This window comes from Pseudonocardia sp. NPDC046786 (genome assembly GCF_040645415.1).
Taxonomy (GTDB): domain Bacteria; phylum Actinomycetota; class Actinomycetes; order Mycobacteriales; family Pseudonocardiaceae; genus Pseudonocardia; species Pseudonocardia kongjuensis.
The window spans coordinates 1-55903 of the sequence record NZ_JBEYYF010000030.1; the positions used below are offsets into that span (position 1 = coordinate 1).

General features: G+C 74.3%; 55 protein-coding genes, 2 pseudogenes and 1 riboswitch (1 of these 58 cut by a window edge). Of the genes and pseudogenes, 32 read left to right on the plus strand and 25 right to left on the minus strand.

From position 1 onward, the window contains the following. The 6 genes and pseudogenes from ABZ881_RS27000 to ABZ881_RS27025 all read left to right on the plus strand — a co-directional run. Positions 1–236: pseudogene (locus ABZ881_RS27000) on the plus strand (MoxR family ATPase); the annotation flags it as partial. Between the two features lie 143 nt (positions 237–379). Continuing rightward, on the plus strand, positions 380–1432 hold the full coding sequence (locus tag ABZ881_RS27005; RefSeq protein WP_358488527.1) for a VWA domain-containing protein: 1053 nt from the start codon (positions 380–382) through the stop codon (positions 1430–1432). A gap of 511 nt (positions 1433–1943) precedes the next feature. Further along, a complete protein-coding gene (locus tag ABZ881_RS27010) occupies positions 1944–2993 on the plus strand; it encodes a substrate-binding domain-containing protein (RefSeq protein ID WP_358488464.1) in 1050 nt (349 codons plus the stop codon). Between the two features lie 25 nt (positions 2994–3018). Then, positions 3019–3606, plus strand: a complete 588-nt coding sequence (locus tag ABZ881_RS27015) for a QsdR family transcriptional regulator (protein WP_358488466.1) — start codon at positions 3019–3021, stop codon at positions 3604–3606. A 134-nt stretch (positions 3607–3740) separates the two neighbouring features. Continuing rightward, positions 3741–4121 (plus strand): annotated as a pseudogene (locus ABZ881_RS27020) (QsdR family transcriptional regulator); the annotation flags it as partial. Between the two features lie 52 nt (positions 4122–4173). Continuing rightward, positions 4174–4614 carry a serine hydrolase gene (locus ABZ881_RS27025; RefSeq protein WP_358488528.1) on the plus strand — a complete coding sequence of 147 codons (441 nt, stop codon included), beginning with the start codon at positions 4174–4176 and terminating at the stop codon, positions 4612–4614. A gap of 19 nt (positions 4615–4633) precedes the next feature. Here ABZ881_RS27025 and ABZ881_RS27030 read toward each other — a convergent pair whose 3' ends face one another. Beyond that, a complete protein-coding gene (locus ABZ881_RS27030) occupies positions 4634–5962 on the minus strand; it encodes an MFS transporter (protein ID WP_358488467.1) in 1329 nt (442 codons plus the stop codon). Between the two features lie 220 nt (positions 5963–6182). Here ABZ881_RS27030 and ABZ881_RS27035 point away from each other — a divergent pair, with 220 nt between their 5' ends. Further along, the gene (locus ABZ881_RS27035; protein WP_358488468.1) at positions 6183–7454 is read left to right on the plus strand and encodes a M20 family metallo-hydrolase; all 1272 of its coding nucleotides are present in this window, start codon (positions 6183–6185) and stop codon (positions 7452–7454) included. 18 nt (positions 7455–7472) lie between these two features. Then, a complete protein-coding gene (locus ABZ881_RS27040) occupies positions 7473–8597 on the plus strand; it encodes a helix-turn-helix domain-containing protein (RefSeq protein WP_358488470.1) in 1125 nt (374 codons plus the stop codon). Between the two features lie 30 nt (positions 8598–8627). On the opposite strand, the gene ABZ881_RS27045 is transcribed toward ABZ881_RS27040, so the two are convergent. Next, positions 8628–9197 carry a TetR/AcrR family transcriptional regulator gene (locus ABZ881_RS27045; protein WP_344021241.1) on the minus strand — a complete coding sequence of 190 codons (570 nt, stop codon included), beginning with the start codon at positions 9195–9197 and terminating at the stop codon, positions 8628–8630. Between the two features lie 101 nt (positions 9198–9298). On the opposite strand from ABZ881_RS27045, the gene ABZ881_RS27050 reads away from it, so the two are divergent. Together ABZ881_RS27050 and ABZ881_RS27055 are read left to right on the plus strand one after the other, a co-directional pair. Continuing rightward, entirely contained in the window at positions 9299–10525 is a 1227-nt protein-coding gene (locus ABZ881_RS27050; protein ID WP_358488471.1) for an acyl-CoA dehydrogenase family protein, read from the plus strand. Further along, complete coding sequence (locus ABZ881_RS27055) at positions 10522–11544, plus strand: phosphotransferase family protein (RefSeq protein WP_358488473.1); 1023 nt, start codon at positions 10522–10524, stop codon at positions 11542–11544. The genes ABZ881_RS27050 and ABZ881_RS27055 overlap by 4 nt, the downstream gene beginning before the upstream one ends. 58 nt (positions 11545–11602) lie before the next feature. On the opposite strand, the gene ABZ881_RS27060 is transcribed toward ABZ881_RS27055, so the two are convergent. The 3 genes from ABZ881_RS27060 to ABZ881_RS27070 all read right to left on the minus strand — a co-directional run bounded on the left by ABZ881_RS27060 (position 11603) and on the right by ABZ881_RS27070 (position 12993). Then, positions 11603–11800 (minus strand): CsbD family protein, encoded by a 198-nt coding sequence (locus ABZ881_RS27060; protein WP_358488474.1) that lies wholly within the window; start codon positions 11798–11800, stop codon positions 11603–11605. A gap of 73 nt (positions 11801–11873) precedes the next feature. Further along, positions 11874–12314: a CBS domain-containing protein gene (locus ABZ881_RS27065; RefSeq protein WP_358488475.1), complete on the minus strand. Its 441-nt coding sequence runs from the start codon at positions 12312–12314 to the stop codon at positions 11874–11876. Between the two features lie 82 nt (positions 12315–12396). Further along, positions 12397–12993, minus strand: coding sequence for a carboxymuconolactone decarboxylase family protein (locus ABZ881_RS27070; protein ID WP_358488477.1), 597 nt, complete (start codon positions 12991–12993; stop codon positions 12397–12399). Between the two features lie 91 nt (positions 12994–13084). Between ABZ881_RS27070 and ABZ881_RS27075 the strand changes: the two genes are divergently transcribed. Together ABZ881_RS27075 and hppD are read left to right on the plus strand one after the other, a co-directional pair. Next, positions 13085–14284, plus strand: coding sequence for a cupin domain-containing protein (locus ABZ881_RS27075; RefSeq protein WP_358488478.1), 1200 nt, complete (start codon positions 13085–13087; stop codon positions 14282–14284). 173 nt (positions 14285–14457) lie between these two features. Next, positions 14458–15654, plus strand: coding sequence for a 4-hydroxyphenylpyruvate dioxygenase (gene hppD, locus ABZ881_RS27080; protein ID WP_358488479.1), 1197 nt, complete (start codon positions 14458–14460; stop codon positions 15652–15654). Positions 15655–15674: 20 nt separating this feature from the next. Here hppD and ABZ881_RS27085 read toward each other — a convergent pair whose 3' ends face one another. Together ABZ881_RS27085 and ABZ881_RS27090 are read right to left on the minus strand one after the other, a co-directional pair. Next, positions 15675–17069 carry an amidase gene (locus ABZ881_RS27085; protein WP_344021224.1) on the minus strand — a complete coding sequence of 465 codons (1395 nt, stop codon included), beginning with the start codon at positions 17067–17069 and terminating at the stop codon, positions 15675–15677. 80 nt (positions 17070–17149) lie between these two features. Then, positions 17150–18052, minus strand: coding sequence for a LuxR C-terminal-related transcriptional regulator (locus ABZ881_RS27090; protein ID WP_358488481.1), 903 nt, complete (start codon positions 18050–18052; stop codon positions 17150–17152). A 229-nt stretch (positions 18053–18281) separates the two neighbouring features. Between ABZ881_RS27090 and ABZ881_RS27095 the strand changes: the two genes are divergently transcribed. Beyond that, positions 18282–19643: an MFS transporter gene (locus ABZ881_RS27095; protein WP_358488482.1), complete on the plus strand. Its 1362-nt coding sequence runs from the start codon at positions 18282–18284 to the stop codon at positions 19641–19643. Continuing rightward, positions 19640–21349: an AMP-binding protein gene (locus ABZ881_RS27100; RefSeq protein ID WP_358488484.1), complete on the plus strand. Its 1710-nt coding sequence runs from the start codon at positions 19640–19642 to the stop codon at positions 21347–21349. Before ABZ881_RS27095 ends, ABZ881_RS27100 begins: the two co-directional genes overlap by 4 nt. A 9-nt stretch (positions 21350–21358) precedes the next feature. Here ABZ881_RS27100 and ABZ881_RS27105 read toward each other — a convergent pair whose 3' ends face one another. Both ABZ881_RS27105 and ABZ881_RS27110 read right to left on the minus strand, forming a co-directional pair. Next, entirely contained in the window at positions 21359–22315 is a 957-nt protein-coding gene (locus ABZ881_RS27105; protein WP_358488485.1) for a LysR family transcriptional regulator, read from the minus strand. A gap of 272 nt (positions 22316–22587) precedes the next feature. Next, positions 22588–23208 carry a VTT domain-containing protein gene (locus tag ABZ881_RS27110; protein WP_358488487.1) on the minus strand — a complete coding sequence of 207 codons (621 nt, stop codon included), beginning with the start codon at positions 23206–23208 and terminating at the stop codon, positions 22588–22590. Between the two features lie 230 nt (positions 23209–23438). Between ABZ881_RS27110 and ABZ881_RS27115 the strand changes: the two genes are divergently transcribed. Next, complete coding sequence (locus ABZ881_RS27115; RefSeq protein WP_358488488.1) at positions 23439–23567, plus strand: hypothetical protein; 129 nt, start codon at positions 23439–23441, stop codon at positions 23565–23567. A gap of 3 nt (positions 23568–23570) precedes the next feature. On the opposite strand, the gene ABZ881_RS27120 is transcribed toward ABZ881_RS27115, so the two are convergent. Next, on the minus strand, positions 23571–24974 hold the full coding sequence (locus tag ABZ881_RS27120; RefSeq protein WP_358488490.1) for a helix-turn-helix domain-containing protein: 1404 nt from the start codon (positions 24972–24974) through the stop codon (positions 23571–23573). Positions 24975–25161: 187 nt separating this feature from the next. Here ABZ881_RS27120 and ABZ881_RS27125 point away from each other — a divergent pair, with 187 nt between their 5' ends. Both ABZ881_RS27125 and ABZ881_RS27130 read left to right on the plus strand, forming a co-directional pair. Then, complete coding sequence (locus tag ABZ881_RS27125) at positions 25162–26178, plus strand: amidohydrolase family protein (protein WP_358488491.1); 1017 nt, start codon at positions 25162–25164, stop codon at positions 26176–26178. 83 nt (positions 26179–26261) lie between these two features. Beyond that, on the plus strand, positions 26262–26996 hold the full coding sequence (locus ABZ881_RS27130; protein ID WP_358488492.1) for an iron-sulfur cluster assembly protein: 735 nt from the start codon (positions 26262–26264) through the stop codon (positions 26994–26996). Positions 26997–27267: 271 nt separating this feature from the next. Here the strand turns inward: ABZ881_RS27130 and ABZ881_RS27135 are convergent, their stop codons facing one another. Further along, entirely contained in the window at positions 27268–27726 is a 459-nt protein-coding gene (locus ABZ881_RS27135) for a MarR family transcriptional regulator (protein WP_358488494.1), read from the minus strand. A gap of 84 nt (positions 27727–27810) precedes the next feature. On the opposite strand from ABZ881_RS27135, the gene ABZ881_RS27140 reads away from it, so the two are divergent. From ABZ881_RS27140 to ABZ881_RS27150, 3 genes are all read left to right on the plus strand, one after another. Continuing rightward, positions 27811–28929, plus strand: a complete 1119-nt coding sequence (locus tag ABZ881_RS27140; RefSeq protein WP_358488495.1) for an LLM class flavin-dependent oxidoreductase — start codon at positions 27811–27813, stop codon at positions 28927–28929. Continuing rightward, entirely contained in the window at positions 28929–29543 is a 615-nt protein-coding gene (locus ABZ881_RS27145) for an FMN reductase (RefSeq protein WP_358488496.1), read from the plus strand. Before ABZ881_RS27140 ends, ABZ881_RS27145 begins: the two co-directional genes overlap by 1 nt. A 118-nt stretch (positions 29544–29661) precedes the next feature. Then, entirely contained in the window at positions 29662–30156 is a 495-nt protein-coding gene (locus ABZ881_RS27150) for a VOC family protein (protein WP_358488498.1), read from the plus strand. Here ABZ881_RS27150 and ABZ881_RS27155 read toward each other — a convergent pair. Next, positions 30153–30992, minus strand: coding sequence for a CmcJ/NvfI family oxidoreductase (locus tag ABZ881_RS27155; protein WP_358488499.1), 840 nt, complete (start codon positions 30990–30992; stop codon positions 30153–30155). The two genes, ABZ881_RS27150 and ABZ881_RS27155, sit on opposite strands and share 4 nt — an antisense overlap. 152 nt (positions 30993–31144) lie before the next feature. Further along, on the minus strand, positions 31145–31753 hold the full coding sequence (locus ABZ881_RS27160; RefSeq protein WP_358488500.1) for a hypothetical protein: 609 nt from the start codon (positions 31751–31753) through the stop codon (positions 31145–31147). A 79-nt stretch (positions 31754–31832) separates the two neighbouring features. On the opposite strand from ABZ881_RS27160, the gene ABZ881_RS27165 reads away from it, so the two are divergent. Beyond that, positions 31833–32714: an alpha/beta hydrolase gene (locus tag ABZ881_RS27165; RefSeq protein WP_358488501.1), complete on the plus strand. Its 882-nt coding sequence runs from the start codon at positions 31833–31835 to the stop codon at positions 32712–32714. A 19-nt stretch (positions 32715–32733) separates the two neighbouring features. On the opposite strand, the gene ABZ881_RS27170 is transcribed toward ABZ881_RS27165, so the two are convergent. From ABZ881_RS27170 to ABZ881_RS27185, 4 genes are all read right to left on the minus strand, one after another. Continuing rightward, positions 32734–33996: a hypothetical protein gene (locus ABZ881_RS27170; protein WP_358488502.1), complete on the minus strand. Its 1263-nt coding sequence runs from the start codon at positions 33994–33996 to the stop codon at positions 32734–32736. 156 nt (positions 33997–34152) lie between these two features. Then, positions 34153–35127 (minus strand): NAD(P)-dependent oxidoreductase, encoded by a 975-nt coding sequence (locus ABZ881_RS27175; RefSeq protein ID WP_358488504.1) that lies wholly within the window; start codon positions 35125–35127, stop codon positions 34153–34155. A 40-nt stretch (positions 35128–35167) separates the two neighbouring features. Continuing rightward, entirely contained in the window at positions 35168–36964 is a 1797-nt protein-coding gene (locus ABZ881_RS27180; protein ID WP_358488506.1) for a choline/carnitine O-acyltransferase, read from the minus strand. Between the two features lie 4 nt (positions 36965–36968). Beyond that, a complete protein-coding gene (locus ABZ881_RS27185) occupies positions 36969–37817 on the minus strand; it encodes an arpA protein (protein ID WP_358488507.1) in 849 nt (282 codons plus the stop codon). 149 nt (positions 37818–37966) lie between these two features. Between ABZ881_RS27185 and ABZ881_RS27190 the strand changes: the two genes are divergently transcribed. Next, on the plus strand, positions 37967–38707 hold the full coding sequence (locus ABZ881_RS27190) for an SDR family oxidoreductase (RefSeq protein WP_344021184.1): 741 nt from the start codon (positions 37967–37969) through the stop codon (positions 38705–38707). A 22-nt stretch (positions 38708–38729) separates the two neighbouring features. Here ABZ881_RS27190 and ABZ881_RS27195 read toward each other — a convergent pair whose 3' ends face one another. Beyond that, positions 38730–39026 (minus strand): hypothetical protein, encoded by a 297-nt coding sequence (locus ABZ881_RS27195; protein WP_344021181.1) that lies wholly within the window; start codon positions 39024–39026, stop codon positions 38730–38732. A 355-nt stretch (positions 39027–39381) separates the two neighbouring features. Between ABZ881_RS27195 and ectA the strand changes: the two genes are divergently transcribed. The 6 genes from ectA to ABZ881_RS27225 all read left to right on the plus strand — a co-directional run bounded on the left by ectA (position 39382) and on the right by ABZ881_RS27225 (position 44932). After that, a complete protein-coding gene (ectA, locus tag ABZ881_RS27200) occupies positions 39382–39984 on the plus strand; it encodes a diaminobutyrate acetyltransferase (protein WP_358488509.1) in 603 nt (200 codons plus the stop codon). After that, positions 39981–41234 (plus strand): diaminobutyrate--2-oxoglutarate transaminase, encoded by a 1254-nt coding sequence (ectB, locus tag ABZ881_RS27205; protein ID WP_358488510.1) that lies wholly within the window; start codon positions 39981–39983, stop codon positions 41232–41234. Before ectA ends, ectB begins: the two co-directional genes overlap by 4 nt. Before the next feature lie 7 nt (positions 41235–41241). Continuing rightward, entirely contained in the window at positions 41242–41640 is a 399-nt protein-coding gene (locus ABZ881_RS27210; RefSeq protein WP_344021175.1) for an ectoine synthase, read from the plus strand. Between the two features lie 133 nt (positions 41641–41773). After that, positions 41774–42700, plus strand: coding sequence for an ectoine hydroxylase (gene thpD / locus ABZ881_RS27215; protein WP_358488511.1), 927 nt, complete (start codon positions 41774–41776; stop codon positions 42698–42700). Positions 42701–42858: 158 nt separating this feature from the next. Next, positions 42859–43527 carry a DUF3159 domain-containing protein gene (locus tag ABZ881_RS27220; RefSeq protein ID WP_358488512.1) on the plus strand — a complete coding sequence of 223 codons (669 nt, stop codon included), beginning with the start codon at positions 42859–42861 and terminating at the stop codon, positions 43525–43527. A gap of 361 nt (positions 43528–43888) precedes the next feature. After that, positions 43889–44932: a hypothetical protein gene (locus ABZ881_RS27225; protein ID WP_358488514.1), complete on the plus strand. Its 1044-nt coding sequence runs from the start codon at positions 43889–43891 to the stop codon at positions 44930–44932. A 32-nt stretch (positions 44933–44964) separates the two neighbouring features. On the opposite strand, the gene thiE is transcribed toward ABZ881_RS27225, so the two are convergent. After that, positions 44965–45684, minus strand: coding sequence for a thiamine phosphate synthase (gene thiE, locus ABZ881_RS27230; protein WP_358488515.1), 720 nt, complete (start codon positions 45682–45684; stop codon positions 44965–44967). A gap of 27 nt (positions 45685–45711) precedes the next feature. Beyond that, positions 45712–45821: riboswitch (TPP riboswitch) on the plus strand. Between thiE and thiO the strand changes: the two genes are divergently transcribed. From thiO to ABZ881_RS27245, 3 genes are all read left to right on the plus strand, one after another. Next, the gene (gene thiO, locus ABZ881_RS27235) at positions 45820–46980 is read left to right on the plus strand and encodes a glycine oxidase ThiO (RefSeq protein ID WP_358488516.1); all 1161 of its coding nucleotides are present in this window, start codon (positions 45820–45822) and stop codon (positions 46978–46980) included. Its footprint overlaps the riboswitch before it by 2 nt. A gap of 2 nt (positions 46981–46982) precedes the next feature. Beyond that, on the plus strand, positions 46983–47189 hold the full coding sequence (gene thiS, locus ABZ881_RS27240; RefSeq protein ID WP_344021163.1) for a sulfur carrier protein ThiS: 207 nt from the start codon (positions 46983–46985) through the stop codon (positions 47187–47189). Positions 47190–47191: 2 nt separating this feature from the next. Beyond that, complete coding sequence (locus tag ABZ881_RS27245; RefSeq protein ID WP_358488518.1) at positions 47192–47974, plus strand: thiazole synthase; 783 nt, start codon at positions 47192–47194, stop codon at positions 47972–47974. Positions 47975–48026: 52 nt separating this feature from the next. Here the strand turns inward: ABZ881_RS27245 and ABZ881_RS27250 are convergent, their stop codons facing one another. Next, positions 48027–48626: a hypothetical protein gene (locus ABZ881_RS27250; RefSeq protein ID WP_358488519.1), complete on the minus strand. Its 600-nt coding sequence runs from the start codon at positions 48624–48626 to the stop codon at positions 48027–48029. A gap of 65 nt (positions 48627–48691) precedes the next feature. Between ABZ881_RS27250 and ABZ881_RS27255 the strand changes: the two genes are divergently transcribed. Then, complete coding sequence (locus tag ABZ881_RS27255) at positions 48692–49552, plus strand: alpha/beta fold hydrolase (protein ID WP_358488520.1); 861 nt, start codon at positions 48692–48694, stop codon at positions 49550–49552. A gap of 10 nt (positions 49553–49562) precedes the next feature. On the opposite strand, the gene ABZ881_RS27260 is transcribed toward ABZ881_RS27255, so the two are convergent. The 5 genes from ABZ881_RS27260 to ABZ881_RS27280 all read right to left on the minus strand — a co-directional run. Beyond that, on the minus strand, positions 49563–51410 hold the full coding sequence (locus tag ABZ881_RS27260) for a DUF222 domain-containing protein (protein WP_358488522.1): 1848 nt from the start codon (positions 51408–51410) through the stop codon (positions 49563–49565). Between the two features lie 397 nt (positions 51411–51807). Further along, positions 51808–52500, minus strand: coding sequence for a response regulator transcription factor (locus ABZ881_RS27265; protein WP_344021153.1), 693 nt, complete (start codon positions 52498–52500; stop codon positions 51808–51810). Continuing rightward, on the minus strand, positions 52497–53873 hold the full coding sequence (locus tag ABZ881_RS27270) for a histidine kinase (protein WP_358488524.1): 1377 nt from the start codon (positions 53871–53873) through the stop codon (positions 52497–52499). The genes ABZ881_RS27265 and ABZ881_RS27270 overlap by 4 nt, the downstream gene beginning before the upstream one ends. Before the next feature lie 25 nt (positions 53874–53898). Further along, positions 53899–55179: an iron-containing alcohol dehydrogenase gene (locus ABZ881_RS27275; protein ID WP_358488525.1), complete on the minus strand. Its 1281-nt coding sequence runs from the start codon at positions 55177–55179 to the stop codon at positions 53899–53901. Positions 55180–55273: 94 nt separating this feature from the next. Further along, positions 55274–55903, minus strand: the 3' portion of a protein-coding gene (locus ABZ881_RS27280; RefSeq protein WP_344021147.1) for an XdhC/CoxI family protein. Its footprint extends 486 nt past the window's final position; only the last 630 of its 1116 coding nucleotides appear in the window; the start codon falls outside the window, past its right edge — the gene reads right to left on this strand; it ends in the stop codon at positions 55274–55276.

Here is a 55903-nt window from a genome sequence, read left to right on the forward strand (position 1 = left end):
GGCTGTCCGAGCGGCTCGCGACCGAGGTCGCGGAGGCGGTCGCGGCGCTGCGGGCGGCCGATCTGGTGAAGCCGCCCGGGGTCGCCGAGACCCTGGACTGGGCGCAGGCGCTGCAGCTGATCGGGTCCACCACGCTCGACCTCGACGGGGCGGCGGCCACCCTCGGCGCGGTGCTCAAGTACCGGGAGGACGCCGAGCGCGCGCTGGCGGTGCTGGCGCGGCGCGACCCGTCGTGATCGGGCCGGACGCGCCGCCCGGTCCGATCCACACCGCCCGTACCGACGCGGTCGCCCGGGTCGATCCGCTGCTGGTCGGCCGCTCGGCGGGCGGCCCGGTCGCCGCACTCGCCGGGTTCACCGCGGTGCTCCGGCACGCCGGGATGGCCGTGCCGACCGACCGGGTCGCGGCGTTCCTGCAGGCGGTGGGCCATCTCGGGGTGACCGACCGGGAGCGGGCGTACCGGGCGGGCCGGGTCACCCTCTGCTCCGACCCGGACGACCTGCCGCGCTACGACATCGCGTTCGCGACCTGGTTCGATCCGGCGATCACGGCCCGCACCGCGCCGCCCGCCGCGACCCCGCCGCCGGCCCGGCCGGCGCCGCTGGGCAGCGGCCGGGACCCCGACGCCGACGCCGACGGGACCGCCGAGGTGCTGGAGATCGCGGTCGCCGCCTCGGACGCGGAGGTGCTGCGGGACCGGGACATCGCCGATCTCACCCGGGCCGAGCGGGAGCACCTGCGGGTGTTGCTGGCCCGGCTGCGCCCGGACCCGCCGCTGCGCCACAGCAGACGACTGCGCGCGGCCCGGCACGGCGGCGCCGATCCGCGGCGCACCCTGCGGGCCGCGATGCGGGCCGGTGGGGAGCTGCGCGCGTTGCATCGCCGCGACCACGAGCGGCGGCCCCGGCGGGTGGTGCTGCTGATCGACGTCTCCGGGTCGATGCAGCCCTACGCCGACGCCCTGCTGCGGTTCGCGCACGTCGTCGCCCGCCGGTCCCCGGCGTCGACCGAGGTCTTCACCCTGGGCACCCGGCTGACCCGGGTCAGCCGGGAGCTGCGGCTGCGCGATCCGGAGCACGCGCTGCGCGCCGCCGACGCCGCGATCGTGGACCGCTCCGGTGGGACCAGGCTGGGTGAGGTGCTGCGGACCTTCGTCGACGTCTGGGGCCGTCGCGGTACCGCCCGCGGGGCGGCCGTCGTGGTGTTCTCCGACGGCTGGGAGCGCGGCAGCGCCGAGCTGCTGGGGGAGCAGGCGGGCCGGCTGGCGCGCCTCGCGCACCGGCTGGTCTGGGTCAACCCGCACGCCGGGAAGGACGGCTTCCTGCCGGTGCAGGGCGGCATCGTGGCCGCGCTGCCGCACCTCGACGAGCTGCTCGCCGGGCACAGCCTGGCCACCCTTGAGGAGCTGCTGGCGGTGCTGCGCCGCCGCTGACCGGCCCGTCTCACGCCGGGTGCGCAGCGGCTCCAGCCGGGCCGGGACGGCCTTGTGGCCGGGGTTGCCGAAGAACCTCACGGTCCGCGGCCCGGGTGAGCGTGTTCAGCGCGGGGTGGTAGACCGAGCCGCGGGGGCTCCGAGGTGCTCCAGGACGGCGTCGATCGTCGTCCCCGCGGGCCCACGCTCGCGGAGCAGCGCGATCGCGCTCTCGATCATGCGGCGGCGCGTCTGCCCGCGCCGCGGCGTCCCCGTGGGCGCTCCCGGCCTCCTTGACCATGAACCATGTCCTAGAGCGCAGGAGCGCCGGCAGCTCGGCCTGACACACCCGCCCGGTGCGTTCCGCGGAACGCACCGGTGGCCGCGGCGGCGCTGCACCGACCGGCGCACCGAGCGCCGCCGGACGCCGCAGCGGGCGTGTGCGGCAACCGGTCCGGTCGCCGAGCCGGAAATACCCGGCGGCCCGGCGTGCGTTGATCCGGGTGGGGCCTGCACACCGGGGTGATGGGACATGACGGAGTTCACCGTGGCCCTCGTGATCCCGTTCGCGGGCTCCGAGGCGCTCTACGGGCCGTCCTGCCTGCTCTGCGCCCAGCTGGCCGCCGAGGAGATCAACGCCGCGGGCGGCATCCTCGGCCGGCCGGTCCGGATGATCGTGGTGGACGGCGGCGCCGGACCCGCGCGGGTCGCCGACGAGGTCGGACGGCTGGTCGACGCCGGCCGACTGGACGCCGTCGTCGGCTGGCACACCTCGGTCGTCCGGCAGCACCTGGTGCCGCGGTTGCGTGGCCGGGTGCCCTACGTGTTCACCGCGCTCTACGAGGGCGGCGAGACTACCCCCGGGGTGTTCGCGATCGGCGAGACGCCGGAGATCCAGCTCTATCCGGCGCTGCGCTGGATGGGCGAGGAGATCGGGGTGCGGCGCTGGTTCGTGGTCGGCAACGACTACGTGTGGCCGCGCCGCTCGACCGAGCTCGTCAGCCGGTTCCTGCGCGAGTGCGGGGCGCCGCCGCTGGACGGCGCCCGGTTCGTCGGGCTCGGCACGGCGGACTTCGGGCCGGTGCTGCAGCGGATCGAGGCCGGCGACGGCGACGGGGTGCTGATGCTGCTCGTCGGCCGGGACGCGGTGGAGTTCAACCGGCAGTTCGCCCGACGCGGCCTGGAGGACCGGTGTGCCCGGTTCTCCCCGCTGATGGACGAGAGCATGCTCGCCCAGACCGGCGCCCGCGCCTCCCGCGACGTGTTCACCGCCGCCGGCTACTTCGAGTCGCTGCCGACCGCGGAGAGCCTCGGGTTCGGCGCCCGCTACGTGCGCCGGTTCGGCCCGGAGGCGCCGGTGCTGAACGCCCCCGGCGAGTCCTGCTACGACGGCGTCCGGGTGCTGGCCGGGCTGGTCGAGCGGGCCGGGACCGCCGAGATCGGCCCGCTCACCGAGGCCGCCGACCGGTCCTGCCACGACGGCCCGCGCGGGACGGTGCGGGTCACCGGCACCTGCACCGAGCAGCGCATCTACCTGGCCACCGCGGACGGCGCCGGCTTCGACATCCTCGCCTCGATCTGATCCGGCCCGGTCTAGAGTCGCACCGGTGAGCGGCCCGGCGCGTGCGGAGGAGCCGGTCCGCGGTGCGGACGCCGGGCGGGCGTTCCGCGTCGCGCGGCGGCGGTTCGTCGCCGGGGTCCGGATCGACATGGGGGACCTCGCGGCCGAGCTGGGTGTGGACCGGTCGACGCTGTTCCGCTGGCTGGGCAACCGCGACCGGCTCGTCGCGGCGATCCTGATGTCGCTCACCGGTCCCGCCGTGGCCGCCGCCGACGCCCGGGCCGACCGGGCCGGTGGCGCGCGGATCGCGCTCACCGCCGGGCACTACGCGCAGGCACTGATCGACTCGTCGTTCTTCCAGGTGTACCTGCGCCGCGAGTCGGACCGGGCGCTGCGGCTGCTCACCTCGAAGGCGAGCCCGGTGCAGGCACACGTCGTCGGGATCTTCGAGCGGATGATCTCCCAGGAGCGGGACCGGGGGAACCTGGAGCACGCGCTCGATCCGCACGACCTGGCGTACCTGGTCGTGCGGATCGTCGAGTCGTTCGTCTACGCAGACACGATCACCGGCGACGCCCCGGACGCCACGAAGGTCCGGGCCTCGGTGGCGGCACTGCTGCACGCGCAGGTCTGACCGCCGGTAGCGGCTAGGCCTGCAACGTGTCGGTGAATGGTGCAGGCCCTGTCGAGGCGACGGCCGGCCGACCGGACGCGGCGCTCGCGTTCCGGATGGCCCGGCGCACCTTCCTGGCCGGGGAGCGGATCGACATGAGTTCGCTGGCCGGTCGGCTCGGGGTGGACCGGTCCACGCTGTTCCGCTGGGTCGGCAGCCGGGACCGGCTGCTCGTCGAGATCCTCACCTCGCTCGCCGACCCGACCCTGCGCGATGTCGCGGCGATCGCCGGCGGCACCGGCGGGCGGCGGGTGGCGCGGGTGGCCGGGCTGTACGCCGAGGCGCTCATCGCGGCCCCCTACTACCGGGTTTTCCTGCAACGGGAGACCGAGCGGGCGCTCCGGCTGATCACCACTCGGGCCAGCCCGCTGCAGCGGCACGTGGTGGCTGTCTTCGAGTCGCTGCTGGCCGAGGAGATGCGCGACGCGGAGCCGGCCCATCCGCTGGCGCTGCCCGATCTCGCCTACCTGGTGGTCCGGATCATCGAGTCGTTCGTCTACGCCGACCTGCTCGTTCACCGATCCCACGATCGCGAACACGACCGGCTGGTTCGACGCCGCGATCGGGGCCGCCAACGGGCACGGCAACGCCCGCTCGGTCGCCCGGATGCTCTCCGCCGTCGCGCTCGGCGGGACGTCGAACGGGGTACGACTGCTCGGCCCCGACACCATCGACCTGATCTTCCGGGAGCAGGCGCACGGCACCGACCTGTTCCTCGGGCTGCCGCTGCGCTGGGGCATCGGGTTCGGGCTCCCCGAGCCCGACGGCGTGCCGTTCGTGCCCGCCGGCCGGGTCTGCTTCTGGGGCGGCTGGGGCGGATCGCTGATCATCATGGACCTGGACCGCCGGATGACGATCTCCTACGCGATGAACCAGATGCAGCCCGGCGTGATCGGGTCGGAGGTGTCCGCCCGCTACTGCGAGATCATCGCGCGGGCCACCCACGGGGTCCCGGCCGTGCGCGGGTGACCGCCCGGCACGGCCGGGATCAGGTCACCGTGGCGACCCGGTCCCGCTCGACGAAGAACCGGGGTGCCACCGCGCCCGATCCTGCGGTGACCAGCGCGATCCCGACCAGCAGCAGCGCTGGCAGGGTGGAGGTCCCGGCGCCGACCGCGAGCAGCGCGGTCGCCACCAGCGGCACGAACCCGGAGACCACGCCCGCCAGGTTGGCCGACAGCGCGACGCCGCTGTAGCGCAGGTGCGGCGGGAACAGCTCGGTGAGCAGAGCACCGGAGACCGCATACGGGATCGAGAGCAGCGCGGTCGCCACCGTCACGCCGAGCACCACCGCGACCGCGCCGCGGGTGTCGATCAGCCAGAACGCCGGGAACGCCATCAGCGCCGACGCGACGCCACCGGCCACCGTCACCCGCCACGCTCCGTACCGCTCGGCGAGCCGCCCGCCCAGGATCAGCACGCCGATCTCGACCGCGGCGGCGACCAGGGTCGCGCCCAGCATCAGCGAGCGCGGCAGGCCGAGCTGGGTCGTCCCGTAGCTGATCACGAATGTGGTGATCAGGTAGAAGCCGCCGACGCCGAGCAGCGTGGTGCCCGCACCGACCGCGAGTTGCGGCCAGGCCCGTGCGAACACCTCCCGGACCGGGGACGACGACCGCTCGTCCCGGGCCAGCATCTGCTCGAACAGCGGGGACTCCTCGACCCGCCTGCGCAGCCACACCGCCACCGCGAGCAGCGGGAACGCCGCCAGGAACGGGATCCGCCAGCCCCAGGCGTCGAAGCTCTCCGGCGGCAGCTGCGCGACGGCGAGGAACGCCCCGGAGGACAGCAGCGTGCCGACCGGGGAGCCGATCTGGGGCATCGCGGCGTACCGGCCGCGGCGCTCCGGCGGTGCGTGCTCGACTGCCAGGGTGACCGCACCGCCCCACTCGCCGCCGACCGCGACGCCCTGCAACAGCCGCAGCAGGGTCAGCAGCAGCGGCGCCGCGATCCCGATCGCGGCGAAATCGGGGAGCAGGCCGATCAGGCCGGTCACGATCCCGATCATGGTGACGGTGATGATCAGGCAGCGCTTGCGGCCGATCCGGTCGCCGAGATGGCCGAAGACCACCGCCCCGAGCGGCCGTGCGGCGAACCCGACCGCGAACGAGGCGAACGCGGCGAGGGTGGAGACCACCACGTCGTCGGTCGCGAAGTAGAGCCGGTTGAACACCAGCGCGGCCGCCGTGCCGTAGAGGAAGAAGTCGTACCACTCCAGCGCGGTTCCGACGAACGCGCCGAAGGCGACCTTACGCGCCTCGGCGTCGGTGACGGTCACCTTCCCGCCGGTGTTCCCGTCCGCCGTCTCGCCGGCCATGCCGCCTCCCGGGGTCCGTCCGTGTTGGGGTCGTGCCAGCATCGGCGGCCCGGCGGCCGAGCGGAACGCACGTACGCCGCGATCTGCCGGCCGCAGACTGTGCGAGTGCACAACGAAACGTGGTCGTCATGTGGTGCAGATTCCGCTGTGCAGCTGCACAGCGGTAGTCGGTGAACCGGCGGCGCCGCGCCGGTGACCGCCGCGCACCGGCCGTGCTGCGATGGGGGACCCGGCGAACGAGGAGGACCCGATGGCGGACGGCGGCGCCCCGACCTTCCTGGCGGACTTCGCGACCCTGTCCGGCTTCGGCGCGACCACACGCGGCGGGGTGCACCGGGAGGCCGCGTCCGAGGCCGACGAGCGGCAGTGGGCCTGGTTCGGGCGGTGGCTGGCCGATCGCGGGTTCACCGTCGTCCACGACCGGATCGGCAACCAGTTCGGCCTCCTCGAACGCACCCCGGGCGCGCCGTACGTGCTGGTCGGCTCGCACCTGGACAGCCAGCCGTTCGGCGGCCGCTGGGACGGCGCCTACGGGGTGCTGGCGGCGGCGCACGCCGCGCACCGGCTGGCCGGTACCACGCACGCGCTGAACCTGGCGGTGGTCAACTGGTTCAACGAGGAGGGCTCCCGCTTCACACCCAGCATGTTCGGTAGCGCGGTGTTCACCGGCGCGCTCGATCCGGGTGCGGCGCTGGACACCCGGGACCCGGCGGGGATCCGGGTCGGCGACCTGCTCGTGGCGTCCGGCCGGACCGGCACCGGGGCGCCGAGGCTCGCCGACATCGCCTGCTACGCCGAGATCCACGTCGAGCAGGGCCGGGTGCTCGAGGACACCGGGACCACGATCGGCCTGGTCGAGGCCACCTGGGCGGCCCGCAAGTACGCGCTGCGGGTGCTCGGGGAGCAGTCGCACACCGGCTCGACGGTGATGGCCGACCGGCGGGACGCGCTGCTCGGGGCCGCCCGGCTGGTGGTGCTGGCCCGCGAGCTCTCCGACGAGCTGTCCGGCACCGGCGCGCCGCTGCACACCTCGGTGTCCCGGATGACCGTCGAGCCGAACAGCCCGGTCACCGTCGCCCGCGAGGTCACCCTGAACCTGGACCTGCGCTCGCCCGACGAGCAGCTGCTGGCCCGGGCCGACGAGCTGCTGCACGGGCGGATCGCCGGGATCGAGCGGTCGGCCCGGGTGGCGGTCGAGATCGCCGGGTCGCACGGCTGGGGCGTGCAGCCGTTCCCGGCGGCCGGGATCGAGCTGGCCCGCGAGGTCGCCGACGAGCTCGGGCTGGGCCACCGGCGGATGCCGACCGTCGCCGGGCACGACTCGGTGAACCTGAACGGGCACGTCCCGACGGTCATGCTGTTCGTCCCCAGCGTGGACGGGATCAGCCACAACGAGGGTGAGCACACCACCGACGCCGACGCCCTCGCCGGGCTCGACCTGCTGACCGGGGTGCTGCGCCGGCTGGCCGCGGGGGAGATCACCGCGGGCTGAGCTGGCAGGGTGACGCCGATGGACACCGAGGACGCCTGGGGGCGGATGGTGGCCCGGCTGCGCAGGCGGGTGCCGGAGCTGGCCACCGCGTTCCTCGCCCGGCTCGACCGGGACGGCCACTACGACGACCAGCCGGTCACCCCGGCCGACCTGCGCGACACCGCCGAGGAGTCGCTCGCACTGCTGGTCGACCAGCTCGCCCGCACCGACGGCCGGATCGAGCTCGGGGACCTCCCGGACCGGCTCGGCAGGCACCGGGCCCGGCAGGGCGTCGATCTCGACGACCTGGTCCGCGCGGTCCGCCTGGACTTCCCGGTGCTCTGGTCGGCGCTGCTCGACCAGGACGGGGACGCCGCCGTCCTGGTCCGGCGCGCCGACCGGGTGTGGGCGGTCGTCGACGCCTACGCCCGCGAGGTGCACTTCGCGTTCCTCGACGAGCAGGCGGTGCTGGCCGAGCAGCAGCGCGACGAGCAGCGGCAGCTGCTGGACCTGCTGTTCCGCGGCGGTCCGGGTGGCACTCCCGCCGAGCACCGGACCGCCCGGCTGGCGGCCGGGCTCGGCGTCGGCGAGGACGCCGCGTTCACCGTCTGCGCGGCCCTCGCCGATCACGCGGCGACCCTGCGCGGGCGGGCGGCCCGCACCGCCGGGGTGCACCTGCGCGACGTCGAGTTCGGGGTGGTGGCGTTCTGGCCGGCCGACGTGCCGGGCGCCGCCCCGCCGGAGCACCGGCTGACCGCGGACATCGGATGTGTCGTGGTCGGCGGCGTCGCCGGGCTCGCCGCGGTGCCGGACGCGGCGTCCGCGGTGCTCCGGATGGCCCACCTGCTCCCGCCGGACGCGGCCGCGCCGCACGGGCCGCGCGAGGTCTGGCCGCTGGTCGCCCGGCGCGCGCTCGACGACCACGGCGGTCTGGCGGACACGCTGCTCGCCGGGCTGGATGCGGCCCGCCCGGACGAGATCGGGCTGCTCCGCGAGACCGCGCTGGCCTATCTGGACTCGGGCAGCGTCGCCACCGTCGCCGGCCGGCTGTACTGCCACCGCAACACCGTGCTCAACCGGCTGCGCCGGTTCGCGGCGCTCACCGGGCTGGACCTGACCCGGCCCCGGGACGCCGCACTCGCCGTCGTGCTGCTGTCCGGGTGAGCGCCCGCCCGCGGGACCGGCCCCGCGCCGTCACGGGACGGCCGCGCCGACCAGCCGCAGCGCGAACTCCACCTGCGCCCAGGCGACCTCGTTCTCGGTCGGCCCGGCGTCCTCCCGGAACCAGACCGCGACGCCCATCCCGAGATCGAGGATCGCGTACGACGCCAGCTGCGGATCGGCGACCCGGAACGCGCCGCGTGCGGCACCGTCGCCGATCAGGGCGCGGAACCGCTGCTCGTAGCTGTCGCGCAGGCCCAGGATCGCCGAGCGGTGCGGCTCGACGAGGCTGCGCAGCTCCCGGTTCCCGACGAACGCCTCCCGCCGGTGCCGGGCGTGGAACCGGACGTGCGCGTCGACCGCCCGGCGCAGCCGTTCCACCGGATCGTCCACCCCGGACACCGCTGCGTCGTGGTCGCGCAGCAGCGCGGTCATCGTGGCGTGCATCAGCGAGGCGAGCAGGTCCTGCTTGGAGCTGACGTGCTTGTAGAGGCTGGGTCCGCGCATCCCGACCGCGGCCCCGATGTCGGCCATCGTCGTCGCCTCGTAGCCGCGCCGGACGAACTGCTCCAGCGCGGCCGACCGGATCTCCGCCTCCCGCACGGCTAGCAGTCTATCCCCGAGCTGTGACCCGTGCGGCAGCATCTTGCGTCGACCATTGGTCATGTTGGCTAATAGCTATTAGCCAACACGCAGGAGGAGACATGGCCGTCGACTTCGAGCCGGACCCCCGGGTCGCCGAGCTCGCCGACCGTACCCGGCGGTTCGTCCGGGAGGAGGTGATCCCGGTCGAGGTGGCGCACGACGGCGTCGTCGGATCCGAGGAGGTCCGCCGCCGGCTGCAGGCCGGGGCCCGCGCGGCCGGGGTGTTCGCGCCGCACGCGGCCGAGGAGTTCGGCGGCCACGGCCTGGACATGTGCGGTCGGGCCGCGGTGTTCGAGGAGGCCGGCTACTCGCTGCTCGGCCCGATCGCGCTGAACATCGCCGCGCCCGACGAGGGCAACGTGCACATGCTGGAGCAGATCGCCAGCGAGGAGCAGAAGGCGCGCTATCTCGCCCCGCTCGCGGCGGGCGACGTGCGGTCCTGCTTCGCGATGACCGAGCCGGCCCCCGGCGCGGGCTCCGACCCGGACGCGCTGTCCACCACCGCCACCCGGGTCCCCGGCGGCTGGCGGATCGACGGCCGCAAGTGGTTCATCACCGGCGCCGACGGTGCCGCCTTCGCCGTCGTGATGGCCCGCACCGCGGGCGAGCCGGGGGACCGCGGCGGCGCCACCATGTTCCTGGTCGACGCCGACAACCCGGGCATGCAGGTGGGCAGGCACATCCCGACGCTCGACGAGTCGCTGTACGGCGGGCACCTCGAGATCACCTTCGACGACTGCCGGATCGGCGACGACGCGGTGCTCGGCGAGGCCGACCAGGGCTACCGCTACGCCCAGGTGCGGCTCGGCCCGGCCCGGATGACGCACTGCATGCGCTGGCTCGGGATCGCCCGCCGGGCGCAGGACATCGCGGTGGGGCACGCGGCGCAGCGCAGGCTGTTCGGCTCCCGGCTCGGCGACCTCGGCATGGCCCAGGCGATGATCGCCGACAACGAGATCGACGTCGCGGCCGCCCGCGGGCTGATCCTGCGCGCCTGCTGGGAGCTGGACCGGGGCCGGCACGCCGGGGCCGAGGTGTCGATCGCGAAGACCTTCACCGCGGAGGCCGTGTGGCGGGTGGTCGACCGGTCGCTGCAGCTCTGCGGGTCGCTCGGGGTCTCCGGGGACGTGCTGCTGGGCCGGTTCCTGCGCGAGGTGCGGCCGTTCCGGATCTACGACGGCCCGTCCGAGACGCACCGCTGGTCGATCGCCCGCCGGGTGGTGGGCCGGCACGCTGCCGGGACAGCCGGGACAACCGGGGCTGCGCGACCGGCGGGCGCCCGGTGAGCGGCCCGGACGGGCTCGACCTGGTCGCGCTGGACCGCTTCCTGGCCGGGAACGTCGAGGGCTACCGCGGCGGCGTGACCGCCGAGCTGGTCTCCGGCGGCCGGTCCAACCTGACCTACCGGGTCACCGACGGCGCCGCCACCTGGATCCTGCGCCGCCCGCCGCTGGGCACGCTCACCCCGTCGGCGCACGACATGGCGCGCGAGTTCCGGTTCGTCGAGGCGCTCGCCGGGTCCGGCGTGCCGGTCGCCCCCGCGGTCGCGCTCGCCGACGACTCGGTGCTCGGGGTGCCGTTCGCGCTGACCGGGTTCGTCGACGGGATCGTGGTGCGCGGCGGGCCGGACCTGGCCGGCTGGTCCGACGGCCTGGTCCGGGACTGCGCCTTCGCGCTCGTCGACACGCTCGCCGCGCTGCACGCCGTCGACGTGACCGCGGAGCCGGTCGCCGGGCTCGGGCGGCCCGCCGGCTACCTGCGCCGCCAGGTCGACCGCTGGTACTCGCAGTGGCAGCGGGTGCGCACGCGGGAGCTGCCCGACGTGGACGCACTGCACGCCCTGCTCGACGCCGGCTGCCCGGCGGAGAGCGACGCGGCCGTGGTGCACGGCGACTTCCGGATCGACAACGCCATCCTGGACCGGGCCGACCCGACCCGGGTGCTCGCCGTCGTCGACTGGGAGATGGCCACCCTGGGCGATCCGCTGGCCGATCTCGCGCTGCACACCGTCTACCGGGACGAGGTGTTCGCCCCGGTACTGGCCGGCACGGCCGCCTCGACCAGCGCCCGGATGCCCGCCCCGGACGAGCTGGTCGCCCGCTACACCGCGGCCTCCGGCCGCGAGCCCCGGGACTGGGCGTTCCACCGCGGGCTGGCCTACCTCAAGATCGCGGTGATCGCCGAGGGCATCCACGAGCGGCACCTGCGCGGCGACACCCGCGGCGAGGGGTTCGACGGCATCGGCGACGCGACGGCCCCGCTGGTCGCCGCCGGGCTGTCCGCCGCCCGCGGATCCGGCAGCTGACCGGGACGGCCGGCGCCCGCGGGACCCGGTGCGGTTCCGCGGGCGCAGGCCCGGGCGGTCAGTCCCTGGTGAAGGCGTCCTTGACGTTGGACGCGGCGTCCTTGACCTTCTCGCCGGCGTCCTTCAGCGAGGCCTTGCTCTGCTCGGCCTTGCCCTCGGCGCGCAGCTCGTTGTCACCCGTCGCCTCGCCGGCCTTCTCCTTGGCGACGCCGGTGGCGTTCTCGGCCTTGTTCCTGATCTTGTCGGTGAACGACACGATGACCTCCTCGGGGTGCCTGCGTGGGTGGGAGTGCCGCACGGCCGGCTCCCTCACGCCGATGTGGCGACGATCACCCCGATCGGGCGGTCCGGCCGGGCCCGGCGCGCTCCCGTTCCCGGGCGCGGATGCCCTCGTCGGAGCAGAAGCCGCGGCCGGATCGCTTCAGGCAGAGCAGCCCGAGCAGCCGGCCGCCGTCGTCGACGACGGCCAGCCTGCGCCGCCCCTCGCCCGCCATCGCGTCCCAGGTGGTCCGCAGGTCCGCGGCCGGTCCGACGGTGCGACCGGCCAGCCGGCCGGCCGGTGCGGCCGGACCGGCGTCGGCACGTCCGGCCAGGTCGGCCCGTTCGACGACGGCGTGCAGCAGCCCGTCGTCGTCGACCAGCAGCAGCGCGTGCACCTTCGGCTTGCCGAACAGCGCCCTGGCCTGCCCGACCGTCGTGGCCGGCCGGCAGGTCTTCGGGAAGGTGTGCATGGCGGAGGCGACGGTCTGCCCCACGACGGTCCCGGTCACGCTGCTCCCTCCACCCGGCTCCGGCACACCCAGCATCCGCGATCGCGGCCGCGCGCGGTAGGCCGTTGACCGCGGGTACCCGCTACTCCGGCCGGAACACCGCCAGCGCCCCGGCGAGCATCGCGTAGTAGCCGGTCAGCCACACCAGCGCGGCCAGGGTGTCCCGGCCGAGCTCGCGCAGCGCGCCGGCGTAGCGGTCGTCGTCCAGGTCACGGGTGGTCAGCAGGGTCCGGACGACGTCCAGCGCGGTCCGTTCGGCGGCGTCCAGCCCGACCGGGACGGCGCCGTCGAGCACCGCCCGCAGCTGCCTGGTGGACAGGCCGGACTTCCGGGCCGGACGCTCGTGCGCCGACCACTCGAACGCGCTGCGGTGGTGCACGGCGACGGCGAGCACGGCCAGCTCGCGCAGCCGGGGCGGGAGGTCGTCGTCGAACCGCAGCGCGGCCCCGACCTGCTGCACGGCGTCGCCGATCCGGGGCGAGAACAGCATCACCCCGAACGGGCCGAGCAGCCGGTCCCGCTCGTCGGTCAGCGGCACCCCGGCCTGCGCCTTCCGCGGCCCGGTGGCGATCCGGGCGTGCAGTGCGGCCCGCTCGGGATCCAGCCCGGCCGGGTCCAGCGGACGGGTGCGGGGCGGCCCGGACGGCGCGGGGCGCCCGGGCAGGTCGTCGGTCGTCACCGGAGCAACGGTAGGCCGCCCGCTGGCGCCACCGGGCAGGCCGCCGGGAGTATCGGGCCACACCGCAGCCCACGGGGGAGGAGACGGTCCGATGGCGTACTACCGCAGAGCAGGTGCCGTCCCGCCGAAGCGGCACACCCAGCACCGCGCCGCCGACGGCACGCTGTACCGCGAGGAGCTGATGGGGGAGGAGGGCTTCTCGTCGGACTCGTCGCTGCTCTACCACCGCGGGGTGCCGTCGGCGATCGTCGACGCGTCCCCCTGGGACCCGCCGGACCAGGAGCTCACCGGGAACCGGCCGCTGATCCCGCGGCACCTGCGGCTGCACGGGCTCGGCGCGGCGGACTGGAAGGCGGTCGATCCGGTCACCGGGCGGCGGCTGGTGCTCGGCAACGCCGACGTCCGGATCTCCTACGTCGTCGCGGGGGAGACCTCCCCGCTCTACCGCAACGCCGTCGGCGACGAGTGCGTGTACGTCGAGTCCGGCACCGCGGTGGTGGAGACGGTGTTCGGCGCGGTCGCCGCCCGCGCGGGCGACTACGTGATCCTCCCGCGGTCCACCACGCACCGCTGGGTGCCGACCGGCTCGGACCCGCTGCGGCTGTACGCGATCGAGGCGAGCTCGCACATCGGGCCGCCGGCCCGCTACCTGTCCCGCTACGGCCAGCTGCTCGAACACGCCCCGTACTGCGAGCGCGACCTGCACGGACCGGACGGCCCGCTGCTGGTGGACGGCACCGACGTCGAGGTGCTGGTCAAGCACCGCGGCGGGGAGCACGGCATCACCGGGACCCGGCACGTCGTGCCCACCCACCCGTTCGACGTCGTCGGCTGGGACGGCTGCCTGTACCCGTACACCGTCAACGTCGCCGACTTCGAGCCGATCACCGGCCGGGTGCACCAGCCGCCGCCGGTGCACCAGATCTTCGAGGGCCGGAACTTCGTGATCTGCAACTTCGTGCCGCGCAAGGTCGACTACCACCCGCTGGCGGTGCCGGTGCCGTACTACCACTCCAATGTGGACTCCGACGAGGTGATGTTCTACTGCGGTGGCGACTACGAGGCCCGCAAGGGCTCGGGCATCGGGCAGGGCTCGATCTCGCTGCACCCGGGTGGCCACTCGCACGGCCCGCAGCCCGGCGCGGTCGAGCGGTCGCTCGGCGCCGAGTACTTCGACGAGCTCGCCGTCATGGTCGACACCTTCGCGCCGCTGGCACTCGGCGAGGGCGGACGCGCGGTCGAGGACCCGGCCTACGCCTGGAGCTGGTCCGGGCGCGGGCCGGCTGGGTGACGCGGCGGGTGACGTGGTGGGTGACGCGGCGCTGCTGGGCCGTGCGCCCAGGAGCGGCGCCGCCGGTCCCGGTCGATCTGGGCACTCCCGCCAGCACGAAATGGGCTGGTTGCCGAGTCCCCTGGAATGAGCTGTCCTCGGTGCACACCCGTGACCCACCCGGAGGTGACCCGATGACCGTCGAGCACACCCTCACCGACGCCGAGCGGCTGGCCGAGCTGGACGCCGACGCCCTGCACCGCCTGGTCGGCCTCGTCGAGCACGACGGCTCGCGCGACCCGTTCCCGGTGACCGGTTGGGACGCGCTGGTCTGGGCGGTCGGCAACGCCACCCAGGCCGCACTGGCCTACCAGGTCGTCTACGGGATGGAGCTGGTCGCCTACTCCGGCCCGGAGACCGGCAACCGCGACCACCAGGCCTACGTGCTGCGCTCCGGCGCCGTCCGGTTCGAGCTGCGCGGCGCCGTCGACCCGGCCAGCCCGGTCGCCGACCACCACCGCGCGCACGGCGACGGGATCCTCGACATCGCGCTCGAGGTGCCCGACGTGGACCGCTGCATCGCGCACGCCCGCGCGCACGGCGCCGCCGTGCTGGTCGAGCCGCACGACCTCGCCGACGAGCACGGCACCGTCCGGACCGCCGCGATCGCGACCTACGGCGACACCCGGCACACCCTGGTCGACCGCTCCCGTTACACCGGCCCCTACCTGCCCGGCTACGTCGCCCGCTGGTCCACCGTCGCGGACCGGGGGCCGCGGCTGTTCCAGGCGCTCGATCACGTCGTCGGCAACGTCGAGCTCGGCCGGATGGACACCTGGGTCGACTTCTACCGCCGGATCATGGGCTTCACGAACATGGCCGAGTTCGTCGGCGACGACATCGCGACCGAGTACTCGGCACTGATGAGCAAGGTCGTCGCCAGCGGCAACCACCGGGTGAAGTTCCCGCTGAACGAACCCTCGCCCGGCAAGCGGCGCTCGCAGATCGACGAGTACCTGCAGTTCTACGGCGGCCCCGGCGCCCAGCACCTGGCGCTCGCCACCAACGACATCCTGCGCACCGTCGACGTGCTGCGCGCCCGCGGCGTCGCGTTCCTCGACACCCCGGCCGCCTACTACGACGACCCGGACCTGCGCGCCCGGATCGGCCGGGTCCGGGTGCCGATCGGGGAGCTGCGCTCGCGCGGGATCCTGGTGGACCGCGACGAGGACGGCTACCTGCTGCAGATCTTCACCAAGCCGGTCGGGGACCGGCCGACGGTGTTCTTCGAGCTCATCGAGCGGCACGGCTCGCTCGGCTTCGGCAAGGGCAACTTCAAGGCGCTGTTCGAGGCGATCGAGCGGGAGCAGGAGCGCCGCGGCAACATCTGAGCGGTCCGGGCCGCCGCTGCTCAGCCCTGGATCCGCGGCCACGGCCGGTCGGACTCCAGCGCGAACGCCAGCTCCAGCAGGGTGCGCTCGTCCCCGGCCGCGGTGGACAGGTGCACCCCCAGCGGCAGCCCGTTGCCCGCCGCCCCGGCCGGCACCGCGATCGCCGGGGCACCCGCGACGTTGCAGAGCGGGGTGAACGCCACGTAGTCGAGCAACCGCCGGGTCAGCTCGTCGAACCCGACCGCGGGGCTCAGCCAGCCGATCTCCGGCGGGGTGTGCGCCAGCACCGGCGAGAGCAGCACGTCGTGCCGGGTGAACAGCTCGGTATAGGACTGCGCGACCCGGCGCAGCCGGTGCAGGAACACCGGGGTGCGGGCCATCGCCTTCCGGTAGTGGTCGGCGAGGCCGTGGGTGAGCGCGTCCAGCCGGTCCGGGTCGAACGTGCGGCCGTGCAGCCAGCGGCCGCCGGTGACCACCGAGAACGCGAGCAGCCCCCAGTAGTCGAGGAAGTCGTCGACGAACCGGGACCCGATGCCGGTGCTCGCGGGCTCCACCAGGTGCCCCTGCTTGCCGAGCAGCTCGGCCACCTCGGTGACCGCCGTCCGGGTCTCGGCGTCGATCTGCGCGCCGGTCGGCGAGTCCAGCACCAGCCCGATCCGCAGCCGGCGGCGGGCCGGGCCCTCGACCAGGCCGACCGGCGGCAGCGCCGGGTTGCGGCGGTACCGGTCCGCGGCGGCCAGGAAGGTCGCGGTGTCGCGCACCGTCCGGGACACGATCCCGTCGGCGACCAGGTCGATCGGCATCCGGGCGCCGTTCGCGTTCGGGGCGAGCCTGCCCCGGGTCGGCTTCAGCCCGACCAGCCCGCAGGCCGCGGCCGGGATCCGGATCGAGCCGCCGCCGTCGTTGGCGTGCGCGACCGGGACCACACCGGCCGCGACCAGCGCCGCCGCCCCGCCGGACGACGCGCCCGCCGAGAACCGCGGGTCCCACGGATTGCGGGTCGGCTCGGCGGCGGCGAACTCGGTGGAGGCGTTCAGGCCGTACTCCGGCATCCGGGTCAGGCCCAGCAGGTCCAGACCGGTGGCCAGCAGCTGCCGGGTGACCTCGGCGTGCTCGCGGGCGGGCGCCGGGACGTAGGCGACGGTGCCGTTGGTGACCGGCCAGCCGCGGACGTCGGTGTTGTCCTTGACCAGCGTCGGGACGCCGGCCAGCGGCCCGGCCCGCTCGCCGGTCACCGGATCGGCGATCCGGTCCAGTGCCAGGCCGTGCAGCTGCGGCTCGACGAGCGCGGCCCGCCCGGCGACCGCGGTCCGCAGCTCGGCCGCCGAGACTTCGCGGCGGCGGAGCCGCTCGGCCAGACCGACCGCGTCGGCGTCACCCAGAGCGTCGTCGGAGAACGCGTGCACCCGGCTCATGCCTGCCCATGATGCTCCCCGCACCCGCGCCCGGGCGGCAGCACCCGCCCGGTGCCCCGGGGCCCGACCCGAAGGGAGGATCAGAGCAGGCCGGCGGAGCGGGCCGCCAGCACTGCCTTGGTGCGGTTGTGCACGCCGAGCTTGCGCATCGCGCTGCGCAGGTAGGTCTTCACGGTGTCCACCGCCAGGCCCATGTCCGCGGCGATCTCGGCGTTGCTCGCCCCGAGGGCCACCAGCCGCAGCGCCTCCGCCTCCCGCGGCGCCAGCAGGGTCCCCGGCGGGGCGGCCGGCGGCGGGCGGGAACCGGTGAGCGCGCGGTGGATCTGGTCGAGCTTGGCCCGCAGGCCCGGATCGGCGGTGGACCGGGCCAGCGCGGCCAGCTCGTCGAGCGCCGTGCTGCGGTCCGGGCCGGCCCCGCCGCCCGGGGCCGGGGCGACCGGCTCCAGCGCCGCGGTGACGTCCCGGGCGACCTGGGTGGCGATCGCACCGGTCCGGCGGACGGCGACGTCACCGATCGGCCGATCCGCGCGGACCGCCCCGTAGACCATCCCGCGGACCGCCCCGCCCACCATGATCGGGTAGGCCAGGATCGAGGTCAGCTTCTCGTACTCGACGACCGGCAGGTCGTAGTCGTGGGTGATGCCGGCCGTCGAGGCGTAGTCGTTCACCCGGCACGGCCGCCTGCGCACCATCGCGGCACCGCCGAGGCCGCGCCCGGACACCACGTCCAGCTGGCGCAGCGAGTCGCCCAGGGTGCCCGCCAGCCGGGTGATCGTCAGCTTCTGCCCGGCCGCGCAGCTGCGGGTCGCGCCGCCGAACACCACCGGCAGCCCGGTGCTGCGGTGCAGCTCGCCGAGCCGCCGCGCCAGCGAGGCCTCCAGCGTCCGCGCCACGACGTCCTCCGCCGCATGCCACCCCGGGCCACCGGCCGCGTCGCTGCGCGCGTCCCGGGCCGCGTCCCACGCCGTGCCACCGTCGACCACGGGTGCCCTCCATCGGTGCGCGCGGATGTGCCTCATCATCCGCGTCCCGGGTGCGTTGTCGCATGTGTCCCGGTCGCCGTCAAGCGCCCTGCGAGCCGGCTACCCCCCGAAGTGGGTAGCCCCACTTCGGGGGTAGCGGCACCGGCACCGGCTCGGTGAACCTCTCGTCCACCCATCCGCCGACACCCGTCCGACGACACCCGTCCCGCTCGACGAGGAGCCCCTGCCCATGTCCGACGCGTCCCCTCCGGAGACAACGAAACCGGTCCCGCTCCGCCGGGTCGCCGCGGCCAGCTGCGCCGGGACGACGATCGAGTTCTACGACTTCTTCATCTACGGCACCGCCGCCGCGCTGGTGTTCCCCACGGTCTTCTTCCCGGCGCTCGGCGCGACCGCGGGCACCGTCGCCTCCTTCGCGACGTTCGCCGTCGCGTTCTTCGCCCGCCCGGTCGGTGCCGTCATCTTCGGCCACTACGGCGACCGGATCGGCCGCAAACGCACGCTGATCTCGACCCTGCTGCTGATGGGCATCGCGACCGTCCTCATCGGGTTGCTGCCCCCGGCCGAGACGATCGGCGTCGCCGCTCCGCTGATCCTGGTGTTCCTGCGCTTCTGCCAGGGCTTCGCCGTCGGCGGCGAGTGGGCGGGCGCGACCCTGCTGACCGCCGAGTACGCGCCGAAGGAGAAGCGCGGGCTGTACGGTGTGTTCCCGCAGCTCGGCCCGGCGATCGCGTTCGCGCTGTCGTCCGGCACCTTCCTGGTCACCGGCCTGGTCATGGGCGACGACGACGACGCGTTCCTGACCTACGGCTGGCGGATCCCGTTCATCCTCTCGATCGCCCTGATCGGCGTCGGCCTGTGGGTCCGGCTCTCGATCGAGGAGACCCCCGCGTTCAAGGACGCCCAGGTCCGGGCCAAGGCGGAGGCGGCCACCCTGGACCGGTCGAAGCGGCTGCCGTTCCTGGAGGCCGTCCGCGCCCAGCCGCGCGAGGTCCTGCTGTCGGCCGGCGCGCTGACCATGCTGTTCGCATTCTTCTACATGGGCACCGCGTACCTGACCGCCTACGGCACCAACCCGGACGGCGCCGCGCTGCCCCGCCCGGTCGTGCTCGGCCTGGGCATCGGCGCGTCGGTGATCTTCGGCGCCGGGATCGTGATCTCCGGGATCCTGTCCGACCGGTTCGGGCGCCGCAACGTCATCCGGGTCTCCTGCATCGCCGGCATCGTCTGGGCGCTCGCGCTGTTCCCGGTGCTGGACATCGGCACGCCGCTGGCGTTCGGGATCGGCCTCTCGGTCACCCTGGTGATCTTCTCGGTGTCCTACGGCCCGGCCGGGTCGTACCTGCCGGAGCTGTTCGCGGCCAAGCACCGCTACACCGGTGCCGGGCTGGGCTACAACCTGGCCGGCGTCCTCGGCGGCGCGATCCCGCCGCTGCTCGCACCCGGCCTCGCCGCCTCGTTCGGCAGCATCGCGATCGGCGTGATGCTCTCGATCACCGCGGTGATCTCGCTGGTCAGCGTCTCGTTCCTGCACGAGACCGGGAACCGGGCGCTGGAACACGAGACCGAGAACGCGGAGGCGCACGCATGAGCACCAACCACGAGATCCTCCGGGATGCCCGGGACCGGCTCGTCGCGCTGCACAGCGAGCACGAGAAGGCGGTCGCCGACTTCCGCTGGCCCGAGCTGTCCGGCCCGTTCCAGTGGGCGCACGACTGGTTCGACGTGATCGCCGACGGCGACCACCGGCCCGCCCTGCAGATCGTCGAGGAGGACGGCACCGAGGGCTCCTGGACCTTCGACGAGCTGCGCCGCCGCTCCAACCGGGTCGCTCGGTGGCTCGCCTCGCTCGGCGTCTCCCGCGGCGACAGCGTGCTGGTCATGCTCGGCAACCGGGTCGAGCTGTGGGAGTCGATGCTCGCCGTGATGAAGCTCGGCGCGGTCATCATGCCGACCACGACGGCGCTCGGCGCGCTCGACCTGCCGGACCGGCTCGAGCGCGGCGCGGCCCGGTTCGTGATCGCCGACGCGTCCTGCGCGGACAAGTTCGCCGGCCTGCACGACGGCCGGGTGCTGGTGGCCGTCGGGGGATCGGCGCCGGGCTGGCTGGACTACACCGACGCCGACACCGTGCCCGCCGCGGACGCCGAGGCACCCCTGGAGCATCCCGGCACCACCGCAGGCGACCGGCTGCTCCTCTACTTCACCTCCGGCACGACCAGCCGGCCGAAGCTCGTCGAGCACACCCAGGCGTCGTACCCGGTGGGGCACCTGAGCACCATGTACTGGCTCGGACTCACCCCCGGTGACGTGCACCTGAACATCAGCTCGCCGGGCTGGGCGAAGCACGCCTGGAGCTGCTTCTTCGCGCCGTGGATCGCCGGGGCGACGATCTTCCTCTACAACTACACCCGGTTCGACGCCGCGGCTCTGCTGGAGACGCTGCGGTCCCGGCAGGTCAGCACGTTCTGCGCGCCGCCGACGGTGTGGCGGATGCTGATCAAGGCCGACCTGTCCGGCGGGCCCGGATCGCTGCGCGAGGTCATCGCGGCGGGCGAGCCGCTGAACCCGGAGATCATCGACCAGGTGCAGCGGCACTGGGGGCTCACCCTGCGCGACGGGTTCGGGCAGACCGAGACCACCGCGTCGGTCGGCAACACCCCCGGCTCGGTGGTCAAACCCGGCTCGATGGGCCGCCCGCTGCCCGGCGTCCCGGTGGTGCTCGTCGACGAGGCCACCGGCGAGGTCTCGGACACCGAGGGCGAGATCTGCATCGACCTGGCCCGCCGCCCGCTCAGCCTGATGACCGGCTACCTGGACTCCCCCGAGCGGAACGCGGAGGCGATGGCCGGCGGTTTCTACCACACCGGGGACACCGCGACCCGGGACGCCGACGGCTACCTGTTCTACGTCGGGCGCACCGACGACGTCTTCAAGGCGTCCGACTACAAGGTCTCGCCGTTCGAGCTGGAGAGCGTGCTCGTCGAGCACCCGGCGGTGCTGGAGGCGGCCGTGGTGCCGCAGCCCGATCCGGTCCGGCTGGCCGTGCCCAAGGCGTACGTCGCGCTGGCGCCCGGCTGGGAGCCGACCCGGGACACGGCACTGGCGATCCTCGCGCACGCCCGCGCGAACCTGGCCCCCTACCTCCGGGTGCGGCGGCTGGAGTTCACCGAGCTGCCGAAGACGATCTCCGGGAAGATCCGCCGGGTGGAGTTGCGCCGGCGGGAGATCGACCAGCCGGAGGCGGCCGCCGCGCTCGAATGGCGCGACGACGCGTTCCCCGAGCTGCGGGGGTGATCCGGCCGGTCAGCCGGCGGCCGCGGTGAGCGTCCGGTCCAGGGCGTGCGCCGCGGCGGCCTCGCGCAGCGCGCGCAGCAGCCCGTCGACGGCCGGGGGCCGGTTCCGGACCCCGCGGGCGGTCGCGACGAGCACGTCCCGGACCGGCGCCCGGCCGGCGACCGGGACGACGGCGACCGCGCCGCCTCGGCGGGCCGCCCGGCCCCCGGTCGTCAGCTCTGGAACGAGCGCGATCCCGGTCCCGGCCGCGACGAGCTCGCGGACCGCGTCCGGGGCGTCCGCCCGGTGCGCCACCGCGGGCACGAACCCGGCCTCCCGGCAGGCCCGGCGGACGATCCGCTCCTCGGGCGTCGGGCCGGACGGCGCACCCAGGATCCACCGCTCCCCGGCCAGCTCGTCCAGCCGGACGGCCGGCCGGTGCCGCCACCGGTGCCGGTCGGGCACCAGCAGCACGAACCGCTCGGCGTACACCGGGGTGCTGACGACGCCGTCCTCGCCGCCGCCCGCACCGGGCACCCCGGTGAGCAGCGCCAGGTCGGTCTCGTCGGCGCGCAGCCGGGCGACGGCGTCGTCCGCGCCGGTCACCCGGACGTCGACGTCCACCCCGGGGAACCCGGCGCGGAGCCGGTCCAGCGCGGCGGGCAGCAGCGTGTCCGCCGGCCCGGCGAACGTGGCGACCCGCAGCCGCCCGGCGCGCTGCGCGGCGAGCGCGGCCATCTCCGCGCCGGCCTCCGCCAGCCGGGAGAGCAGCGCCTCGGCGTGCACCGCCAGGATCTCCCCGGCCGCGGTGAGCCGGCCGCCGGAGCCGGGCGCGCGCAGCAGCAGCGGCAGCCCGGCCTCGCGTTCCAGGGCGTTCATGTGCTGGGAGACGGCGGAGGTCGAGAGGTAGAGCGACCGGGCCGCCGCGGACAGCGACCCGTGGTCACGGATGGCACGGAGGATCGCCAGGCGGCGTACGTCGAGCACGGCAGGGCTCCAGGGGCGGGTCGGACCGGATCGGCAGCGGGCGATCGGGTCAGCGACACAGGTCGGCGCATACCCGGCAGTGGTCGACGTGCCTGCGCACGGACCACGCGGGGCGGACGACGTCGGTACGCACGCGCACCCGCCTCCCTCCGCTCCGACCACCTCCCAGCCCACCCGGGCCCGGCGGTGCCTGTCAACGCGTTCCCGTCAGCTGGGCGTGATGTCCGGACCGCCGGGCCCGCGCTGCCGGCCGCGTCCCACGCCGGCGCCGGTCAGCGGGCGTGCGCCCGGCGGCGGCCTGCGGTGGCCCGCACGATCGCCAGCCTGCCGACGACCAGGGCCACACCGACCGCGATCCCGGCGACGACCAGCAGCCACGGCCGGCTCTCCAGGTCCGCGGCGAGCCGGTCGCCCGCCGCGTAGCCGATGCCGACGAGCACGGCCGCCCGGACCGCGGTCGCCGGGATGATCCAGGACAGGAAGCGCTGGTAGCCGACGTTCGCCAGACCGGCCGCGAGGTAGGCGGGGATCGCCCCGATGTCGACGAGCTTGGCCCCGACGACGATCCGGGGCAGGTGGGTGTGCACCTCGCGGGTGAGGGCCTCGCGGCGGGCGTCGGACAGGCCGAGCCGGACCAGCACCCGGGCGACGGCCGGCCGGTCGCCGTGCCTGCCGAGTGCGTAGAGCAGGGTGTCCCCGACGACGTCGGCGACCACCGCGGCCAGCCACACCCCCCACCAGGGCAGCTGACCGGCGCCGGCCAGTGCGGCCGCGGCGACGGTGACGATCGGGCCCTCCAGGAAGGCCCCGAGACCGATCACGAGGAGCGACCGGATCGGCGCAGCCGGGATCGCGGCCAGCAACGCGGCCACGGTGTCCGACAGTCCGATCACGCAAGCCTCCGATCAGGTACCACCCGGAAATGGTGCCCTGTCCCCCGGTGCGTCCGGACGCCGCCCCGGGCACCGGGGCCGGACGCCGTCCGTCACCACCTGTGACGTCTGGGGAGGGTGCAGGTTCCCCCGGCTGCCGCAGGAACGGCCGAACGGATGTGGGCAGTGCGTCCGATCGGTCGGACGTCGTCACCCGGGCGGCCCTGCGAGCGACGTTGCCCGCTGCACCGATGATGGCACCGGACGCGGTTCGCGGCACCCCGGTGGTGTCCCTGCTCGTGGTCGGGGCGCTGGTGACCGGCGGGATCGTCGTGGTGCTCGGCGGCGTGTGGGTGGGTTCCTGCGTGCGCAGGCTGTGAGCGTCAGCGGGCCCGGTCGGGGAGCGTGATGCCGTAGCGCTGCACCCGCCGGTAGGCGGTGGCCCGGGATATCCCCAGCTCCTCGGCGGCCCGGGTCACGCTCATCCCGTGCCCGTTGAGGCAGCGCACCAGCTCGTCGCGTTCCAGCGCCTCGATCCGGGTGAGTGCGGCGGACCGGCCGGTGAGCAGCTCGGCGGGCAGGTGCCGCCGGTCGACGACGGTGCTGCGGGCGCAGGCGTCCCGGACGACCCGGCGCAGCTGCTCGACGTTGCCCGGCCACGGATGGCCGCGCAGGGCGCGGACGGCGTCGTCGGTGAAGGTCGTCCCGGGCCGCGCGAAGTGCCGGGCCAGCGGCAGCACGTCCGCCGACCGGTGCCGCAGCGCGGGGACCTCGACGACGACATCGAGCAACCGGCCCAGCGCCTCGGGCACGGCGCCGGCCGAGCCGGCGGTCATGCTCAGGGCGGTCGGCGGGAGCGCGCGGACCAGGCCGGCCAGCCGGGTCGCGACCGGGGCGGGCAGCTCGTGCACCCGCCCGGCGATCACCGCGGTGTCCGGCTTGCCCAGTTCCGGCGCCCACAGCGACAGCCAGTCGACGGCGTCCGCGGCAGCCGGCGGGCGGGCGTGCAGCACCCGGTGCCGTGGCCGGGCCACGCGCAGCGCCGCCGCCAGCAGCGCCGACTTCCCGGCGCCGGGCTCGCCGACGATCCCGACCCGGGCGCCGTCGCGCAGCGCCGCGGCGACCTCGTCGAGGGCCTGCCGCCAGCCGGCGGACAGCCCGTCCGCGGCGAGCGCGGGCGCCTGCGGGGCGATCCGGAACACCTCGCCGCGCGGCGCCGGGCGGGACGCCGCGCCCCGCCCGTGCGCCAGCATCAGCGCCGACGTCTGCCCGGCCGCGGTGCGCGCGAGCGCGAGCAGCAGGCCGGACGAGCGCTGCGACCAGGTGGTGAGGTTGATGCTGCCGAGCAGGTTATGGTCGACCGGGTCGAGCACCGGCGCGGCGGCGCAGGTGTAACCCCACAGCCCGGCGCAGTAGTGCTCGTCGCCGCGGACCAGCGACGGCACCCGGTCGGCCAGCGCGAGTCCGAGCCCGGTCGTGCCCACCTCCCGCTCGCCGAACGCGAACCCGGGAGCCAGGTAGGTGTCGTCGAGCGCGTCGAGCAGGGCGCGCTCGTCGCACAGCCGGGACACCACGACGCCCTCGGCGTCGGTGAGCATCAGGCTGATCGGCTCGCCCGGCAACGCCTCGTGGAGCCCGGCGAGCACCTCGCTGCCGCAGCGGGCGAACAGCGACCCGTCGTCGACGGTGCCGGTGAAGGCCGGGCTGACCGCCTCGGTCGGCGCGCCGTAGGTCTCGCTGCGCATCCAGGACGCCGAGATCCGCGCCGGCGCCGGCGGCTGCCCCATCACGCACCTCCCCCCGGCCGGTGTCTCCACGGTGCACGCCCCGGCACGGCCGTCTCGTCTCAGGTTGAGACGCCGGGGGCGCCATCCGGGTGTCCGGCGTTCCTACCGTCGGGCTCCGACGCGGGACCTGCACCGGCCCGCGCAGTCGCGGGGTGTCCACCACCTCGCCGCGACCGGGAGGACGACGATGTACTCGACGAACGGTGAGTCCTACTTCATCGTGGACGCGCACGTGGCGCTGTGGGACGCGCGACCGGAGAACCAGCGCAACATCCACGGCAGGCAGTTCATCGACTGCTTCTACGACTACCACCGCAACCTCAGCCCGGAGTCCGAGGTCTGGCCCTACGAGGACTACCTCTACCAGGGCGGCGACCGGCTGATGAAGGACCTGTTCATCGACGGCCACGTCGACCACGCGATCTTCCAGCCGGCCCATCTCGGCGAGTTCTACGTCAACGGCTTCGGCCAGACCGAGGAGGCGTTCGCGCTCGCCCGGGCCAACCCGGACCGGCTCACCTACAACCACAACTGGGACCCGCGCAACGGGGAGGAGGGCCTGCGCCGGCTGCGCGAGGACGCGAAGCGGTTCGACCTCAAGGGCGTCAAGCTCTACACCGCCGAGTGGCACGGCGACTCCCGCGGCTGGAAGCTCGACGACCTCTGGTCCTACCGGTATCTGGAGGCCGCCCAGGAGCTGGGGATCCGCAACATCCACGTGCACAAGGGGCCGACCATCCGGCCGCTGGACCGGGACGCGTTCGACGTGGCCGACGTCGACAAGGTGGCGACCGACTTCACCGAGCTGAACTTCGTCGTCGAGCACTGCGGGCTGCCTCGGCTCGAGGACTTCTGCTGGATCGCCACCCAGGAGCCGAACGTGCACGCCGGGCTGGCGGTCGCGATGCCGTTCATCCACACCCGGCCCAAGTACTTCGCCCAGATCCTCGGCGAGCTCCTGTACTGGATCGGCGAGGACCGCATCCAGTTCTCCAGCGACTACGCGATCTGGACGCCGCGTTGGCTGGTCGAGCGGTTCGTCGACTTCCAGATCCCCGAGGAGCTGGCCGAGTACGCGCCGCTGACCACCGCGCAGAAGAAGAAGATCCTCGGCCTGAACGCCGCGACGATGTACGACATCGAGGTGCCGGAGCAGTTGCAGCTGCGCGACGAGACCCCGGAGGAAGTGGCGGTGGCCTCGTGAACACGCCGGTGCTCGACGCCGCCGGCGGCCCCGTCGGCGTCCCTGGTGGCCCTGCGGGTGTTCGGGGTGGTTCCGGCCCTGCCATGACCGCCGCGGCCACGGCGGTGGGGGAGCCCGGCTGCCGGGTCGCGGCGGCCCGTCGTGCGCTGGACGCGGTCGTCGATCCGGAGCTGGACGAGCCGATCACCGACCTGGAGTTCGTCCGGTCGATCGAGGTGGACGGCGACCGGGTCGAGGTCCACCTGCGGCTGCCCACCGCCTTCTGCGCCCCGAATTTCGCCTACCTGATGGCGTCCGACGCGAAGGACGTCCTGACCGCGCTCGACTGGACCGGTGAGATCGTCGTCGAACTGGACGACCACCACGACTCGGATCTGATCAACGCCGGCCTGGCCGCCGACGCCGGATACCGCGGCACCTTCCGGCACGAGGCCGACTCCGACCTCGACGGCCTGCGGGAGACGTTCCGGCGCAAGGCGCACGCCGCGGCGATGGAGCGCGCGCTGACCGGGCTGCTGCGCGCCGACCCGGACCTCGATCCCGGGTCGCTGCACGGCGTGACGGTCGGTGACCTGCCGGCCGGACCGGTCACCGAGGCGCTGCGCCGCCGCCGGGCCGCGATCGGGCTCGGCACCGGCGACGGCGAGCCGGTCCTGGTCGGGCACGACGGCGTGCCGTACCCGGCCGAGCAGGTCCCGCTGAGACTCCGGATGGCCCGGTCGCAGCGGATCTCGATCGAGGGCAACGCCCACTTCTGCCGCGGGCTGCTCCGCACCCGCTACCCCGGGACCACCGGATCAGGCGCAGCCGTGTCGTGACCCGCCGGGCGGACCGGCCACCGGCTCCGGCCCGGCCGGTTCGGCCCGCCCGCCGTGCAACGCCAGGGTTCCGGCCACGAGCCGTCCGCCCCGCCCCCCGCTGCGCCGCGTTCCGCGGAACACAACCCGGCTGCGGGAGCCGTGGTCCTCCGACGCCACCCGCGTTCCGCGGAACGCACCTTGGGTGCGGGAGTCGGGGTCGTCCGACGTCACCCGCGTTCCGCGGAACGCACGGAATGCGGAAGCGGGCGGGCGCGGCGCTGCGGAGGGATCAGCGCCGCGCCTCGTCCAGGCGCGCCCCGACGGTGCCGGTGATGCGCGCGAGCGCGTCCACGTCGTCGTCGGTGAGAGTGTCGAAGACCAGCTCCCGGACCGACTCGACGTGCCCGGGGGCGGCCCGCTCGATGGCGGCCCGCCCCTGGTCGGTCAGGACGACGAAGTTGCCGCGGCCGTCGTCGTCGCACTCCTCGCGGGTGATCAGCCCGCGTCGCTGCATCCGTGCCAGGTGGTGCGACAGCCTGCTCTTCTCCCACTCCAGCGACGTCGCGAGCTCCAGCACGCGGACCCGCTCGTCCGGCCGGTCGGTGAGCGCCACGAGCACGTCGAAGTCCGCGATCGACAGGCCCGATTCGGCCTGCAGCCTGCGGTGCAGCTCCGCCTGCAGTCTCGCCTGCATCCGCAGGTAACCCCGCCACGTCGCCTGCTCGCGCTCGTCCAGCCACCGTGTCACGCCTCCCAGACTACCGGAATAGTTGACGCATCATCTATGTTCGGACAGTGTGTAGATGACAGGTCAACAATCTCGGAGGTAGTCGTGCAGTTCGGAATCTTCTCGGTCAGCGACATCACGACCGACCCGACGACGGGCCGGACGCCGACCGAAGCGCAGCGCATCGCCGACGTCGTCGCCATCGCCCGCAAGGCGGAGGAGATCGGACTGGACGTCTTCGCGCTGGGCGAGCACCACAACCCGCCGTTCTTCTCGTCCTCGCCGACGACGACGCTGGGCTACATCGCGGCGCTGACCGAGCGGCTGCAGCTGTCCACCGCGACCACGCTGATCACCACGAACGACCCGGTGAAGATCGCCGAGGACTACGCGATGCTGCAGCACCTGTCCGGCGGCCGGATCGACCTCACCCTCGGCCGCGGCAACACCGGCCCGGTGTACCCGTGGTTCGGCCAGGACATCCGGCAGGGGATGAACCTCGCCGTCGAGAACTACGCGCTGCTGCGCAAGCTCTGGGCCGACGAGGTGGTGGACTGGGAGGGCCGCTTCCGCACCCCGCTGCAGGGCTTCACCTCGACCCCGCGCCCGCTCGACGGCGTCCCGCCGTTCGTCTGGCACGGGTCGATCCGCAGCCCGGAGATCGCTGAGCAGGCCGCCTACTACGGCGACGGCTTCTTCCACAACCACATCTTCTGGCCGGCGTCGCACACCCGGCGGATGGTCGAGTTCTACCGCAAGCGCTGGGAGCACCACGGCCACGGACCGGCGGAGAAGGCGATCGTCGGGCTCGGCGGCCAGGTGTTCATACGGCCCAACTCGCAGGACGCGGTGCGCGAGTTCCGGCCGTACTTCGACAACGCCCCGGTCTACGGGCACGGTCCCTCGCTGGAGGACTACACCCGGGAGACCCCGCTGACCGTCGGCAGCCCGCAGCAGGTCATCGACCGGACCCTCGGCTTCCGTGACTACGTCGGCGACTACCAGCGCCAGCTGTTCCTGATCGACCACTCGGGCCTGCCGCTGAAGACGGTGCTGGAGCAGCTGGACATCCTCGGCGAGGAGGTCGTGCCGGTGCTGCGCAAGGAGTTCGCGGCGCTGCGCACGCCCGGCGTGCCGGATGCGCCGACACACGCCACGCTGGTCGCGGCGAAGACCGCCGACATGGAGAAGACCGCCGGCGAGAAGGGGACGGAGGCCGCCTGATGACACGCAGGATCGTCGTGGTGAGCGCCGGGTTGTCGACGCCGTCGTCGACCCGGCTGCTCGCCGACCGGCTGTCCGCGGCCGCCTCGGCGGCGCTGCGGGACCGGGGGGAGCAGGTCGAGATCGAGACCGTGGAGCTGCGCGAGCACGCCCACGACCTGGCCGACCACCTAGTCACCGGGTTCCCGAACGCGTCGTTGTCGCCGGTCCTGGACTCGGTCGCGCTGGCCGACGCCGTGATCGCGGTGACCCCGATCTTCGCGGCGTCCTACAGCGGCCTGTTCAAGACGTTCGTCGACGTCCTCGACCGGGAGACGCTGACCGGCACTCCGGTGCTCGTCGCTGCCACCGGCGGGACGGCGCGGCACTCGCTGGCCCTGGAGCACGCGATGCGCCCGCTGTTCGCGCACCTGCACGCCGTCGTCGTCCCGACCGCCGTGTTCGCCGCCCCCGAGGACTGGGGTGTCACCGACTCGTCGAGCACCCTGGAGGACCGGATCGAGCGGGCCGCCGGCGAGCTGGCCGACGTCGTCGCGCACCGGCCGCGGGCCGCGCGGACCGACGCCTTCGACGACGTCGCGGACTTCACAGCACTGATCGCCCGGCAGCACTGATCTTCCGGCAGCACTGATCTTCCGGCAGCACTGATCTTCCGGCAGCACTGATCTTCCAGCAGCACTGATCTTCCAGCAGCACCGACCTTCCACGGCAGCACCGAAGGGATTGAGCACCATGAGCACCGACGTCCCGACCCTCGACGCCGAACGCGACCGGATCCGCCGGACCCACCTGAGGCCCGCCGGGGAGCGGCCGGCCTCGACCGCCCGCGGCCTGCACCACACGGCCCTGGTCAGCTCGGACGTCGAGCGGACCGTCCGGTTCTACCAGGACGTGCTCGGCTTCCCGCTGACCGAGCTGATCGAGAACCGGGACTACCCGGGCTCGTCGCACTTCTTCTTCGACATCGGCAACGGGAACCTGCTCGCGTTCTTCGACTTCCCCGGGCTCGACGTCGGCCCGTACGCCGAGGTGCTCGGCGGGCTGCACCACATCGCGATCAGCGTCGAGCAGGAGCCGTGGGACGCGCTCGTCGCGCGCCTGACCGAGGCCGGAGTCGAGCACGAGGTGCACTCCGGGGTCTCGGTGTACTTCCGCGATCCCGACGGTGCCCGGGTCGAGCTGATCGCCGACCCGCTCGGTGAGATGTACGGCGAGCAGGTCCTCTAGAGCCAGTAGGCGAAGGTCCGGAACTCGATCGAGTGCCGCGGACCGGTCGCGCCCGACGCCGGGTCGTGGAACGCCGAGTGCGGCACCCGCCAGGCGCGGGACCGGTCGGAGTCGTGGAACTTGAAGAACAGCACCTCGTCGCGGTCCATCCCGGGGAAGTACCACCACCGGTGCGCGGGGTTGCGGCGGAACTCCGAGCCGTGTGTGACCGGTTCGAGCCCGTCGACCGGGCCGAACGGGTCGGCGGGCAGCTCGTCGACGAAGTACAGGGTGTTCGGGAGGCCGTCGGTGTCAGCGACGCTCCGGAAGTCGCACAGTGCCAGCGGCCAGTCCTGCGGCGGCGGGCTGAACACCCGCCAGGTGCTGGACGCGACGGCCCGGCGGTAGCCCGGGCCGTCCGGGAACGCCTCGGCGTAGGCGGTGGCCGCCGCGCGGGGCGCGCCCTCGGGTGCGTAGTCGCAGTGCACCAGCCCGGCCTGCGGCTGCGAGCCGGTGCTGCCGGGATCGGCCGAGCGGCGCAGCACGCCGCCCCGGGACACGACCACGTCGGCGCCGAGCAGGTCCTGCACGAGATCGTTCACCTCCGGCCGGTAGATCTCGCGGACCTGCTCCGGGTCGGTGAAGTCGGTCACCGCGCTGCGGTGCCGGGCGAGGGTGAAGCCGTGCACGTCGACGTCGAAGCCCCCGGTGACCGCGCGCCCGTCCTGCACGGTCACCCGATGGGTCTCGTACCGGCCGGTGTTGACGCTGGCACCCGGGGCGGTGAAGCGGCGCAGCACCGTCGAGTCGTGGGTCAGGTAGCTCAGGTCCGCGGCGGTCGTCCGGTCACCCGGCACGGTGCCGGGCGCTGGTCCGGGCCCTGGTCCGGGCACTGCGCCGGGTGCTGGTCCGGGCACGGTCACGGTGGCTCCCCTCACTGGGCTCGCCGGTCAGCGAACCGGAGTCCCGGCACCCCCGGCAGCCCGGTTTCCGGCACGGGGAAGCCCGATCACCGCCGGACGCTGACGTGCACGTGGTCGAAGTGCCCGCCGGTCGCGTCGTCCGGGTCGTAGATCCCGCCGCCGTCGTAGGGCCTGCCCCAGCCCTCCCGGCCGTCCCCGGCGTCACCCGCGCCGCGGTACCAGATCCGGCCCTGCCAGATCACGTACCGGACCCGCAGCTCGGAGGCGTTCGCGCGCAGCCAGTCCGCGACCGCCCAGCCCTGCTCCAGGTCGGTCCCGGCGGGGAACTCGCCGTAGCCGGCCGGGAAGAAGTCGCAGGCCCGCCCCTCGGGGTGGTCGCTGGAGGGGTTCCAGGCGTGCTCCGACCAGCAGGTGAGCGACCGGATCGGGGCCTGCGGTCCCGGCTCGCCGAACCGCTCCACCGCGGCGTCGTGCAGGCGCAGCGCGCTCGGCGTGAGGCAGCCCGACGAGGTGGGATCGTCCTGCGTGCACTGCTCCGGAGGTGGTGGATCGACGACCTCCCACAGGTCGTCGGTGGCCAGGCCGCGGCGCTCGGCGAACCACACGAGCGCCCCGCCGAGCAGCAAGAGCGCCAGCAGGGCGCCCAGGATCGCGGTGATGCGGCCGGCGATCGGTCGGCCCACCGTTCTCGGCACGATCTCCAGCGTACGGCGATGAGTTCCGGGTCCGCCGCCGGTCGGAACCCGTGCAGGCCGAATCGACCGGAGGTACCCCGTGACCGGCACCGCAGGCACCCTCACCGACGCCGTACTGGACGTCGCCGGGGCCCGTATCCACTTCGACGTCCGCGGGACCGGCCCGCTGCTGGTGCTCGTCGGGTCCCCGATGGGGGCGGACGGGTTCGCCGCTACGGCCGCGCTGCTCGCGCCCGATCACACCGTCGTCACGTTCGACCCGCGCGGCACCGGCCGCAGCACGGTCGACGACGTCGATGCCGACTCCCCGGTGCCGCTGCGCGCGGCGGACCTCGCGGCGCTGGTCGAGCACCTCGGCCAGGGGCCGGCGACGCTGTTCGGGTCGAGCGGCGGTGCGGTCGTCTCGCTCGCACTGTTGCAGGCGCGGCCCGAGCTGGTGCACGCCGTCGTCGCGCACGAGCCGCCGTTGCAGGAGCTGCTGCCCGATGCGGCCGTCCGGCGGGCCACCACCGACGAGATGGTGCGGCGCTACCGGGAGCAGGGCGCCGGTGCGGCCTGGGCGCTGTTCATGGAGGCGGCGAACCTGCCGGTCGGGCCGCCGGCGGCGGACCCCACTGAGGGGCCGGGGGACGGCCCGGGAGAGGCCGCTGCGACCGGCCTGCCCGGGGCCGACGGCCCGGAGCCGGACCGGGAACGCCAGGCGGCCGACGAGCGGCACTTCTTCCTGCACGAGATGCGCGAGACCGTACGGTGGGTGCCCGATCTCGACGTCCTGCGCGGCCGCCGGGTGGCCGTCGGGATCGGCGCGGACTCCGACGGCCAGCTCTGCGACCTGACCTCGCGCGCGCTGGCGGACCGGCTGGGTGTGACGCCCGAGCGGTTCCCGGGCGGGCACATCGGCTTCATGCAGGATCCCGTCGCGTTCGACGCACGGTTGCGCGAGGTGCTGGCCCGGCTGTGAGCCCGACCGGGCGCCCGGATCAGCCGCCGATCCCGCCGAACAGCGGCGAGGTGCTGAGCGCCTCGCGCAGCTCCAGCCAGGCGACGACGCCGTACACCGCACCGGCCAGGAAGATCAGGCAGGACAGCGACACCAGCACATAGGTGATCACCCGGAGCATGGTGAGTGCGCCCGGGTCCCGCCGCGGAACGAATGCCGGTACAGCCGCCGGAGCATCGACCGGAGCGGATGCCTGGGCGGCGGCCGGGGCCGGCGCGGATCCGCCGGACGGCGCGCTGCCCTGGCTGCCGAACCGGGCGGCGGCGGCCTCGGCGACGGTGGCCGGCCGGTTCCCGGCGGTCGTGGCCGGAGCCGGGGCCGAGTTCGACGCGGTGGCCGGGGCAGTGGCTGAGGCCGCGCCCGGGACCGGGCCGGCGGGCGCCCCGCGCTGTGCCGGCACGGCCGCGGTCGGCCCGGTCGCCAGGTCGGAGTCGGCCCGCTCGGCCACCGCCGTCCCCGGTCCCGAGCCCGCTGCCGATTCCGAGCCTGAGCCCGCTCCGGCGGGTGCGGCCGCCGGGGTCGCCGGGGCGGCGTAGGGCGGGCCGCCGTCGATCGTGGTCCCGCCGCGCGACGCCGGATCGCCGTACTCGCCGTAGCCGGCCCCGCGCGATGGCCCGGCGCCGTGGGTGGGCCGGCGGGTGGCGGCCGCCGGGGACGGTTCGAGGTAACCCGGCCGGCCGGCCGCATCGGGCTCCGGCTCGGGCACCTCACCGCCGTAGCCACGGTGGTCCCGGTCGGCCTGCCCGCGTGGGGTGGGACGGCCGTGCCTGCCCGGGTCGCCGGGATCGCCGTAGTCGCCGTAACCGCCGTGCTCGCCGGAGCTGCCCGGGTCGCTGTAGCCGCCAGGGGCGCGGTAACCGCCCGGCTCGCTGTAGCCGCCGTGGTCGCGGGAGCTGCCCGGCTCGCGGGAGCTGCCCGGCTCGCTGTAGCCGGCGGGCTCGCGGGAGCTGCCCGGGTCGCTGTAACCGCCGGGGGCGCCGTAGTCACCGGAACCACCCGGGTCGCCGTAGCCGCCCGGCCCGGCGGGGCGCTCGCCGTACAGGTCGTCGGGGCCCTCGGCGGAGGGGGCCGGGCGTTCGGTGGGCCGGGCGGCCCGCAGGTCCGGATAGCCGCCGTGCTGGTCGCCCTGGTAGGAGTCCTCCGGGAAGTCGTGCTCGGAGCGGCCGTGCCGGGGCTGCGGGGACGGCCGTGCACCGGCGGTCCCGTCGGCGGGGTGGGGCCGGGGCTGGTGCGGGCCGGTCATGCGGACCTCCGGGCTCGGTGCTGCGGTTCGGTGCTGTGGGTCGGTGCAGAGGGGTCGGTACTGCGGGAGTGGATGCTGCTGTGTCACCCATACCGCCGCACGCACCCGCGGCGTTAGCCCTTGCGTCCTACAGTCACCTGGTCCGGTGAGCCGATATCACGGTGTGTACACACCGGTCCGCTCTGCGTGGTATCCCTTCGCGCCGACCGTCGCGGCGAGCGGGCTGCCCGGCCCGGCCCCGGAGCGCAGCCGCGCGGTGATCGCCGCGGCGTCCCACCGCGGCCGCCAGCCCAGCTCGGCGACCGCGCGCGCCGAGGAGTAGACGCGGTCCACCGCCGGAACCGCCCAGCCCCGCTCGCGCAGCAGCGCCGCAACCTCCGGCGCCCGGCGGGCGAGCACCGCGGGCGCGTCCCGGCCGAGCCCGGCGAGGTCGTCGCGGGTGAACGGGGTGGGCGCGCTGATCACGTAGCGGGCGAACCCGAGCTCCGGCGCCCGGCGCGCCGCCGCCAGGTGCGCGGACACCACGTCGGCGACGTCGACCCGGCGGTGGCAGAACTCGACGAGCTTGACCGCGGCGTCGTCGAACCGCGCCCGGATCTCGTCGCGGTCGTCAGCCTCCGGGAAGAACCGCGAGGTCCGCAGCACCACCACCGGCAGGCCCGGGTCCAGCGACGCGAGCTCGCACAGCTCCTCGGCGGCGGTCTTGGTGGCGCCGTAGACGTTGCGCACCCGCGGCACGACGCTCTCGTCGATCCAGGTCGCCGGCCCGCCGGGGGTGGGGCTCAGTGCCCGGCCGAACGCGCTGGTCGACGAGGTGAACACGACGCCGCGCACCCCGGCGGACGCGGCCTCCTCCAGCACCGCGAGGGTGCCCGAGACGTTGCTGTCGACGAACTCCTGCCGGGTGTGCGACCCGACGTGCGGCTTGTGCAGCGTCGCGGTGTGCAGGACGTGCGTGACGCCGGCCAGGGCGCCGGCCAGCGCGGCCCGGTCGGCCAGCGGGGCGACGACGTCGGTCCACGGCGAGGGTACCCGGTCCAGGCCGGTGACCCCGATGCCGTCGGCGCGCAGCGTGCGGACCAGGGCCTCACCGAGGTGCCCCGAGCTGCCGGTGACGAGGAATCTCTCCATCGGCGGAGCCCAGCACGTCCGCCCGCCGGTGACCAGCGGATTACTCCTCCAACAGCGCCACCAGCTCGCCGATCACCACCCGCAGCTCGCGCGCGAAGGCCGCCATCGGCTCGGCCTGGTCGGCGGGCGTGGACAGGTGCAGGTGGAACCGGTCGGGCAGCAGCACGTAGGCGACGCCGATGCAGCGCGAGCTGGTCGACCCGAAGCCGAAGTACCGCACGTTGCGCGACGGCGCGGAGCTGGTCGACAGCCAGTCGTCGCGCATGATCGTCCAGCCCGGCGAGGAGAACACCGCGAGCGGCCCGGTGGCACCGAGCCCGGCGCCGCGGCGGCGCTGGATCCACTCCAGCTCCCACAGGTGCTGCTCGGGCGCGTCGCCCTGCTGGCACTGCCGGGCGCGGGCGACGTGCGCGTCCGCGGCGGCCCGCAGCGCGGTGCGCCGGTCGTCGGCGGAGGCCTGCGGGTCCTGCATCAGGTCGACGAAGGCCACCATCTCGGGGGTGACCACGCGCATCGCCTCGGTCCGCCCGCGCCGGAACTGCCGGGTCGCGATCGACTCGTAGGTGGCGCCGGTGACGCCCTTCGCGCGCCGGTGCGCGACCTGGTAGGCGGCCTGCACGAAGGCGTCCGGGGAGACGCCCAGCGCCTTGGCGGTGTCGGCGCCGAAGTCGTCGACGGCGACCAGGGTGGTCGCGGTGGCGTCGAGGAACGCCGCGAACCCCTCGTGCGCCCGCCGGACGGTGCCGCGCAGGTCGTCGTCGAGCACGAACTCCAGCTCGGTGACGGCCGGGGAGCCCTGCGGGCGGGCCCCGGCCCGCTCGGCGTGCGTCGCGACGCTGTCCGCGAACATCGCGTCGACCAGGGTGAGCACGGTCGTGCCGTCCAGCTCGCAATGCTCGATGTTCACCCCGGCGGTCCCGTCGGGCAGCACCACGATCGACAGCGCCTTGTCGAACCAGCGGTTCCCGGAGTCCCCGGCCAGCAGCGTCCGGGCGGCCGCGCTGTCGTCGGCCGGGACGTCGTCGTCCAGGCAGATCGCGAACAGCGCCCGTTCGACGAGATCGACTGCGTCGGCGTTCGACGGGGCGAGCCCGGTAAGCCGGTCCCGCACGGCCGCCCACTCGGCGCGGGGGAGGGTGGTGAGCGAGCCGACCGCCTCGTCGAGCCCGGCACGTGCGGCGTGCGCGGAGCGGATCGCGCGCAGCGCGCCGGCGATCTCGTCGACGGTGTGCAGCGCGCCGTCCGGGCCGAACACGTCGAGCCGGTGGATCCGGCCCCGGGACAGCACCACGACGTGGGACTCGGTGGACGGGCCCGGCCACGCGTCGCTGTAGGGGGTGCGGACGGTGTCCTGCGGGTCGCCCGGGATTCGGGTGGTGGAGAAGATGTGCCTGCTCTGGTCCATCGACTGCGGGCCGCCCCGGCCGGTGGGCGGCGGGAACGTGCCCGCGTCGAGGTCCACCTTGTGCCCGATCGCGGCGGTTGCCAGCTCGGCGGCGCACAGGCACTGGTCGGCGGTGCCCGGCCCGAACAGGAAGAAGAAGTTCGCGTTCAGCGCGATCCGGTCCCGGCGGCCGAGGTAGCGCGACGGCCAGAACTCGTCGAGCCAGCTGTGCGCCGAGGCGTCGAACCGCTCCAGGTCGGCCTGCAGCACCGACGCGGTGCCGCCGGGGACGAGCAGCTCGGCCGCGGCGTCGGCGGTGCGGGCGTACTCGTCGGGGGTGAGCAGCGGTGCGCACCACTCCAGGAAGCGGTCCACCGACGCGGACAGGGTGGGCAGCGGAACCTTCGGGAGGTCGTCGTCGGCCGCGAAGGTCGAGGGTGTCTGCTCCGTCACGCGATCAGTCCATCAGCCCGTCGACCCGGACGGAACGTGGCCCCCCGTGCGCCGGTAGTACCCGGCCGAACAGCTGCCGGGTGCGTTCGGCGCTGCCGACCACCCCGGGGCGTCCGCTGTAGGAGAAGATCGCGGTGTGCCGTGCGGTCGCGCCGCGCACCTGGGTGACCCGGTGCAGCGAGTACCGGCCGCGGAACAGCTGCAGGTCACCGGGGCGCAGCCGGAGCCTGCGCACCCGGTCGCCGCCCTCGCCGGCCAGCACGGCGGCGACCTCGGCGGTGTTCTCCGCGTCGGCGGACCGGATGCCCGGGACGTACTCGAAGATCCCGCCCTGCTCGGGCGCGCGGGTGAGCAGGCTGATCGCGATCTCGTTGGTGTCGAAGTGCCACGGGTGCGACCGGCCGTCGGCGACGACGTTGAGGCACAGCCCGGCCAGCGGGTCGGCGAGCTCGTGCAGCTCCGGCACGTCGACGCAGGCGGCGAGGAACGCGCGGAACGCCGGATCGGGATAGAGCCGGTGGATCAGCCCGGTGGCCGGGATCCGGTCCCGGGCGACGAACGCGTTGCCCCGCTGCAGCGGCACCCGGGCGGGATGGTCGGCGGGCAGCGCCGGGTCCGGCTCGGTGTTGTAGACGTTGACGACCCGGCTCTCGTGGTGGGCCAGCGGGGCGATCCGCTCCCCCTCGGCGCGCAGCCGGCCCTGGTAGGACGCCAGCACGAAGCCGGGCAGCACCGCGCAGCCGTCGGAGTCCAGGGCCTCCCGCGCCGCCCGCACGGCGGCCGCCCAGCGCGGTGAGCCCGGCTCGTGCAGCGGGTAGCGGGTCAGATCGACCGGTTCCAGACTCGGAAGCACCGATCAGCTCCTTCGCGCCCGGCGGCACCGGCGCCGCCTGTCGATGGTCGGGTCCCATCAGAACCGCTCCCGGCGCGCACTGTCCACGGGGAGTGACCGGACGATCAGGGTCGGTGACCCCGCCCACCGGCCGGGGGCACACTGCGGGCATGACCGTTCTCGTCACCGGTGCCTCCCGTGGGGTCGGCGCGGCCACGGCCCGGCTGCTGGCCGCCCGCGGGCGGGACGTCGTCGTGGCGCACCGGTCGTCGCCCGGCGAGGCCGGGCGGGTCGTCGCCGACTGCCGGGCGATGGGCGTGCAGGCCCGTGCGGTCGCCGCCGATGTGACCGGCACCGCGGGCGTCGAGCAGCTGTTCGAGTTCGCGGCGGACATGCCGGCCCCGCTCAGCGGGGTGGTGGTGAACGCCGGCGGTGCGCCGTCCCGGCAGCGGCTGGAGGACATGAGCGACGAGCGGATCGACGGGGTGCTCGCGCTCAACCTGCGGGCCGCGCTGATCTGCTCGCGGGCGGCGGTACGCGCGCTGTCGCCGCGGCACGGCGGCGCCGGTGGCGTGCTGGTGCACGTGACGTCGCGGGCCGCGGTGCTCGGCTCGCCCGGCGAGTGGAACGACTACGCGGCGGCCAAGGCGGGCGTCGAGGCGCTGGTGGTGGGCCTGGCGAAGGAGGTCGCCGCGGACGGCATCCGGGTGGCCGCGGTCCGCCCGGGGCTGCTCGACACCGACTTCCACGCCAGGGCCGGCGAGCCCGGGCGGGCGGCCCGGATGGCGCCGTCGATCCCGATGGGCCGCGCCGGGCGTCCGGACGAGGTGGCGGCCGCGGTGGCCTGGCTGCTCTCCGACGAGGCGAGCTACGTGACCGGCACGGTGCTCGACGTCGCCGGCGGCCGGTAGGTCGCCGGGGGGAGCGGACGGGTCATGGGGTGCGCGCCGAGCGCGCCAGGGAGGCCCACGAACGCCGGCGCGGGGCGCGGCGCCCGATCCCGGTGGTCTCGGCGCAGAGCAGGCAGCTGTCGCCGGGCGGCGCGGCCAGCGAGGCGGGGAGCACGACATGCCCGCACATCGCGGTGCAGTGCCCGGTCCCGGAGGCCAGCGAGTCGGCGAGCACCGCGTGCGGGACGACGTGGCTGTACCCGTCACGGGCGCAGGTGACCGCCACGTTCTGCTCCGGAGCCGGTACGGACGGCTCGACCGGGAGGGTCGGCGACGGCACCTGACGCGCACCTGCGGGCGGTACCGACACGGCTCTCCTCCGGTTGGTGTGCGGCGGAGCATCCATCGTCACCCCGGCCCCGTGCAGATGCAAGTGCATCCGCACGAACGGCCGAACGGCGGCCCGGCTCGTCGCGGAGCGTGGCGAGCGACACGACGACCGATTCTGCGCGCCCTCCGGATTGTGCGGCGACGGGCCCCTGTGACCCCCGGAACCCGGCCGCTTGCTGGGACGACGTCCGATTCGTCCGCCCGGGTGCCTGATGTGCGCGCAGTCACAATCTCGATGGCCCGAGCCGGTGGTCCGGGCCGTCAGCGGCTGCGACGGCCCGTCCGGGCCGTTAATCTCGTCCGACATGATCGCACCCGAGCAGGCCGAACCTCGGGCGTCCGCGTCGACCTCCGGAGCCACGAGCTCCCCGGAACGGTCCGACGCCGACGCCGACGGTGACCCTTCGTACGAGATCGTGTCGCCGGAGCCGGCGGACGGGGCACTCATGTGGCGGCTCGCAGTGGAGTCGCAGACGCTGGACGCGAACTCCCGCTACGCCTACGTCCTCTGGTGCCGTGACTTCGCCGACGCGTCCGTGATCGCCCGCCGGGACGACGGCCGGCCGGTCGGCTACGTGACCGGCTACTTGCGCCCCGGGCAGTCGCGCACGCTGTTCATCTGGCAGGTGTGCGTGGACCCGGTCGCCCGCGGCGCCGGCCTCGCCGGCCGGATGCTGGACGCGGTGTGGGACCGGACTGCGCGGGAGGCGGGCACCGACCGGATGGAGACGACCATCACCCCGGACAACGAGTCGTCCATCCGCCTGTTCACCTCGTTCGCCCGACGACACGACACGACGATCGAGCGGGAGGACCTGTTCGGTCCGGACCTGCTCGGTGACGAGCACGAGCCGGAGCACCTGTACCGCATCGGCCCGATCGCAGCAGAGAAGGTTGACAACACATGACCGTTTTCGAAGATCTCGAGTCCCAGGTCCGGAGCTACTGCCGAAACTGGCCGGTCGTCTTCGACACGGCCAAGGGCAGCCGGCTGACCGACGTCGACGGCAACTCCTACCTCGACTTCTTCGGTGGCGCCGGGGCGCTGAACTACGGGCACAACCCGGAGGTGCTCAAGACGCCGCTGCTGGAGTACCTCGGCCGCGACGGAATCACCCACGGCCTGGACATGTACACCACGGCCAAGGGCGAGTTCCTGAACACGTTCCAGGAGAAGATCCTGGCTCCGCGCGGCCTGGAGTACAAGGTCCAGTTCCCCGGCCCGACGGGCGCCAACGCCGTCGAGTCCGCGCTGAAGCTGGCCCGCAAGATCACCGGCAAGGAAGCGCTGATCAACTTCACCAACGCGTTCCACGGGATGACCCTGGGCGCACTGTCGGTGACCGGCAACTCGATGAAGCGCGGCGGCGCCGGCATCCCGCTGGTGCACTCCACGCCGATGCCGTTCGACAACTACTTCGACGGCAAGATGCCCGACTTCCTGTGGTTCGAGAAGGTCCTCGACGACACCGGGTCCAGCCTCAACGAGCCGGCGGCGGTGATCGTCGAGACGGTGCAGGGCGAGGGCGGCCTCAACCCGGCGCGGATCGAGTGGCTGCAGGGCCTCGAGGACCTGTGCCGGCGCAAGGGCCTGCTGCTGGTCGTCGACGACGTCCAGATGGGCTGCGGCCGCACCGGGCCGTTCTTCTCGTTCGAGATCGCCGGGATCAAGCCGGACATCGTCACGATCTCGAAGTCCATCTCCGGCTACGGCCTGCCGATGGCCCTCGTGCTGATCAAGCCGGAGTACGACCAGTGGGGCCCCGGCGAGCACAACGGCACCTTCCGCGGCAACAACCCGGCGTTCGTCACGGCGACGCACACGCTGCGGCACTGGTGGTCCGACGACACCCTGGAGAAGGACACCCTCCGCAAGGGCGAGAAGATCGAAGAGGGCTTCCACAAGATCATCGCCGACAACCAGGGCACCGAGATGTTCGCCAAGGGGCGTGGCCTCGCCCGCGGCATCCAGTTCGAGGAGGAGGGGCTTGCGGAGAAGATCGCGGGCAAGGCCTTCGAGCACCGGATGCTGCTGGAGACGGCCGGTCCGAACGACGAGGTGCTCAAGCTCCTGCCTCCGCTCACCACCACCGATGACGAGATCGACGAGGGTCTTGCGATCATCGGCGAGTCCGTCCGTAGCGTCATCGGGAGCTGATACCCACATGATCGTCCGCACCATCGACGAGATCACCGGAACCGAGCGGGACGTCGAGTCCGAGAACGGGCAGTGGCGCAGCAAGCGCATCGTGCTCGCCGACGACAAGATCGGCTTCTCGGTCCACGAGACCACCCTGCAGGCCGGAACGATCAACGATTTCTGGTACGCCAACCACATCGAGGCCGTCTTCATCACCGAGGGTGAGGGCGAGATCTACGACAAGGACAACGACGTCACGTACCAGCTCAAGCCGGGCTCCATCTACGTGCTGAACGGCAACGAGCGGCACCAGCTGCGCCCGAAGACGCAGATCAAGTGCGTCTGCGTCTTCAACCCGCCGGTGACCGGCCGCGAGGTGCACGACGAGAACGGCGTGTACCCGCTCATCACCGAGGAGAGCTGAGCCTCCTCCGCACACGCAGGTCCGAAACCGGGGCGTTTCCGCTGTATGACAGCGGGAATGCCCCTTTCGGTCCGTCAGGTCCGACCGACCCCCGTCGAAGGGAAGAAGAGAGACACCGCAAGGAGGAATGTCCATGACTGCCCTGGCCGGCAGCGACGATCTCACCCGCCTGCAGGGAGCGGGTGACCGCTACTACACCCGGGTCTCCCCGGAGCCCGCGTTCATCGAGCGGGTGGAACCCACGGTGTGGGGTGAGCCCGGGAGTGCCGGGATGTTCGGCGCGCAGGAGCTCGCGGCGCACTCCCGCGACGGCTTCGTGCAGGTCCCGGACCTGCTCACCGGCGACGAGGTCGCCTTCTACCAGGCCGAGCTCGACCGTCTCGCGAACGATCCGGCCGTCCGTTCCGACGAGCGGTGCGTGATCGAAAAGTCGTCCGACGAGGTGCGCTCGATCTTCGAGGTGCACCGGATCTCGGCCGCGATCGCCCGCCTGGTGCGCGACGAGCGGGTGCTGTCGCGGGCCCGCCAGATCCTCGGGTCCGACGTCTACGTGCACCAGAGCCGGATCAACTACAAGCCCGGCTTCGGCGGTGGCGGCTTCTACTGGCACTCCGACTTCGAGACCTGGCACGCCGAGGACGGCATGCCGACGCCGCGGGCTGTCAGCTGCTCGATCTCGCTGACCGACAACCACCCGTACAACGGCTGCCTCATGATCATGCCCGGCTCGCACCGGACGTTCGTGTCCTGCGTCGGCGAGACGCCCGAGGACTACTACCGGACGTCGCTGAAGGAGCAGCAGATCGGCACCCCGGACCCGGATTCGATCACGGCGATGGCGAACCGGCACGGGATCGCGATGATGACCGGCAGGGCCGGCTCCGCGACCTGGTTCGACTCGAACTGCATGCACGGCTCCGGCGACAACATCACCCCGTACTCGCGGTCGAACATCTTCCTGGTGTTCAACAGCGTCGAGAACGCGTGCGTGGAGCCGTTCTACGCGCCGAAGCCGCGCCCCGAGTACATCGGCGCGCGTGACGTCACCCCGGTGCGCTAACCCACCACAAGATCATCAGTTGACGGCAGGGCCCGTCCCGGATGCTCCGGGGCGGGCCCTCCGCCCGCCGGGGCTCCGGCGATCTGCCACGGTGGTTCCCGCGATGTGCCACAGCCGATCCGTCGACGCGCGGGCCCGGGATAGGGCACCCTTACCGTGTGGCCCCCGATCCGACCCCCCACGCAGCGCCCCGACAGGACCCCGGCCTGGCCGAGTTGCTCGGTGGCCGGGCCGGCGCCGTAGACGCCTCGGTCCCGGTGGTCGCCTTCGTCGCGACCTGGCTGGCCGCCGGATGGGCCGGATCGGTCTACCCGATCAACTGGGGCGCCGGGGCGGCGGTCGTGGCCGGTGCCGCGGTGGCGGTCTGGCGGCTCCGCAGCGGGCGCAAGCCGCGCGCGGTGCTGTTCGGGCTGGCCGGGGTGGTGGCCGCGGCGGCGATCGCGCTGATCACCGGCCGGGCGTCGGACTTCTTCCTGGTCCAGATCGTGTCGAACGCCGGCAGCGCGCTGGCGTGGGCGATCTCGATCGTCGTGCGCTGGCCGCTGCTCGGCGTCATCGTCGGCGGTCTGCTGGGGCAGCGGACCCGCTGGCGCCGCGATCCCGATCTGCTGCGCGGGTACCAGCGGGCGTCCTGGGCGTGGGTGTCGCAGTACGTCGTGCGGCTCGCCGTGTTCCTCCCGCTGTGGGCCGCGGACCAGGTGGTGCTGCTGGGGCTGGCGCGCACCGTCCTGAGCCCGGTGCTGGTGGGTCTGAGCGTGCTCGCGTCGTGGCCGTTGCTGCGTACGGCGCTGCCGGACGATCACCCGGGGATCCGTCACCCCCGGTGACGCGACGCAACGACCGGTCACGGTAGAATCGTGATCACAACGTGACTTTCACTCACCCGTGTGAGGGTTGCCACTTCAGGTGATCATCGGGTGCGTTCGCGCGCCCCGGGACGTTCACCTGAGCGGAGCCGCCGGACCACGACCCTTGCAAGGAGCCATGCCTCAGCAGCGCCCCCCCGAGCCCGGCCCCGGTGACGACCCGCGTGGGGTCCCCGGTGGACGCCGCCCCGCTCACCCGTTCCCCTCCGGCCGTCCCGTCGCACCGGACGCGCCGCGCGTCCCGGTCCAGCGCCGTTCCGCCCCGTCCCGGCCGCCGCAGGGTGCGCCCCCCGGCGTCCCGACGGCGCGGTCCCCGCGGGCCGTGCAGCGACCCACCCGGGTGGTGCCCGGCCCGGGCGTCCCGCAGAGCACGCCCCCGGGCGGCCACTCGCAGACCAGGGCGTACCCCGGCAGCCCGGGTGCGGCCGGTCCCGGCGGCCCGCACGGCCCGGTCGGCGGCGGTCCCGGCGGCCCCGCCGGTCCTGGTGGCCCGGGCGGTCCCGGTGGCGGCCGACCCGGCGGCGGTCCCGGCGGCGCGGACGGCGGCACCGAGAAGACCGGCGGTGAGACGTCGCTGAAGGCCGACCTGAACCCGACCAAGATCGCCGCGGGTGCCGGCGCCGCGGTCGTCACGGCGATCCTCGGGTCGTTCCTCGGTGCCGTCGGCACGGTGGTCGGCGCCGCACTCGGCTCGATCATCTCGACGCTCGCCACCACCCTGTTCACCCGCTCGATCGAGGTCAGCAAGGACAAGGCGGCCAAGGCGGTCGAGCTGGCGAAGAAGGGCGCGGTGCTGCCGGTGCGCGAGCCGGTCGTCCGCGGGGCCGCCGGCCCGACCGGCGAGGAGACCGTGCTGCTCGGCGCCGCGGCGGCACCGGGCCGGGCCCGCCGTGCCCCGGCGGAGCAGGCGCACGGCCGGTTCCGGCGGGTGCGTCTCACCCGCAAGTCGGTGATCGTGTCCGCGGTGATCGGCGTCGTCACCTTCGCCGTCTCGATGTTCCTGATCACCGGTATCGAGTTCATCAAGGGCTCGCCGCTCAGTGGCGGCGACGGCGGCACCTCGATCAGCCGCGCCGTCGGTGGCCCGCCGGCCACGGACACCACCGAGCAGGACGAGGGCGCGGGCTCCGGCGACAGCGGGTCGAGCGAGTCCGAGACCTCGACCGGGGAGACCGGCACCAGCACGTCCACCTCGGAGTCGGCGGAGAGCACCGCCACCTCGGAGCCCGGTCAGGAGAGCGGATCCGGCTCGGGGCAGGGCGACTCGCTGCAGGACCGGCTGAACCGGGTGCTGCCGACCGAGCAGCCCGAGTCCGGCCGGCAGCAGTCCGGGCAGGACGGCGGCACCACCGGCGGCACCGGCTGAGCCCAGCGGTGCGGCCCGCCGGCGGCCCCGGCTCAGCGGTGCGGCGCGGGCGCGCCTGCTGCCTGCGTCCGATGGGGCAGGCGGGCGCGCAGCCGCTCGGCGGCGGCCCGCGGGTCCTCGGCGCCGGTGATCGCCCGGACGACCACGATCCGGGTGGCCCCGGCGTCGAGCACCTCGTCGAGCCGCTGCTCGTCGATCCCGCCGATCGCGAACCACGGCCGCTCCGGTGCCCGGTCCGCGACCGTGCGCACCAGGTCCAGGCCCGGGGCCGGACGGCCCGGCTTGGTCGGCGTCGGCCAGCACGGGCCCGCACAGAAGTAGTCGACGCCGTCCTCGACGGCCGCGGTGGCCGTCTCGTCGGCGCTGTGCGCGGACCGGCCGACGATCACGTCGTCGCCGACCACCCGGCGTGCCCAGCGCACCGGGAGATCGTCCTGGCCCAGGTGCAGCACGTCCGCCCCGGCAGCCAGCGCGACGTCCGCCCGGTCGTTCACCGCGAGCAGCGCACCGTGCCTGCGGCAGGCGTCTCCCAGTATCTCCAGGGCGGCCAGCTCGGTCCGCGCCTCCAGCGGCCCGTCCGGGCCGCCCTTGTCCCGCAGCTGGACGATGTCGACCCCGCCGGCGAGAACGGCGTCGGCGAAGCCGGCCAGGTCGCCCTGCTCGGAGCGGGCGTCGGTGCACAGGTAGAGGCGGGCGTCCGCGAGCCTGTCCAGGCGACGGACGCGGGTATCGGTGTGGGACACGGCCCGCACGGTACGGCGTAGCCTGACGGTGGCACGAGACGAACCACGGGAGCCCGGCGAGCGGGCTGAGAGGGGACCTGCCGCGGTCCCGACCGTCGAACCTGATCCGGGTCATGCCGGCGCAGGGAGTGAGGTGGAAGTTCCATGACCGCCCTTCGGAGCGGCCGGTTGGCCGTAGCCGGTGCCGGTGCCATCGGGCTGTCCGCGGCCCGCGAGGCGGCCCGGGCCGGCTGGCAGGTCACCGTGTTCGACCCGGCGCCGGCGACCGGGGCGTCCTGGGTGGCCGGCGGGATGCTGGCGCCGGTCACCGAGGCGTGGCCGGGCGAGGAGGACCTGCTGGCGCTCGGGCTGGACTCGGTCGCACGCTGGCCGGAGTTCGCCCGCGCCCTGTCCGACGACGCCGGGACCGACGCCGGGATGCATCCCGAGGGCACCGTCGTCGTCGCCACCGGCTCCGGGGACCGGGACGAGCTGAACTCGCTCGCCGGGTACCTGGAGTCGCTGGACCGGCCGGTGCAGCGGATGACCGGCCGCGAGCTGCGCCGGCTCGAACCCGCGCTCGGCCCGGACGTCCGCGGCGGGCTGTCGGTGCCCGGCGACCCGTCGGTGGACAACCGGCGGCTGCTCGCCGCGCTGCGCACCGCCTGCGCGCGGCTCGGCGTCACCGTCGACGAGCGCGCCGTCACCGAGGTGCGGGAGACCGGCGGCCGGGTCGCCGGCGTGCGGCTGGCCGACGGCACCGCGATCGGCGCCGACGCGGTGCTGCTCGCCGCCGGGGCGCACTCGGCCGGCCTGCACCCGGTGCTGGACGGGCTGGTCCGCCCGGTGAAGGGCGAGATCCTGCGGCTGACCCGGCGGGCCGGCGCGCTGCCGCCGCCGTCGCGGACGGTGCGCGCACTCGTCGACGGACGCCCGGTGTACGCCGTCCCCCGCGTGGTACCCGGACACGGGGACCTGGTGATCGGTGCGACGACCGCGGAGAACGGGTTCGACACGGCCGTCACGGTCGGCGGGGTGCGGGACCTGCTCCGGGACGCCGAACGGGTGCTGCCCGGGATCGCCGAGTACGAACTGACCGAGACGGCGGCCGGACTGCGCCCGGGGAGCCGGGACAACCTGCCGCTGATCGGCCGGATCGGGCCGGACGGGATGTTCGTGGCGACCGGGCACGGGCGCAACGGCATGCTGCTCGTCCCGGTCACCGCCGCCGCGGTCGCCGCGCTGCTGCGCGGCCGGGACGTGCCGGACACCGCCCGTGCGGCCGACCCCCGCCGGTTCGACCCGGTCGGGGCCGAGAGGAGCTGACGTTGCAGATCGTGCTGAACGGCGAGAGCCACGAGATCGAGGGCGACGGCGAGCCGGTGCTGGCCCGGGTGCTCGCCGACGCCGGGCTGCCCGCGCGGGGCATCGCGGTGGCCGTCGACGGCGAGGTGGTGCCGCGGGCGTCCTGGAACGAGCACCGGATCACCGACGGCGCGCGGGTCGAGGTGCTGACCGCGGTGCAGGGAGGATGACCATGACCGAACAGGCCGACGCGCCGCTGATCATCGGCGACGAGAAGTTCGACTCCCGGCTGATCATGGGGACCGGGGGTGCGGCGAACCTGGAGATCCTGGAGCGGGCGCTGGTCGCGTCCGGGACCGAGCTGACGACGGTGGCGCTGCGCCGGGTCGACGTCACCGGCGGGACCGGGCTGCTGGACCTGCTGCGCCGGCTCGGGATCCGGGTGCTGCCGAACACCGCGGGCTGCCGCACCGCCGCCGAGGCGGTGCTGACAGCACGGCTCGCGCGGGAGGCGCTGGAGACCGACCTGGTGAAGCTGGAGGTCGTCGCCGACGAGCGGACCCTGCTGCCGGATCCGGTGGAGCTCCTGGACGCCGCCGAGCAGCTGGTGGACGACGGGTTCACCGTGCTGCCCTACACCAACGACGATCCGGTGCTCGCCCGCAAGCTGGAGCAGACCGGATGTGCCGCCGTGATGCCGCTCGGCTCACCGATCGGCACCGGCCTGGGGATCCGCAACCCGCACAACATCGAGATGATCGTCGCCGAGGCGGGCGTGCCGGTGGTGCTCGACGCCGGCATCGGCACCGCGTCCGAGGCGGCGCTGGCGATGGAGCTGGGCTGCGCCGCCGTGCTGCTCGCCACCGCGGTCACCCGGGCCGCCGATCCGGAGCGGATGGCCACGGCGATGCGCCGCGGGGTCGAGGCGGGCTGGGCCGCCCGGCACGCCGGGCGCATCCCGCGCCGGTACTGGGCGCACGCGTCGTCCCCGGACCCGGACCCGGGGCCTGCCTGACGATCGCCGCTGCCCCGACCGCTGCTGCGGATCCCGCCGTGCCGCGGTCGGCTCAGGCCCGGGGCCGCAGGCCCAGCGAGGTGAGTTCCAGTGCGGCCAGCCCGGCGACGACGTCCGGGTCCCCGGCCCGCCACGCGGCCGCCGGGTCGGGGGCCACCCGGGTCAGCCGGGCCACCGGGACCCGGGCCAGCGCGCGCACGGCGAGCAGATCCGGCGCGCCCGCCCGGGCGGCGATCGCGGCCCCGGCCCGGCGGGCGTAGTTCAGCCGCAGGGGCAGCCAGCCCAGCAGTACCGGCAGCAGCATCAGCAGCGGCACGACGACCAGCGCACCGGTCGCCAGCATCCCCACGGTCCGGCCGAACTCGTGCCCGGCGGCCGCGAGATCCGCCCCGGCGCGGGTCGCCGGGTCGAGCGCGACGGCGAGGTCCGCGCCGACGAACGGGAGCGACGAGACCGCCCCGGACATCCCGGTGAAGATCTCCGACATCCGGCCGCCTGCGGCGACCAGCGAGCGGCCTGGGCCCTCGAGAGTGCGCAGCCCGTCGTGCACCGCGATCCCGGCGAGCACCGCGATGACCGACCACAGGACGGCGAGCAGGTCGGCGACGACCTGCCGGGCCAGACGGGCGGGGCGTTCCGCGTACCAGCGCATCGGCATTGTCTACCGGCACGGCAATCCGATGGTGCCGGCAGGGCCGGCCGTGCTGTCATCGGCCGGTGGGACGGACCGGGCGGGCGACGGGCATCTACACCAGCGAGGCGGGCGCGACCGTGGTCCGGGAACGCTACGAGCGGCAGCTCGCCGGCTGGCCGGTGCCGCTGCAGCGACACCGCGTCGAGACCGGTGTCGGCGCGACGGCGGTGCTGACCTGCGGCGACCCGGCGGGTCGGCCGGTGCTGCTGCTGCACGGCTCCGGGGCGAACAGCGCGGTGTGGCGGGACGACATCGGGCTGCTGGCGGCCACCCGGCGTGTGGTGCTGGTGGACCTGCTCGGTGAGCCCGGGCTCAGCGACCCGGTCCGGCTCGATCTCACGACGTCGGCGACCGCCGACTGGCTCGCCGGGATCCTGGACGGTCTCGGGATCGGCGCCACCGACCTGGCCGGCATCTCGCTCGGCGGATGGACGGCCACCGACTTCGCGATCCGGCACCCGGGGCGGGTGGACCGGCTGGCACTCGTGTGCCCCGCGGGGATCGGCGGCCAGACATTCCGGAGGGTCGCGCCGGCGTTCCTGCTGAGCGCGTTCGGGCCGGGCGGGCGGCGCCGTTCCGCGGAGATCGTCACCGGGCTGGACGGACGCGAGCACCCCGAGGTGCTGGACGAGATCTGCCTGCTCTTCGAGCACTTCCGTCCGCGTACCGCCCGCCTCCCGGTGTTCGACGACGACGCCCTCCGCCGGTTGACCATGCCGGTGCTCGCGCTGCTGGGCGAGCGGGACCGCGTCTTCGATCCGGTGCGGACCCGCGACCGGCTGCTGCGGCTCTGCCCGGACGCGCGCGCCGAGCTGGTGCCCGGCTCCGGACACGCGGTGCTCGGCCAGGTTCCCCGGATCGCGCGGTTCCTGGACGGGGCGTAGTCCCGCGCCCTCAGGCAGCCGTTCCCGCGACGACGGGAGGGAGCAGGGCGTCCAGGATCAGCCCGGGATCGAGCCGGTCGCCGTACCACTCGGGGGTGAGGCTGTCGCCGTCGATCCCGAGGCCGGCGCCGGTGTTCCGGGCGACCAGCGCTCCGTCGTCGCCGCTCAGGGGCGCACCGGCGCCGGGTACCGGTGTCCCGTCCGCCCGGCGGAACTGCCAGCGCCCGTCGGCGTAGTGGATCAGGTAGCCGTGGTCGTGGACCAGCCGGTGGTGGAACCCGCACAGCAGGACCAGGTTGTCGATGTCCGTGCGTCCGCCGCGCAGCCAGTGCCGGACGTGGTGGGCGTGCAGGTACCGGGTGCTGTCGCAGCCGGGGAACCGGCAGCCTCCGCCGTCGGCGCAGTCGCGTGCGGTGAGCGCGGCGATCTGTGCCGGGGAGGCGAGCCGGCGGGAGCGCCCCAGGTAGAGCCGGTTCCGGCGACGATCGTCGAGCAGGACGCGGCCGCGGGCGTCACAGGCGAGCCGTTCCGCGGTGGGGCCGGGGATCTCCGGTCCGTTCGCGAGGCGGGCGGTTCCGGTTCCGGCGTCGATGTGCACGACGACCCGGGCCTCGCCGCGGGTGACCGCCGGTGCGTCGTCGCCGGCCCGGCCCTCCTGGTGGCGGATGAGGTCCAGCAGCGCGTCGGCCCGCTGGGCCGCGGTCGGGTCGGCAACCGGACCCGGGGCCTGCTCGGGATCATGACCGGCCGGGGCGGGCGCCGTGAGCCGGGACGAGATCGCCGCGACGAGCTCCGCGCCGTCCTCGGGGGTGAACCGGCCGCGCAGGACGAGGGACCCGTCGGCGTCGTGGTACCAGCTCAGGCCACGGCGGGTGGCGGTGACGGTGGGCGGTGCGGTTCGGCGGCGGACCGCGCGGACGACCGTCTCGACGTGGCTCGCGGTTCCGGAGAGGGCGAGGTCCAGCAGGATCTGCTCGGCGACCTCGGGATCGGCGACCGAGACGCCGGTCGTGGTCCCATCCGTGGCACAGTCCTGGTCGTCGCAGTCTCTGTCGGTGCAGCCCCGGTCGCCGTCGTCCTGGTCGCGGCAGTCCTGGTCGTCGCAACCCTGTTCGTCATGGTCCTGTTCGTCATGGTCCTGTTCGTCACGGTCCTGTTCGTCGCAACACTGGCCGTCGGAACGCTGGTCGTCGCGGTCCGGGTCGTCGGAGTCCGGGGCGGCGTCGGAGTCGAAGATGCCGGCGCCGGCGGTGTCCTCGTCGGCGGCGCTGTCGGTGCTGTCGGTGCTGTCGGTGCTGCTGGTGCGGAAAGTGCCCTCCCTGCCGAAGTCGTCGGTGTGGTCGGGATCCGGGTCGGCGGTGCGATCGCCGGCGCTCGGGGCGGTGTCGGCGACGGTGCTGGGACCGGTCCGGTCGCCTGCGCGAGGGGTGCCCGCGGGGTGTGCGGTGCCCGATCCGGCCGTGGCCGGCCCGGTGATCCGGTCTGCCATCCGGGCGAGGGCCGCCGTGTCCGAGCCGGTCACGCGGGTGATCGCCCGAACCTTCGAGTAGGAGATCCGCCCGGCCGCGAACTCCGCCGTGATCCGAGGGAGATTCTCCAGGGCGCGGGCGATGCGCAGGTGCTCGGTGGCTGTCCGCATGCTCATGCCCGCCCGCCAGGTCAGCCAGTGGGCGCACGAGCGCACGCCGACGCCGGCCCAGCCGTCGCGGCGGTCGAACTCGGCGAGGAGCTGCAGGAACCGGCATTCCGCCGCTGCGATGTGGCCTGCCAGCCCGAGGAGTTCCGACTCCAGCTCGGGGAGCGGTGTCGGCGGCGGCAGCTGCTGCCGATCGGGTCCGGTGCCGTGGTCGGTGCTCATCGGGTCCTCCTGGGTCGAACATGTTGATCGAACGTGTGTTCGCATGAGTGTGCGCCAGGGGTCCGACAGTGTGCGGCCGCCGGCCGCCGGGCAGCAATGTGGACGCCCGGGGGCGCCGCATGCGTTCCGCGGAACGCGCCGGGGCGTCTGCGTCGGCGGCGTGGCGGCTGTGGGCGTTCCGCGGAACGCGCCCGGCACGTCACCCGTGTCCCGGCCGACTGCGGCCCCCGGCCGGGGCCCGGCCGCCCGGCGACCCGATCCGGCTCTGGCCGGGATCCCACCGGCCGCGTTCCGCGGAACGCGTCGGGTGGGCTGTGCCGCCGGGTGGGTGGCGCTGAGCGGGACGAACGTCCCCGCCGGGCCGGGCCGGCCCGGCCCGGGCTGGGCCGGCTACGGCCTAGAGCAACCCGAGCTTGGTGGCCGCGTAGACGGCCTCGGCGCGCCGGGAAACCATCAGTTTGCGCATCAGGTTCCCGACGTGGAACTTCACCGTGGTCTCGGAGATGAACAGCTCGGTGCCGATCGCGCGGTTGGACAGCCCCCGGGCCAGCAGCCGCAGCACGTCCAGCTCGCGATCGGTGAGCCGCTCCCGGTCCGGCATCCCGCCGGACAGCGAGCGCACCATCGCCGAGGCCGAGCGGGCGTCGAAGGCGCTCTCCCCGCGGGACACCGCGCGGATCGCCCGGACCAGCTCGGTGGTGTCGACGTCCTTCACGACGTAGCCGCGGGCCCCGGCCTGCACCGACTCCACGACGAGCCGGTCCTCGGCGAAGGTGGTCAGCACGAGCACGCCGATGCCGGGATGGTCGGCGCACAGTCTGCGGCAGACCTCCAGGCCGTCGGTCTGCGGCCCGGAGGCCAGCTTGAGATCCAGCAGCACCACCTGCGGGCGGCTCGCGGCGACCGCGGCGATGGCCTCGGCGGCGCTGCCCGCCTCGCCGACCACCCGCAGGTCCTCCTCGCGTTCCAGCACCGCGCGCAGACCCTGCCGCATGATCGAGTGGTCGTCGACCAGCACGATCCGGATCGGCCGGACGGCCGGCGGCTCCCGGCGGGCGGTCCCGCCACCACGCACGTCCGTGGTGCTCACGGGGTCTCCCTCCCGGTCGTCCCGAACGGGACGTCCACCTGCACCTGCAGCCCGCCGATCCGGGACCGGCGGAACCGCAGCGTGCCACCCATCTCGCGGGCCCGCGCGTCCATGTTGACCAGTCCACGATGCTCGCCGGAGGGGCCGCGGACCGACGCCGCGCGCAGGGTGCGCCGGATCTGGTCGGGGGCGGCGCCGCCGTCGTCGGACACCGACAGCCGGACCCGGTCGGGCTGGTAGGCCAGTCGCACCACCGCCCGGGACGCCGACGCGTGCATCGCGGTGTTGAACAGCGCCTCGCCGGCGATCCGGAACAACGACTGCTCGTGCTCGTGCGGCAGCGCCACCGGGGTGCCACCGATCGTGACCTCGACCCGCAGCTCGTCGGGCATGTGCACGGTGGACAGCTGCCGCAGCATCGAGGGCAGGTCCTTGTCGGCGTGGTCGTCGTCGTTGAGGGCGTAGATCGCCGAGCGGAGCTGCTCCACCGCGCGCCGGGTGAGGTCCTTCGCGGTGTCCAGGTGTTCCAGCAGCCGGGGGTCGTCGATCTCGCTGCGGCACAGCTCGATGTGCATGCCGGCGGAGAGCGCGTACTGGGTGACGCTGTCGTGCAGCTCGCGGGCGATCCGGTGCCGCTCGTTGTCCAGCACCTCGCGCTGGCGGGCCGCGCCGAGCGCCTGCTGGGTGCGCATCAGCTCGTCGTTGCGGGTGCGCAGGTCCTCGGCCTGCGCCGCGGTGCGGGCGTGCAGCCGCTCTGCCCGGTCCAGCAGGGCGCAGTTCTGCAACGCCGAGGCTGTCTGGCCGGCCAGGATGCGCAGCACCGAGTGGTCGGTGTCGTCGATCTCCCGGTCCGGCGGGGTCCAGGCGACGAAGCCGCCGACGGTGCGGCCGTTCAACCGGATCGGGACGTGCAGGTGCCGCCGGTCGGAGTCGTCGTCGTCCTCGGTGCCGGTGCCGCCCTGCAGCAGGGTGATGTGCCTGCGCACCCGGTCCGGGACCAGCCGCAGCTCGGACCACTCGACGCCGTCCGGCCCGATCACCACGTGCCGGGGCTCGGCGTCGGTCAGTTCCCCGTCGACCAGTGCCAGCACCACCCAGTCCGCGGACAGGTGATCGGCGGCGGCGTCGGCGACCGCGCGGACCAGCGCCTCCGAACCCTCCATCGTGCGCACCAGCGCGGCTGAGATCCGGTCCAGCGAGCCGATGACCCGGCGCAGCCGCTCGGCGTTGACCCGGTACTCCGGGTAGAACGACGGCTTGCCCGAACGCAGGCCGGTGAGCGCGTCGAGATCGGGCCGCGACCGGGGCCCTGACGCCCGCTCGGCGGCCGGCGCGGGCGTCCGGCGGCTCGGGAAACGTGCCGCGGCGGTCATCGGGCGGGGGACGCTGCGGGCGGCACTAGAGGGCCTCCCGGAACAGGTCCTCGATCTGGGCGACGCTCGCCGTGCGCGGGTTGGTGGTCAGGCAGGCGTCGCCCAGGGTGAGCCGGGCCAGTCGCGGCACGTCCGCCTCGCGGACCCCGATCGCGGCCAGCCCGGTCGGGACGCCCACCTCGTCGGCGAGCTTGCGGACCTCGGTGGCGACCATGTCGACGGCCTCGTCACCCGGCATCCCGGGCCGCGCCGGCAGGCCCATCGCCTGCGCGATCGGGACGAACCGGGCCGGCTCCTGGGCGCCGTTGAACCGGATGACGTGCGGCAGCAGCACGCCGTTGATCAGCCCGTGCGGCAGGTCCAGCATGCCGCCGACCTGGTGGCTCATCGCGTGCGTCGCACCGAGGATCGCGTTGGTGAAGGCGAGACCGGCCTCCAGCGCGGCCTGGGCCATCGCGGTGCGCGGGCCGTCGTCCTGCCGGCGGATCATGGTGGTCGGCAGGTTGGCGTGCACGAGTGCGACGGCGTGCAGCGCGTGCGTGTCGGTCAGCGGGCCATGTGCCAGCGAGACGAACGCCTCGATGCCGTGGGTCAACGCGTCCAGCCCGGTGGCGGCGTTCAGCCAGTCCGGCATGGTGACCAGCAGCCGCGGGTCGATCACCGAGACGTCCGGAACCAGTGCCCGGCCCATGATGGTGATCTTGGTGAGCCGGGCGGTGTCGGTGATGATGCAGAACTGCGAGACGTCTGCGCCGGTGCCCGAGGTCGAGGGCACCATCACCAGCGGCGGGATCGGGTTGGAGATCCGGTCGATGCCCTCGTAGTCGCCGATCGCGCCGCCGTTCGCGGCGAGCAGCGCGATGCCCTTCGCGGCGTCGATCACCGAGCCGCCGCCGATGCCGACCACGACGTCGCAGCCGGAGCTCTGGTAGCGCTCGAACCCGGCCTGGATCTCGTGGTCCTTGGGGTTCGGGGTGATCTCGTTCCACAGCTGCGGGCGCAGGCCCGCGGACCGCAGGTGCCGCAGCAGCTCGGCCGGCCAGCCCGCCTCGGTCACGCCCGGGTCGGTGACGACGAACGGCCGCCGGGCACCCAGACGGACGGCCGCGTGTGCCGACTCGGGCAGCGAGTCCGGCCCGAAGACGATCTCGGGGGCGTGGAACTTCGACAACCGGGGGCGCGCCTCGGGCGGGCAGGCCGGCGAGCGGACCGTGTACCCGCCGTCGGAGCCGGGATGCGCCGGACCGCCGTCGAGTACCAGCACGGTGTCCCGCGCGGCGCTGCCGGATGGACCGATGAGGACCACGCTGCCCCCCTCCCGCTGTCGAGCGTGCGGCCCACGGTACAGGGAGATCCGCAGGTCGGGGGAGTGCGCCGCCCTCTCCGAAAGCGGGGGATCCTCAGGATGCGTGGATCGGTCCCTCCCGTTCGGCCAGCGGGATCCCGGCTCCGCCCCAGTGCTGGGCGATCATCTCGGCGGCGATCGACACGGCCGTCTCCTCGGGTGTCCGGGCACCCAGGTCGAGCCCGATCGGCGACGACATCCGGGCGATCTCGGCGTCGGTGACGCCCTTCTCCCGCAGCCGCTCGATCCGGTCGTCGTGGGTGCGCCGCGAGCCCATCGCCCCGATGTAGCCGACCGCGGGCAGCCGCAGCGCGACCTCCAGCAGCGGCACGTCGAACTTCGGATCGTGGGTGAGCACGCAGAGCGCGGTGCGCTGGTCGATCCGGCCCGCGTCGGCCTCGGCCTGCAGGTAGCGGTGCGGCCACTCGACGACGACCTCGTTCGCGCCGGGGAACCGGCTGGCCGTCGCGAACACCGGGCGGGCGTCGCACACCGTCACCCGGAACCCGAGGAACGAGCCCATCCTGGCCACCGCCGCCGCGAAGTCGATCGCGCCGAACACGATCATCCGCGGCGGTGGCGCGAACGACTCGACGAAGACCTGCAGGCCCTCGCCGCGGCGCTCGCCGTTGACGCCGTAGGTGAGGGTGGCGTTGCGGCCGGAGTCGAGCAGCCCGCGCACGTC

Excerpts from the sequence above, each read along its gene's own strand:
- ABZ881_RS27005 (WP_358488527.1), top strand. The coding sequence starts at position 380 with ATGGCCGTGCCGACCGACCGGGTCGCGGCGTTCCTGCAGGCGGTGGGC.
- ABZ881_RS27010 (WP_358488464.1), top strand. The coding sequence starts at position 1,944 with ATGACGGAGTTCACCGTGGCCCTCGTGATCCCGTTCGCGGGCTCCGAG.
- ABZ881_RS27030 (WP_358488467.1), bottom strand. The coding sequence starts at position 5,962 with ATGGCCGGCGAGACGGCGGACGGGAACACCGGCGGGAAGGTGACCGTC.
- ABZ881_RS27035 (WP_358488468.1), top strand. The coding sequence starts at position 6,183 with ATGGGGGACCCGGCGAACGAGGAGGACCCGATGGCGGACGGCGGCGCC.
- ABZ881_RS27040 (WP_358488470.1), top strand. The coding sequence starts at position 7,473 with ATGGACACCGAGGACGCCTGGGGGCGGATGGTGGCCCGGCTGCGCAGG.
- ABZ881_RS27050 (WP_358488471.1), top strand. The coding sequence starts at position 9,299 with ATGGCCGTCGACTTCGAGCCGGACCCCCGGGTCGCCGAGCTCGCCGAC.
- ABZ881_RS27075 (WP_358488478.1), top strand. The coding sequence starts at position 13,085 with ATGGCGTACTACCGCAGAGCAGGTGCCGTCCCGCCGAAGCGGCACACC.
- hppD (WP_358488479.1), top strand. The coding sequence starts at position 14,458 with ATGACCGTCGAGCACACCCTCACCGACGCCGAGCGGCTGGCCGAGCTG.
- ABZ881_RS27085 (WP_344021224.1), bottom strand. The coding sequence starts at position 17,069 with ATGAGCCGGGTGCACGCGTTCTCCGACGACGCTCTGGGTGACGCCGAC.
- ABZ881_RS27095 (WP_358488482.1), top strand. The coding sequence starts at position 18,282 with ATGTCCGACGCGTCCCCTCCGGAGACAACGAAACCGGTCCCGCTCCGC.
- ABZ881_RS27100 (WP_358488484.1), top strand. The coding sequence starts at position 19,640 with ATGAGCACCAACCACGAGATCCTCCGGGATGCCCGGGACCGGCTCGTC.
- ABZ881_RS27115 (WP_358488488.1), top strand. The coding sequence starts at position 23,439 with ATGATGGCACCGGACGCGGTTCGCGGCACCCCGGTGGTGTCCCTGCTC.
- ABZ881_RS27120 (WP_358488490.1), bottom strand. The coding sequence starts at position 24,974 with ATGGGGCAGCCGCCGGCGCCGGCGCGGATCTCGGCGTCCTGGATGCGC.
- ABZ881_RS27125 (WP_358488491.1), top strand. The coding sequence starts at position 25,162 with ATGTACTCGACGAACGGTGAGTCCTACTTCATCGTGGACGCGCACGTG.
- ABZ881_RS27130 (WP_358488492.1), top strand. The coding sequence starts at position 26,262 with ATGACCGCCGCGGCCACGGCGGTGGGGGAGCCCGGCTGCCGGGTCGCG.
- ABZ881_RS27145 (WP_358488496.1), top strand. The coding sequence starts at position 28,929 with ATGACACGCAGGATCGTCGTGGTGAGCGCCGGGTTGTCGACGCCGTCG.
- ABZ881_RS27150 (WP_358488498.1), top strand. The coding sequence starts at position 29,662 with ATGAGCACCGACGTCCCGACCCTCGACGCCGAACGCGACCGGATCCGC.
- ABZ881_RS27170 (WP_358488502.1), bottom strand. The coding sequence starts at position 33,996 with ATGACCGGCCCGCACCAGCCCCGGCCCCACCCCGCCGACGGGACCGCC.
- ABZ881_RS27175 (WP_358488504.1), bottom strand. The coding sequence starts at position 35,127 with ATGGAGAGATTCCTCGTCACCGGCAGCTCGGGGCACCTCGGTGAGGCC.
- ABZ881_RS27190 (WP_344021184.1), top strand. The coding sequence starts at position 37,967 with ATGACCGTTCTCGTCACCGGTGCCTCCCGTGGGGTCGGCGCGGCCACG.
- ectA (WP_358488509.1), top strand. The coding sequence starts at position 39,382 with ATGATCGCACCCGAGCAGGCCGAACCTCGGGCGTCCGCGTCGACCTCC.
- ectB (WP_358488510.1), top strand. The coding sequence starts at position 39,981 with ATGACCGTTTTCGAAGATCTCGAGTCCCAGGTCCGGAGCTACTGCCGA.
- ABZ881_RS27210 (WP_344021175.1), top strand. The coding sequence starts at position 41,242 with ATGATCGTCCGCACCATCGACGAGATCACCGGAACCGAGCGGGACGTC.
- thpD (WP_358488511.1), top strand. The coding sequence starts at position 41,774 with ATGACTGCCCTGGCCGGCAGCGACGATCTCACCCGCCTGCAGGGAGCG.
- thiO (WP_358488516.1), top strand. The coding sequence starts at position 45,820 with ATGACCGCCCTTCGGAGCGGCCGGTTGGCCGTAGCCGGTGCCGGTGCC.
- ABZ881_RS27245 (WP_358488518.1), top strand. The coding sequence starts at position 47,192 with ATGACCGAACAGGCCGACGCGCCGCTGATCATCGGCGACGAGAAGTTC.
- ABZ881_RS27250 (WP_358488519.1), bottom strand. The coding sequence starts at position 48,626 with ATGCGCTGGTACGCGGAACGCCCCGCCCGTCTGGCCCGGCAGGTCGTC.
- ABZ881_RS27260 (WP_358488522.1), bottom strand. The coding sequence starts at position 51,410 with ATGAGCACCGACCACGGCACCGGACCCGATCGGCAGCAGCTGCCGCCG.
- ABZ881_RS27270 (WP_358488524.1), bottom strand. The coding sequence starts at position 53,873 with ATGACCGCCGCGGCACGTTTCCCGAGCCGCCGGACGCCCGCGCCGGCC.